This is a genomic window from Methyloversatilis sp. (genome assembly GCF_030698125.1).
In the GTDB taxonomy this organism is placed as follows: domain Bacteria; phylum Pseudomonadota; class Gammaproteobacteria; order Burkholderiales; family Rhodocyclaceae; genus Methyloversatilis.
This window is the reverse complement of record NZ_JAUYNV010000005.1, coordinates 56,951-113,337: the sequence shown is the minus strand read 5'-3', so window position 1 is coordinate 113,337 and position 56,387 is coordinate 56,951. Positions and strand designations below refer to the sequence as shown.

At 65.3% G+C, this 56,387-nt stretch carries 54 protein-coding genes (1 of these 54 cut by a window edge); 20 read left to right on the top strand and 34 right to left on the bottom strand.

Annotation, left to right across the window (positions count from 1 at the left end; translation table 11 throughout):
- Positions 1-345 precede the first annotated feature (345 nt).
- Positions 346-744, top strand: a complete 399-nt coding sequence (locus tag Q8Q80_RS02330) for a hypothetical protein (RefSeq protein ID WP_305631383.1) — start codon at positions 346-348, stop codon at positions 742-744.
- Positions 745-757: 13 nt separating this feature from the next.
- Here the strand turns inward: Q8Q80_RS02330 and cueR are convergent, their stop codons facing one another.
- Both cueR and Q8Q80_RS02320 read right to left on the bottom strand, forming a co-directional pair.
- Positions 758-1,237 (bottom strand): Cu(I)-responsive transcriptional regulator, encoded by a 480-nt coding sequence (gene cueR, locus Q8Q80_RS02325; RefSeq protein WP_371132672.1) that lies wholly within the window; start codon positions 1,235-1,237, stop codon positions 758-760.
- Positions 1,234-3,687 (bottom strand): heavy metal translocating P-type ATPase, encoded by a 2,454-nt coding sequence (locus Q8Q80_RS02320; RefSeq protein WP_305631382.1) that lies wholly within the window; start codon positions 3,685-3,687, stop codon positions 1,234-1,236. The genes cueR and Q8Q80_RS02320 overlap by 4 nt, the downstream gene beginning before the upstream one ends.
- A gap of 170 nt (positions 3,688-3,857) precedes the next feature.
- Here Q8Q80_RS02320 and Q8Q80_RS02315 point away from each other — a divergent pair, with 170 nt between their 5' ends.
- Entirely contained in the window at positions 3,858-4,118 is a 261-nt protein-coding gene (locus Q8Q80_RS02315; RefSeq protein ID WP_305631381.1) for a heavy-metal-associated domain-containing protein, read from the top strand.
- A gap of 384 nt (positions 4,119-4,502) precedes the next feature.
- On the opposite strand, the gene Q8Q80_RS02310 is transcribed toward Q8Q80_RS02315, so the two are convergent.
- From Q8Q80_RS02310 to Q8Q80_RS02285, 6 genes are all read right to left on the bottom strand, one after another.
- The gene (locus Q8Q80_RS02310; protein ID WP_305631380.1) at positions 4,503-4,799 is read right to left on the bottom strand and encodes a hypothetical protein; all 297 of its coding nucleotides are present in this window, start codon (positions 4,797-4,799) and stop codon (positions 4,503-4,505) included.
- A 242-nt stretch (positions 4,800-5,041) separates the two neighbouring features.
- The gene (locus Q8Q80_RS02305) at positions 5,042-5,479 is read right to left on the bottom strand and encodes a DUF2846 domain-containing protein (RefSeq protein ID WP_305631379.1); all 438 of its coding nucleotides are present in this window, start codon (positions 5,477-5,479) and stop codon (positions 5,042-5,044) included.
- 199 nt (positions 5,480-5,678) lie between these two features.
- Positions 5,679-7,166, bottom strand: a complete 1,488-nt coding sequence (gene rmuC / locus Q8Q80_RS02300) for a DNA recombination protein RmuC (protein WP_305631378.1) — start codon at positions 7,164-7,166, stop codon at positions 5,679-5,681.
- Positions 7,167-7,242: 76 nt separating this feature from the next.
- Positions 7,243-7,695, bottom strand: a complete 453-nt coding sequence (locus Q8Q80_RS02295; RefSeq protein WP_305631377.1) for a copper chaperone PCu(A)C — start codon at positions 7,693-7,695, stop codon at positions 7,243-7,245.
- A 74-nt stretch (positions 7,696-7,769) separates the two neighbouring features.
- Complete coding sequence (gene greB, locus Q8Q80_RS02290; RefSeq protein WP_305631376.1) at positions 7,770-8,315, bottom strand: transcription elongation factor GreB; 546 nt, start codon at positions 8,313-8,315, stop codon at positions 7,770-7,772.
- Positions 8,316-8,365: 50 nt separating this feature from the next.
- The gene (locus Q8Q80_RS02285; RefSeq protein WP_069037890.1) at positions 8,366-8,611 is read right to left on the bottom strand and encodes a hypothetical protein; all 246 of its coding nucleotides are present in this window, start codon (positions 8,609-8,611) and stop codon (positions 8,366-8,368) included.
- A 240-nt stretch (positions 8,612-8,851) separates the two neighbouring features.
- Here Q8Q80_RS02285 and Q8Q80_RS02280 point away from each other — a divergent pair, with 240 nt between their 5' ends.
- The gene (locus tag Q8Q80_RS02280) at positions 8,852-9,049 is read left to right on the top strand and encodes a DUF465 domain-containing protein (protein WP_305631375.1); all 198 of its coding nucleotides are present in this window, start codon (positions 8,852-8,854) and stop codon (positions 9,047-9,049) included.
- Between the two features lie 15 nt (positions 9,050-9,064).
- On the opposite strand, the gene Q8Q80_RS02275 is transcribed toward Q8Q80_RS02280, so the two are convergent.
- Entirely contained in the window at positions 9,065-9,916 is an 852-nt protein-coding gene (locus Q8Q80_RS02275) for an endonuclease/exonuclease/phosphatase family protein (protein WP_305631374.1), read from the bottom strand.
- Between the two features lie 107 nt (positions 9,917-10,023).
- Between Q8Q80_RS02275 and Q8Q80_RS02270 the strand changes: the two genes are divergently transcribed.
- Both Q8Q80_RS02270 and Q8Q80_RS02265 read left to right on the top strand, forming a co-directional pair.
- A complete protein-coding gene (locus Q8Q80_RS02270; protein ID WP_305631373.1) occupies positions 10,024-11,151 on the top strand; it encodes a sorbosone dehydrogenase family protein in 1,128 nt (375 codons plus the stop codon).
- Positions 11,152-11,223: 72 nt separating this feature from the next.
- Positions 11,224-12,306 carry a 3-deoxy-7-phosphoheptulonate synthase gene (locus tag Q8Q80_RS02265; RefSeq protein ID WP_305631372.1) on the top strand — a complete coding sequence of 361 codons (1,083 nt, stop codon included), beginning with the start codon at positions 11,224-11,226 and terminating at the stop codon, positions 12,304-12,306.
- An 84-nt stretch (positions 12,307-12,390) separates the two neighbouring features.
- On the opposite strand, the gene Q8Q80_RS02260 is transcribed toward Q8Q80_RS02265, so the two are convergent.
- From Q8Q80_RS02260 to acnB, 3 genes are all read right to left on the bottom strand, one after another.
- Positions 12,391-13,878: an FMN-binding glutamate synthase family protein gene (locus tag Q8Q80_RS02260; protein WP_305631371.1), complete on the bottom strand. Its 1,488-nt coding sequence runs from the start codon at positions 13,876-13,878 to the stop codon at positions 12,391-12,393.
- 26 nt (positions 13,879-13,904) lie between these two features.
- Positions 13,905-14,705, bottom strand: a complete 801-nt coding sequence (locus Q8Q80_RS02255) for a response regulator (RefSeq protein ID WP_305631370.1) — start codon at positions 14,703-14,705, stop codon at positions 13,905-13,907.
- 181 nt (positions 14,706-14,886) lie between these two features.
- Positions 14,887-17,472 (bottom strand): bifunctional aconitate hydratase 2/2-methylisocitrate dehydratase, encoded by a 2,586-nt coding sequence (acnB, locus tag Q8Q80_RS02250; protein ID WP_305631369.1) that lies wholly within the window; start codon positions 17,470-17,472, stop codon positions 14,887-14,889.
- Positions 17,473-17,774: 302 nt separating this feature from the next.
- Between acnB and murB the strand changes: the two genes are divergently transcribed.
- Positions 17,775-18,800 carry a UDP-N-acetylmuramate dehydrogenase gene (gene murB / locus Q8Q80_RS02245; RefSeq protein WP_305631368.1) on the top strand — a complete coding sequence of 342 codons (1,026 nt, stop codon included), beginning with the start codon at positions 17,775-17,777 and terminating at the stop codon, positions 18,798-18,800.
- A gap of 289 nt (positions 18,801-19,089) precedes the next feature.
- On the opposite strand, the gene Q8Q80_RS02240 is transcribed toward murB, so the two are convergent.
- The 6 genes from Q8Q80_RS02240 to Q8Q80_RS02215 are packed head-to-tail and all read right to left on the bottom strand — an operon-like array spanning position 19,090 to position 24,813.
- The gene (locus Q8Q80_RS02240; protein WP_305631367.1) at positions 19,090-19,758 is read right to left on the bottom strand and encodes a tRNA (guanosine(46)-N(7))-methyltransferase TrmB; all 669 of its coding nucleotides are present in this window, start codon (positions 19,756-19,758) and stop codon (positions 19,090-19,092) included.
- 28 nt (positions 19,759-19,786) lie between these two features.
- Complete coding sequence (locus Q8Q80_RS02235) at positions 19,787-20,431, bottom strand: hypothetical protein (RefSeq protein ID WP_305631366.1); 645 nt, start codon at positions 20,429-20,431, stop codon at positions 19,787-19,789.
- 2 nt (positions 20,432-20,433) lie between these two features.
- Positions 20,434-21,519, bottom strand: a complete 1,086-nt coding sequence (locus Q8Q80_RS02230) for a glycosyltransferase (protein ID WP_305631365.1) — start codon at positions 21,517-21,519, stop codon at positions 20,434-20,436.
- A complete protein-coding gene (locus tag Q8Q80_RS02225) occupies positions 21,516-22,550 on the bottom strand; it encodes a glycosyltransferase family 9 protein (RefSeq protein ID WP_305631364.1) in 1,035 nt (344 codons plus the stop codon). The genes Q8Q80_RS02230 and Q8Q80_RS02225 overlap by 4 nt, the downstream gene beginning before the upstream one ends.
- On the bottom strand, positions 22,547-23,767 hold the full coding sequence (locus tag Q8Q80_RS02220; RefSeq protein WP_305631363.1) for an O-antigen ligase: 1,221 nt from the start codon (positions 23,765-23,767) through the stop codon (positions 22,547-22,549). The genes Q8Q80_RS02225 and Q8Q80_RS02220 overlap by 4 nt, the downstream gene beginning before the upstream one ends.
- Positions 23,764-24,813 (bottom strand): hypothetical protein, encoded by a 1,050-nt coding sequence (locus Q8Q80_RS02215; protein ID WP_305631362.1) that lies wholly within the window; start codon positions 24,811-24,813, stop codon positions 23,764-23,766. The genes Q8Q80_RS02220 and Q8Q80_RS02215 overlap by 4 nt, the downstream gene beginning before the upstream one ends.
- Before the next feature lie 172 nt (positions 24,814-24,985).
- Here Q8Q80_RS02215 and Q8Q80_RS02210 point away from each other — a divergent pair, with 172 nt between their 5' ends.
- Positions 24,986-25,582: a hypothetical protein gene (locus Q8Q80_RS02210; RefSeq protein ID WP_305631361.1), complete on the top strand. Its 597-nt coding sequence runs from the start codon at positions 24,986-24,988 to the stop codon at positions 25,580-25,582.
- 30 nt (positions 25,583-25,612) lie between these two features.
- Here the strand turns inward: Q8Q80_RS02210 and Q8Q80_RS02205 are convergent, their stop codons facing one another.
- The 4 genes from Q8Q80_RS02205 to Q8Q80_RS02190 all read right to left on the bottom strand — a co-directional run bounded on the left by Q8Q80_RS02205 (position 25,613) and on the right by Q8Q80_RS02190 (position 31,795).
- Positions 25,613-26,725, bottom strand: a complete 1,113-nt coding sequence (locus Q8Q80_RS02205; RefSeq protein WP_305631360.1) for an AI-2E family transporter — start codon at positions 26,723-26,725, stop codon at positions 25,613-25,615.
- Positions 26,726-26,874: 149 nt separating this feature from the next.
- Complete coding sequence (locus Q8Q80_RS02200) at positions 26,875-27,441, bottom strand: chlorite dismutase family protein (RefSeq protein WP_305631359.1); 567 nt, start codon at positions 27,439-27,441, stop codon at positions 26,875-26,877.
- 6 nt (positions 27,442-27,447) lie between these two features.
- The gene (locus tag Q8Q80_RS02195) at positions 27,448-28,362 is read right to left on the bottom strand and encodes a response regulator (RefSeq protein ID WP_371132669.1); all 915 of its coding nucleotides are present in this window, start codon (positions 28,360-28,362) and stop codon (positions 27,448-27,450) included.
- Positions 28,346-31,795, bottom strand: coding sequence for an ATP-binding protein (locus tag Q8Q80_RS02190; protein WP_305631358.1), 3,450 nt, complete (start codon positions 31,793-31,795; stop codon positions 28,346-28,348). The genes Q8Q80_RS02195 and Q8Q80_RS02190 overlap by 17 nt, the downstream gene beginning before the upstream one ends.
- 366 nt (positions 31,796-32,161) lie before the next feature.
- Between Q8Q80_RS02190 and urtA (Q8Q80_RS02185) the strand changes: the two genes are divergently transcribed.
- The 8 genes from urtA (Q8Q80_RS02185) (at position 32,162) to Q8Q80_RS02150 (ending at position 40,255) form a co-directional block, all read left to right on the top strand.
- Complete coding sequence (gene urtA / locus Q8Q80_RS02185; protein WP_257097729.1) at positions 32,162-33,436, top strand: urea ABC transporter substrate-binding protein; 1,275 nt, start codon at positions 32,162-32,164, stop codon at positions 33,434-33,436.
- 121 nt (positions 33,437-33,557) lie between these two features.
- Positions 33,558-34,472, top strand: coding sequence for an urea ABC transporter permease subunit UrtB (gene urtB / locus Q8Q80_RS02180; protein WP_257081414.1), 915 nt, complete (start codon positions 33,558-33,560; stop codon positions 34,470-34,472).
- 49 nt (positions 34,473-34,521) lie between these two features.
- Positions 34,522-35,739 (top strand): urea ABC transporter permease subunit UrtC, encoded by a 1,218-nt coding sequence (urtC, locus tag Q8Q80_RS02175; RefSeq protein WP_305631357.1) that lies wholly within the window; start codon positions 34,522-34,524, stop codon positions 35,737-35,739.
- A 17-nt stretch (positions 35,740-35,756) separates the two neighbouring features.
- Entirely contained in the window at positions 35,757-36,500 is a 744-nt protein-coding gene (urtD, locus tag Q8Q80_RS02170) for an urea ABC transporter ATP-binding protein UrtD (RefSeq protein ID WP_305631356.1), read from the top strand.
- A gap of 222 nt (positions 36,501-36,722) precedes the next feature.
- A complete protein-coding gene (urtE, locus tag Q8Q80_RS02165; RefSeq protein ID WP_069037909.1) occupies positions 36,723-37,412 on the top strand; it encodes an urea ABC transporter ATP-binding subunit UrtE in 690 nt (229 codons plus the stop codon).
- 38 nt (positions 37,413-37,450) lie between these two features.
- Positions 37,451-38,680 carry a formamidase gene (gene fmdA, locus Q8Q80_RS02160; protein WP_305631355.1) on the top strand — a complete coding sequence of 410 codons (1,230 nt, stop codon included), beginning with the start codon at positions 37,451-37,453 and terminating at the stop codon, positions 38,678-38,680.
- Positions 38,681-38,690: 10 nt separating this feature from the next.
- The gene (locus Q8Q80_RS02155; protein ID WP_069037911.1) at positions 38,691-39,020 is read left to right on the top strand and encodes a zinc ribbon domain-containing protein; all 330 of its coding nucleotides are present in this window, start codon (positions 38,691-38,693) and stop codon (positions 39,018-39,020) included.
- Positions 39,021-39,088: 68 nt separating this feature from the next.
- A complete protein-coding gene (locus Q8Q80_RS02150; protein ID WP_305631354.1) occupies positions 39,089-40,255 on the top strand; it encodes a hypothetical protein in 1,167 nt (388 codons plus the stop codon).
- 76 nt (positions 40,256-40,331) lie between these two features.
- Here Q8Q80_RS02150 and Q8Q80_RS02145 read toward each other — a convergent pair whose 3' ends face one another.
- The 7 genes from Q8Q80_RS02145 to urtA (Q8Q80_RS02115) all read right to left on the bottom strand — a co-directional run bounded on the left by Q8Q80_RS02145 (position 40,332) and on the right by urtA (Q8Q80_RS02115) (position 46,850).
- Positions 40,332-41,126: an urease accessory protein UreD gene (locus Q8Q80_RS02145; protein ID WP_305631353.1), complete on the bottom strand. Its 795-nt coding sequence runs from the start codon at positions 41,124-41,126 to the stop codon at positions 40,332-40,334.
- Positions 41,119-41,760, bottom strand: a complete 642-nt coding sequence (gene ureG / locus Q8Q80_RS02140) for an urease accessory protein UreG (protein ID WP_305613522.1) — start codon at positions 41,758-41,760, stop codon at positions 41,119-41,121. Before ureG ends, Q8Q80_RS02145 begins: the two co-directional genes overlap by 8 nt.
- A 6-nt stretch (positions 41,761-41,766) precedes the next feature.
- A complete protein-coding gene (gene ureC, locus Q8Q80_RS02135) occupies positions 41,767-43,479 on the bottom strand; it encodes an urease subunit alpha (protein ID WP_305631352.1) in 1,713 nt (570 codons plus the stop codon).
- 33 nt (positions 43,480-43,512) lie between these two features.
- Positions 43,513-44,223 carry an urease subunit beta gene (locus Q8Q80_RS02130; protein ID WP_305631351.1) on the bottom strand — a complete coding sequence of 237 codons (711 nt, stop codon included), beginning with the start codon at positions 44,221-44,223 and terminating at the stop codon, positions 43,513-43,515.
- Positions 44,224-44,282: 59 nt separating this feature from the next.
- Entirely contained in the window at positions 44,283-44,993 is a 711-nt protein-coding gene (locus tag Q8Q80_RS02125; RefSeq protein WP_305631350.1) for an urease accessory protein UreF, read from the bottom strand.
- Complete coding sequence (ureE, locus tag Q8Q80_RS02120) at positions 44,983-45,510, bottom strand: urease accessory protein UreE (protein WP_305631349.1); 528 nt, start codon at positions 45,508-45,510, stop codon at positions 44,983-44,985. Before ureE ends, Q8Q80_RS02125 begins: the two co-directional genes overlap by 11 nt.
- Positions 45,511-45,671: 161 nt before the next feature.
- Positions 45,672-46,850 (bottom strand): urea ABC transporter substrate-binding protein, encoded by a 1,179-nt coding sequence (gene urtA / locus Q8Q80_RS02115; protein ID WP_257097708.1) that lies wholly within the window; start codon positions 46,848-46,850, stop codon positions 45,672-45,674.
- A gap of 30 nt (positions 46,851-46,880) precedes the next feature.
- On the opposite strand from urtA (Q8Q80_RS02115), the gene Q8Q80_RS02110 reads away from it, so the two are divergent.
- A complete protein-coding gene (locus Q8Q80_RS02110) occupies positions 46,881-47,096 on the top strand; it encodes a hypothetical protein (protein WP_305631348.1) in 216 nt (71 codons plus the stop codon).
- A 99-nt stretch (positions 47,097-47,195) separates the two neighbouring features.
- On the opposite strand, the gene Q8Q80_RS02105 is transcribed toward Q8Q80_RS02110, so the two are convergent.
- The 5 genes from Q8Q80_RS02105 to Q8Q80_RS02085 form a co-directional block, all read right to left on the bottom strand.
- Entirely contained in the window at positions 47,196-47,489 is a 294-nt protein-coding gene (locus Q8Q80_RS02105) for a hypothetical protein (protein ID WP_305631347.1), read from the bottom strand.
- Between the two features lie 4 nt (positions 47,490-47,493).
- Positions 47,494-48,174 carry a tetratricopeptide repeat protein gene (locus tag Q8Q80_RS02100; protein WP_305631346.1) on the bottom strand — a complete coding sequence of 227 codons (681 nt, stop codon included), beginning with the start codon at positions 48,172-48,174 and terminating at the stop codon, positions 47,494-47,496.
- A gap of 10 nt (positions 48,175-48,184) precedes the next feature.
- Positions 48,185-49,129, bottom strand: coding sequence for a hypothetical protein (locus tag Q8Q80_RS02095; protein WP_305631345.1), 945 nt, complete (start codon positions 49,127-49,129; stop codon positions 48,185-48,187).
- 75 nt (positions 49,130-49,204) lie between these two features.
- Positions 49,205-51,601 carry a N,N-dimethylformamidase beta subunit family domain-containing protein gene (locus tag Q8Q80_RS02090; RefSeq protein ID WP_305631344.1) on the bottom strand — a complete coding sequence of 799 codons (2,397 nt, stop codon included), beginning with the start codon at positions 51,599-51,601 and terminating at the stop codon, positions 49,205-49,207.
- Positions 51,602-51,735: 134 nt separating this feature from the next.
- Positions 51,736-52,176 (bottom strand): N,N-dimethylformamidase, small subunit, encoded by a 441-nt coding sequence (locus tag Q8Q80_RS02085; protein WP_305631343.1) that lies wholly within the window; start codon positions 52,174-52,176, stop codon positions 51,736-51,738.
- Positions 52,177-52,445: 269 nt separating this feature from the next.
- Between Q8Q80_RS02085 and Q8Q80_RS02080 the strand changes: the two genes are divergently transcribed.
- The 4 genes from Q8Q80_RS02080 to Q8Q80_RS02065 form a co-directional block, all read left to right on the top strand.
- On the top strand, positions 52,446-53,618 hold the full coding sequence (locus Q8Q80_RS02080; RefSeq protein WP_305631342.1) for a transporter substrate-binding domain-containing protein: 1,173 nt from the start codon (positions 52,446-52,448) through the stop codon (positions 53,616-53,618).
- Positions 53,611-54,246 carry an ANTAR domain-containing response regulator gene (locus Q8Q80_RS02075; protein ID WP_305631341.1) on the top strand — a complete coding sequence of 212 codons (636 nt, stop codon included), beginning with the start codon at positions 53,611-53,613 and terminating at the stop codon, positions 54,244-54,246. Before Q8Q80_RS02080 ends, Q8Q80_RS02075 begins: the two co-directional genes overlap by 8 nt.
- 256 nt (positions 54,247-54,502) lie before the next feature.
- Positions 54,503-55,636 carry a hypothetical protein gene (locus tag Q8Q80_RS02070; protein ID WP_305631340.1) on the top strand — a complete coding sequence of 378 codons (1,134 nt, stop codon included), beginning with the start codon at positions 54,503-54,505 and terminating at the stop codon, positions 55,634-55,636.
- A 90-nt stretch (positions 55,637-55,726) separates the two neighbouring features.
- Positions 55,727-56,387, top strand: the 5' portion of a protein-coding gene (locus Q8Q80_RS02065; RefSeq protein WP_305631339.1) for a UDP-2,3-diacylglucosamine diphosphatase. It continues 170 nt past the right edge of the window; the window shows 661 of its 831 coding nt (coding positions 1-661); the start codon lies at positions 55,727-55,729; its stop codon lies off the right edge, out of view.

Here is a 56,387-nt window from a genome sequence, read left to right as displayed (position 1 = left end):
CCCACCCTCTACACGCCCCCTTCATCTTTCTGACGAAACGCCCGAGAGGCCGCTGATCCAATTGCTGCTGCGCTGGGAACCACAGACTTGCAACCACTCATGAATTCAGTTAACGCCGTGACGACATGCACTCCGTATCAGGAGATGCCGCGGGGAACACCCCGTTTATCCTGACGTGATTAGGGATTTCCCTACCCGCATTGCAGCAGGAACGAGTATTCGGGTGACACGTGCAGTGATCAGTCCATTCCTGGAGGCGACCCCATCGCCGGACCGCAATGCTTTCCAGCAGGAGGTCGCGGAAGCGAAGCGCGAGGTCGCCGTGGCGGTCGGAGAAAGACTCTTGTGAGCGAGAAGGCCCGTGGCGTTACGGCGACGGAGCGGCTGCTCGCGAAGTTCTGCGAGCAGTCGTTCCTGAAGCTCTGGAGCTATCCGAACCGGCACAAGGATGGCGGGCACGAGCTGTGCGACCTGCTCGCAGTGTTCGGCGACACCGTGTTCATCTTTTTCGACCGCGAAAACACGCTGCCCGATATCCCCGACAAGGACCCGCCGGTCCTGTGGAACCGCTGGAAGCGCAACGTCATCGATCGCCAGGTCAAGACCGCTCATGGGGCGGAGCGCTACATCCGGCGCGGCAGGCCGATTTTTCTTGATGCGAAGCGCGGGAAGCGCTTCCCTATCCCTTCGACAAGGACATGGAGCGCTGACCCTGTCCGCCCTGGGGCGTGCCGCCGGCAGTGATCACCCGTCCCTGTCAGCCAAGCCGGCGACGCGTCCGGCCAGGCTGCAGTCCGGCCGTCCTGCCGCGCGAAGGATGTTCCGCATCCGCCGGTGCGGCTCCTTCGTGGGCGAGCGTGTCGATGATGGGGCAGTCGGGACGGTCGTCACCGTGACAGCAGTGAACGAGATGCTCCAGCGTGGCCTTCATCGCGTGCAGTTCCTTCAATTTTTCTTCGAGTTCCGCGATATGCGCCTGCGCCAGCGCGCGCACCGTCCGGCTCGGCCGCTTGCGGTCCTGCCACAGGCCGAGCAACGCACGAATCTGTTCGATGGAAAAGCCCAGGTCGCGCGACTGACGGATGAAGCGTAGCGTGCTGACTTCCCTGACGGTGTACTGCCGGTAGCCGGACGCCGTGCGCGCCGCCTTCGGGAAAAGTCCGACGCTCTCGTAGTGGCGGATCATCTTCGTCGACACCCCGGAGGCCTTAGCGGCTTCACCGATGTTCATGCTCATCGCTGCTCTCCCATGACGGCCCCGCTCCGGACCTGCCGGTTTGCAGACTTCACCGCGCGTCCGTCGGCAACACCCTGCCACCGGCGCAGCGTCAAGGCGTTCAGCACCACGCTGACGCTGCTGAAGGCCATCGCGGCACCGGCAATGATCGGGTTCAGCAGACCGAGCGCCGCCAGCGGGATGCCCAGCACGTTATAGCCGAAGGCCCAGAAAAGGCCCTGCTTGATTTTGGAGTACGTGCGGCGGGACACGTCAAGCGAGTCGGCCACCAGGCGCGGATCGCCGCGCATCAGCGTGATGCCGGCGGTCTCGGTGGCCACGTCGGAGCCGCCCGCCATTGCATAGGACACCGAAGCGGCGGCCAGCGCAGGCCCATCGTTCAGGCCGTCGCCGACGAAGGCGACCACCTCGCCGGCGTCACGCAGTTCCTTGACGATGGCCGCCTTGTCACCGGGCAGCACCTCGGCACGCACCTCGGTGATGCCCAGTTCCTTTGCGACCGCCTCGGCGGCACCACGATTGTCACCGGTCAGCATCACCGTCCGGATGCCGAGTTGATGCAGCCGCGACACGGCCTCAGCCGCGGCGGGTTTGACCGTGTCGCCGAACGCCAGCAGTCCCAGCAGACGCCGCTGGTCCATATCGGTCCGGACCAGCCATGACACGGTCCTGCCCTGCCGCTCCAGCCGTTGCGCTTCAGCGTGCAAACCGCCTTCGACGAGACCCAGTTCGCGCAGCAGGCGCGTGCTGCCCAGGGCCAGCGTCTGACCACGCACGACAGCCTGCACGCCACGCCCCGGCAGGGCCTGCGCATCGTGTGCCTCGGGCACCGGCAGACGTTCGTGCCGCACCTGGTCCATCACGGCCACGGCCAATGGATGGCTGCTCGACTTCTGAAGCGCCCCGGCCAGGCGCAGCACCTCGTTCCGCGTGGCACCTTCCGCTGCCACCACGGCCGCGAGCGAAGGCTTGCCTTCCGTGAGCGTGCCGGTCTTGTCAAACGCGACCACGGTGACCGCGTGCGCGACCTCCAGCGCTTCGGCGTCCTTGATGAGGATGCCGTGGCGCGCCGCGACACCCGTGCCGGCCATGATGGCCGTCGGCGTGGCCAGCCCGAGCGCACAGGGGCAGGCGATGACCAGCACGGCCACGGCGTTGATGAGCGCCCGTTCCCAGTCACCCGAGAAGCCGAACCATCCCAGGAAGGTGGCCAGCGCGATGACCAGCACCACCGGCACGAACACCGCGCTCACGCGGTCCACGATGCGCTGGATGGGCGCCTTCGCGACCTGCGCCGACTCGACCATGCGGATGATGCGGGCCAGTGTCGTCTCTGCGCCGATGGCCGTCGTGCGCACCGTCAGCGCACCTTCGGCATTGATGGCGCCACCCGTCACCTGGTCGCCGACGCCCTTGGCCACCGGCAGGCTTTCGCCCGTGATGAGCGATTCGTCAACGTGGCTGCGGCCCTCGACGATATCGCCGTCGACGGCGATGCGGTCGCCGGGGCGCACGATGACGAAGTCGCCCACCAACACCTGATCCACCGGAACGTCCGCCTCGACGTCATCTCGACGCACTCGGGCGGTGGTCGGGCGCAGCGCATTCAGTGCCCGGATGGCGTCGGCCGTCTGCCGCTTCGCACGTTGCTCGAGCCACTTGCCGAGCAGCACCAGGGTAATGACCGCAGCGGAGGCCTCGAAGTAGAGATGCGGCATGCCATGGTCGGCATGCTTGAACAGAAGGTAGACCGACAGCCCGTAGGCGGCCGAGGTGCCCAGGGCCACCAGCAGGTCCATGTTGCCGGTCCTGGCGAGAACCGCATTCCAGCCGGCACGGTAGAAGCGCCAGCCGAGCCAGAACTGCACCGGAGTCGCCAGGGCGAGTTGCGTCCAGCCGTCCGGCATCCAGCCGATGCCGAAAAGCTGCAGCAGCATCGGCATGACCAGGGGCAGCGTCAGTGCGCCGCCCACGGCAACGGGCCACCAGGCCGGAAGACGAGGCGCCGGCTGCGGCCTCGCATCCTGAAGCTCCTTCGCGGCGTAGCCGGCCTTCTCGATGGCTGCCTTGAGCGCTGAGACCGGCACTGTCGACAGCGCCTGGATGCTCGCCTTCTCGGTCGCAAGATTGACCGTGGCCCCGGAAACGCCGGGCACCTTGAGCAGCGCCTTCTCGACGCGCGCCACGCACGAGGCGCAGGTCATGCCTTCGACCCGCAGCGTGGTGTCGGTCGTCGCGACGTCGTAGCCCGCCTTGCGCACGGCGGCGGCCAGCGTGGCTGCAGTCACTGCGGGCTCGGCATTGACCGTAACCCGTTCGGTCGCCAGGTTGACACTGGCTTGCCTGACTCCGGGTACCGACTGGAGTGACTTCTCGACGCGCATGGCACACGAGGCACAGGTCATGCCTGTGACCTGCAGCGTGATACCGGACAGTGCGATGGTGTTCATGGATGCCTCGGAGCGTTGTTCGAAGTTGCACATCGTCAAGGTTCCGACGATGGCAATGTCAACACCGGCGATTGCGCCTGGAGGCATCGTGGATTTCTGCAAGGATCGCTTGACCTTGCAACAGTGGGAGGGTGGACAGTCGACTCACCAACAACCCGATGGAGTAGAAAATGATTGCTTTCGAAGTCAAGGACATGACCTGCGGTCACTGCGTCAGCACCATCACGAAGGCGCTGAGGGCCACTGACAAAGACGCCGGGATCCGGATCGACCTGGCCACGAAGCGCGTGCACGTGGAGCCTGTGTCGGCGGACGCGGAGGAAATTGCGGAAGCCATCGCGGATGCTGGCTACACCCCCGTGCCGGTTGGGACGGAGCACAGCGAAGTTGCCGTGCCGGAGCGCGGATCCTGTTGTGGACACTGCCAGTGATGGCGTTCTGAGCAGCCCTTCGATCCGCTTCGATGGCTGGCCGCTCGGGTATCTTCAGCCCGCGTCCGAGCGGTTTCCTGTCGACGCTGCCCGGCGCGCCACGAAACGTGCCGCTGTTCGACCCCCGCCCCATCGTCGCAACGCTGGAGCGGCTGATCGACTTCGACCATCTGCACGCGCACGGGCCGAGGCGGATCGTCTGCACGCTCGAGGCCTTGCGGGACGTGGCGACATGCTCTCCGCCATCGACGCTGGCGCGCGTAAGCCTGTTGTGGCAAGAAGGCGTCCCGCGTCGATGGTTCGCTGATGTTCATCGGGCGAATAGACGGCGACGGGCCGCCCAACCGCCGGTGGCGGCGGGCGGCCCGCGTGGACCCTCAACCGTCAGTTGCGGGGCTCGGGGGTGGTCTGACCTTCCGGGCGGCGTTCGCGTTCGTCCGCACGCTCGGACGCCTTCTGCTTGGTGTCCCGGTCGCGTATCACATCGTTGGCATGCTCGCTCGGGTATTCCCCTGATTGACGAGCCTGATCCTGTTCCGGCTGGTACTTCTTCTGACTTTCGGATTGCTGCGCCGCCGGCATCACCTCCTTCTGGTGCTTGCCCGGATACGACGGCTGAGCGCTGACCGACACGGAAAATGCGGCTATCGCAAGTGCAACGGCTGTTCGGGCTAAAGTCATTGTGGACCTCCATATGGGTGGCAGGCATCAAATGGATGCCCATGACTGCAGCCTAGTTCTTGCGGAGAAGTTCGATGTAGTCGGGCTCCCACAGCCTGTAGGACCCGCGACGGAGAACGCCCGGGCTGATCCGCCAGGGTGCCCGCATCGGCAATTCCGGCGCGCGTCAAGGCAAATCCTGTCCATGCCGTCCGGGCACGATGCTGTAAGACCGCAGCGACGTTCCGCGCCGCGCGCCCCCCTCAGCGTGAGACAGCGAGCTTCGTGGTGCGCACCGCACGCGCGCCGTCGTCCGGATGCACCTTGCGCAGCCGGGTGTGCACCTGCAGGTAACCCAGCCACAGGTCCTGCCGCACGTACACGATCTGGCCCGGCTTGGCATCGAACTCGAGCTTCGACGTGAATTGAAGCTGCGAGCCCAATGTGTGCCGGCCAGGTTCGATTTCCTTGAACAGATGGGTTTGCGACACGGTCGAGCCGATCGGCTCACCATCGAGCAGCACGGCGATCGGCAGCGCAGGAGCGCTGTAGCCGGTACGGAACACATAGACGCCCGCCTTGCCCGGGCTGATTTCGGCCACGCCGGGCGGCGTGCCGGCGTCGGTTCGATGCTGCGGGACGGCAGCGCAACCGGCGAGCACAGCGGTCGCGGCGATGACGGCAAACGTCCGGTATTTCATCGGGGATCTCCTGATCTGTCGCGCATGGCGAACGCGTCGAAGGGGCGTCCTGCGGCCTGCCCGCCATGCGGCAGACCTCGGCCGTGCCGGTCTGCAGACGCTGTCCGCACAAACCACTGACGGCATGCCGCTGCTGCTTTGGCCGCGAATGGCGACTCAGGTTTCGCGCGTGCCCAGATAACTGATGCGCCCGCGCGCGTCAGCCCGGATGTTCGGGATCCGGCGGCGGCCCTTCGAGGGCCGCCTCGTCGGGCAACAGGCCGGCGCGCAGTTGCCTGGCCGGCTTGACGCCCAGCCGGCGCAGGTTCTCGACCTGTCGCACCAGATTGCCGCGACCCGACGACAGTTTGCCGTGTGCGTCCTGATAGGCCTTCTGCGTCTGATCGATGCGCTTGCCGATCTCTTCGAGGTCTTCGACGAAGCCGACGAACTTGTCGTACAACCGTGCCCCCTGTTCGGCAATCAGCTGGGCGTTGCGGCCCTGGCTTTCCTGTCGCCAGACGTTGGCCACCATGCGCAATACCGCCAGCAGCGTGCTCGGACTGACCAGCAGCACGTTGCGCGAGAAGGCGTCCTCGAACAGTGTGTTGTCGCTGGTGGCAGCCAGCATGAACGCCGGTTCGACCGGCACGAACATCAGCACGAAATCGGGCGCTTTCAGTCCGTCGAGCATCGGATAGTTCTTGTCCGACAGCCCCTTGATGTGGGCGCGGATCGACTGCACGTGCTCACGCTGCGCCAAGGCGCGCGCGGCGTCGTTGTCGGCGCTGCAGTAGCGCTCGTAGCCGAGCAGCGACATCTTGGCGTCGATGATCATGTGACGGCCTTCGGGCAGCTGGACGACCACGTCCGGCCGGCGCCGGTTGCCGTCGTCGGCGGCATAGCTCTCCTCGGCGACGTATTCGTGCCCGCGCCGCAGACCGGACGATTCAAGCACTTTTTCCAGCACCATTTCGCCCCAGATGCCCTGCGACTTGTTGCTGCCCTTGAGCGCCTGGGTGAGATTGACCGCGTCTTCGCTGATCCGGGTGTTGAGCAGCGCGAGCCGCTCGATCTCGTTCTTCAGCGTCAGCCGCTCCTTCGATTCCCGGTCGTAGGTCTGCGCCACCTGGTCCTGGAAGGCCTTGATCTTCTCGTTCAGCGGATTGAGCAACAGACCGAGGTTGTCATGGTTCTGCTGCGTGAAGCGCTGGCTCTTCTCTTCCAGGATGCGGTTCGCCACCTCCTGGAACTGCAGCCCCATCTGTTCGCGCGCCGCGTCGAGCAGCGCGAGCTTTTCGGTCGTCTGACTGCGTTCGGCGTCGAGCTGGATGCGCAATCCGGCCACGGCCTCGGCCAGCGCCTGACGTTGCGCCGCGCCTTCGGCCAGCGCCTGTTCGAGCGCAGGAATACGCTGTGCCTGCGTTTCAGCACGCACGCGCGCCGCTTTCTCCTGCTGCAGCTGAAGGTCGAGCGTGGCCCGGACGGCGCCGCTCACCTTCAATTCGGCGCGCAGGCGATCGATGTCGAGCGATGCGGCGCGCAGCCGTTCCTGCGCCGTCAGCAGCTGCGCCACGCGCTCGGCCTGCGCGCGTTCGATCTCCAGCGCCGTGCGGCTGCGCAGCCAGATGGCGCTCAGCGCTCCGCCCAGCAGCGCAGCCCCCAGAAGGGCGATCAGGATGGCGGAGTCGGTCAGGCTGACGGGCATGCGATGCGGGATGCGGTTCGGAAAGCCCGACTATAGCCGGCCCTGCTCGCCCGCCGCACGATCTGCAGCGCCTCGCTCAGTGCTTGTGATCCATCGCACCGCTGGCACCGAGCGCGCGCGCGGTTGCCTTGATGACGATGGTTTCACGCTTCTTGCCCGCACCTTCGATGACCAGCGTCACCGGTACGTCCTGCCCTTCGGTGATCGGTGCCTTCAAGTCCATCAGCATGACGTGATAGCCACCCGGCTTGAGCTCCACCGCCTTGCCGGCCGGCAGGTCGATACCCGGGATGGCGCGCATGCGCATGATGTCCTTGTCCATCGTCATTTCGTGGATTTCGGTCACGCCGGCCACCGGTGAACTGGCTTCGACCAGTCGGGCAGCTTTTGGCGCGGTGATCTGCATGAAGGCGCCGGTGGCCTTCTGCTGCGGCACGGTGGCGCGGACCCAGGCGTCCTTGACGGTGAGTTGGGCCATGGCCGGTGCGGTGATCAAGGCAAGCAGTGCAGCAGTCATCAAGCGACGCATGGTGGTTTCCTGTGTTTGAAAAAAGGGGGGGGTCGGTTGTGCAGTGATCGGTGCGGCAACGTTCGTGGAGGCGCTTAGCGGTAGGAAATCGCGGTGACTTCGATCTCGCGCAACCCGGCCGGGCTCTGCACGCGGACCGTGTCACCTTCACGCGCCTTCAGCAAGGCGCGGGCCAGCGGCGATATCCACGAAATGCGTCCTTCCGACGCATTGGCTTCGTCGACACCGACGATCTGCACCGTCTGTTCGCTGCCATCTTCGTCCTCGTAGCGCACGGTGGCGCCGAAGAACACCTGGTCGGCATTCTGCTGGTCCTGCGGATCGACAACGGTGGCGGATTCGAGGCGCTTGATCAGGAAACGGATGCGGCGATCGATCTCGCGCAAGCGCTTCTTGCCATAGATATAGTCGCCATTTTCCGAGCGGTCGCCATTCGAGGCGGCCCAGGCGACTGTTTCCACGATGCGCGGGCGCTCGTCGCGCACCAGCTGGTCAAGCTCGGCCCGCAGTCGGCCGTAGCCGGCGAGCGTCATGTAGTTCTTGCTGCCGGGCGGCAGCGCAGTGACGACTTCGGGGTCTTCTTCCTCGGTGTCGGTTTCCTTCGTGAAGGCCTTGTTCATCCGGATGTCAGTGATTGCGTGCTCGTTGGACGAGCACGCATCTTACCGAATCAGTGATAGATCGCCGGTTGGGTCAGCAATGCCTCCCACGGCACCATGAAAGCGTCGAACGCTTCCGCGCCGACTTCATGATCGACCTCGTGGTCGACCAGCGCCTTCAGTTCCTCGCGGAAGCGCTTCGCTGCATCGTCACGGATCAGCGCGCCGCGCCCGACCCGCTTGTCGATGACTTCAACGGCTTCCAGCCCCGCATATTCGACCACGTAAACCAGCGGATTGTTGAACATGATGTGCATGATGTATCTCCTTGGCTTGTGCGGCTCACCAGCTTGCAGCCTGACGGTTGTCCGGCTGTTCGATACGGCACTGCAAGACACCTGTATTGCAGGTGGGGCAATCCTGCCGTCTTTCAAGTGATTTAACGGCCGCCTGGCCCGGCGCTGAAGGGAGCTTGCACCGGTTGCAACACACTCCTAACATCCACCATCCCTTAACGGCGCAGGCCGCGCGCCGGTTGTCACGATTCGGTCCCGCACATGGAAGATGACGAACTGCGCGCATCGCTAGAGCTGCTGCGCATCGAGCACCGCGACCTCGATCAGGCGATCGCCGATCTTCACGCCGCGCCGGCCGGCGACGAGTTGCTGCTGCGCCGCCTGAAGAAACGCAAACTCATGTTGCGCGACCGCATCGACCAGATCGAGCGGATGCTGGAACCGGACGATCTGGCCTGAGCGCGGCTCAGCGAATCAGTCGGCGAGGGTGATCCAGACCGGCTGGTGGTCCGATGCCGCGGTGGATTGATCGACCTCGACCGCTTGCACCCGCGACAGCAGCGGCGCGGTGGCCAACGCAAAATCACAGCAGAAGCGACGCCCGGGCCAGTCACAGCCATGCAGCCCGACCGTGTCGGCATGCGCCACCGCGCCGTGACAGTGCGCCCACAAGTCGTGCCAGCGCGCCTGGAGCGACGCACCTGGCGCAACCAGACGCACGAATTCCTCGCTGCCCGGCTCGCAGTTGAAGTCGCCGCACAGCAGCGCGGCGGCCGGCCGCAGCACGGCAGCGAACGCACCGCCCGACGCCTTCGCAGCCGGCGGCGCGACCGCGTGGGCCTGCGCCTCTGCATTGAGCGCGCGCAACGCCTCGATCTGCGCCATGCGCTGCACGCGCGAGTAGTACTCGAGGTGGGTGTTGAGCACCCGCAAACCGCCGGCCAGGCCGTCCAGCACGACTTCGACGCAGGCGCGCTGCATGCTCGGGGCGGTGCTGTCCGCCGGCCAGGGCAGCAGATGCCGCCAGGCAGCAAGCACCGGCAGCCGACTGAGCGTGAGGTTGCCGAACTGCCGGCGCGTGCCATCCCGGCGCAGGCTGTCGGCACCGGGTGCGAAGATCGGCGCATGATCTGGAAACAGCGTGGCGAACTGCGCGACTTGGTCTTCACCCTGAAGACCGGGCAGATCGTCGTAGCCGCGCGCGACTTCCTGCAGGCAGATCACGTCGGCGTCGCCGAAATCGTTCAACGCGCGCGCGATGCGACCCGCGCTGACGTGACCGTCGCAACCGCGCGCCCACTGGATGTTCCAGCTCACCAGCTTCATTGCGTGCCTTCCGGCTTCCGTGTCCGGAAGCATCATTGTGAGGAACGCCGGACGACCGCATCGGTCGATCCGGAACAACCATGCCGATTGTGCTCCAGGAGAACCCGATGATACGAACCCTGCTGACCGCCTGCGCCCTTGCGTTGAGTCCGGTCGCCGCCCACGCGCAGCAAGTTCCGCAGCATCTCAGCGTGCCACCCGGCTTCGGCATCGAGCTGTGGGCCAAGGTGGACAACCCGCGTGCAATGACGCTGGGCGAGGCGGGCCGGCTTTATGTCGGGTCGCGCAAGGGTCACGTCAGCGCAATAACTTACGACAGTACGACAATGGCAGCCGGCACTGCAGTCAAGGTGGCCAGCGGCCTGAACATGCCGGTCGGCGTGGCCTGGCGCAAGGGCGACCTGTACGTGTCCGCCGTCGACCGCATCGTCAAACTGCCAGGCATCGACAAACGGCTCGACGCGCCGCCGGCACCGGTACTGGTGAGCGACCGCTTTCCGTCGGACAAGGCGCATGGCTGGAAATTCATCGCCTTCGGGCCGGACGACAAGCTGTATGTACCAGTCGGCGCGCCCTGCAACATCTGCGATCGCGACAAGGACGGCTACGCGAACATCATGCGCATGAATCCGGATGGCAGCGCGCTCGAAGTGTTCGCACGTGGCGTGCGCAACACCGTCGGCTTCGACTGGCACCCGAAAAGCGGCGAACTGTGGTTCACCGACAACGGCCGCGACTGGATGGGTGACGACACGCCGCCGTGCGAACTGAACCGCGTCGCGAAGGCGGGCCAGCATTTCGGCTATCCGTACTGCCACGGCGGCAGCGTTGCCGATCCGGAGTTCGGACAGGGGAAATCCTGCGCCGACTACACGGCGCCCGCGCTGAACCTGGGTGCCCACGTGGCACCGCTCGGCATGCGTTTCTACGGCGGCCAGCAGTTTCCGGACGAGTACCGGAGCGCGCTGTTCATCGCCGAACACGGCTCGTGGAACCGCAGCAAGCCGGATGGCTACCGGGTGATGCTGGCGCGCCTCGATGGCAACAAGGTGGTGAGCTACACACCCTTCATCGAAGGTTTCCTCGGCCGCAACGATGCCGTGTTCGGCCGCCCGGCCGATGTGCTGGAGCTGCCCGACGGCAGCCTGCTGGTGTCCGACGACCATGCGAACGCGATCTACCGCGTACGCTGGAACGGCACCCGCACCGCGGCCGGCGACGCTGCACTGCACTGATGGCGCGACATGGCTGATTGACTTGATGCCCGCGCGGGCGTTCACTGTCCGGTGCCACCGAGGAGAACGGACATGGACAGCGACAGCTCACTGGAAGACGGGCGCATCGAAAGTTTCGGCGTGATGGCGGCACCGGTCGATATCAAGAACGACCTGCCGCTGAGCGCCGCGGCTGCGCACAGTGTCAATGACGGACGCGCCGCCGTGCGCGGCGTGCTCGAACGCGACGATCCGCGGCTGCTGGTGGTGGTCGGTCCGTGTTCGATGCACGATCCGGTCGCCTGCATGGAGTACGCGCGGCGGCTGCATGTCCTGGCTGCGGAACTGGCCGGCAGCCTGCTGCTGGTGATGCGCGTCTATTTCGAAAAGCCGCGCACCACGACCGGCTGGAAGGGCTATATCAACGACCCCTTCATGGACGACAGCTTCCACATCGAGGAGGGCATGCGCCGGGCACGCCGCTTCCTGCTCGATGTCGCCGAACTGGGCCTTCCGGCCGCTACCGAAGCGCTCGATCCGATTTCGCCGCAGTACCTGGGCGATCTGGTGTCGTGGACGGCGATCGGGGCGCGCACCTCCGAATCGCAGACACACCGCGAAATGGCCAGCGGCCTGTCCACACCGGTCGGCTTCAAGAACGCAACCGACGGCGATGTGGATGCGGCGATCAACGCCATCATTTCGGCGTCGCGGCCGCACAGCTTCCTCGGCATCAGCCGATATGGCCGCTCCAGCATCATCCGCACACGCGGCAATCCGCACGGTCACCTGGTGCTGCGCGGTGGCGCCGGGCGGCCGAATTACGACTCGGTCAGCGTCAAGCTGGCCGAACAGTCGCTGATCCGGGCGGAGCTGCCGCCCAACATCGTCGTCGATTGTTCGCACGCGAACTCGTTCAAGAAGCCCGAAATGCAACCGCTCGTGCTGGCCGACGTGGCCGCACAGATCCGCGATGGCAATCGCTCCATTGTCGGCGTCATGATCGAAAGCCATCTCGAAGCCGGCAACCAGCCGATTCCGGCCGATCTTTCGCGACTGCGCTACGGCTGCTCGGTCACCGACGCCTGCGTGGACTGGGCGACCACCGAACGGATGCTGCGCGAGCTGGCGGCGACGACGGCCGACGCGCTGCAGCGACGCCGGATCACCGCCTGACCGGACCCGTTCGGCGTGTTGCCACGGATGCAGCCGATAATCCGCGGCAGCGCCCTGCGGCGGGCCGATGCGCCTGCCGCGCGCTCAGGCGGTACGCGCCACCGGATAGGGATACAGCATGTTCAGCGCCGTGCTCTGTCCGTTCGGCTGCACGATGCGCGTGTGCTCGCGACGGAATTCCCGCGCATGGCGCAGCCCGCACGAGTGGGCAATCATGTCGATCTCCTGATTCATGTTGAGGCAGTAGTTGGCCACCCGGGCCGCCTTGTCCGCGACGTCGAGCCCGCGGTGCAGCTTGGGGTTGTGCGTCGTGATGCCGGTCGGGCAACTGTTCGAATGGCAGCGCAGGGCCTGGATGCAACCAAGCGAAAACATGAAGCCGCGCGCCGTATTGACGAAATCCGCCCCGGCCGACAGCGCCCACGCGGCGCGTGCCGACGTGACCAGTTTGCCGGCGGCAATCACCTTCACCCGCTCGCGCAGACCTGCTTCGATCAGTGAATCGACCGCACGCGGCAGTGCCTCGTCGATCGACAGCGCGACGTGATCGGCGAGCGCCTGCGGCGCCGCCCCCGAACCGCCCTCGCCGCCATCGATCGCGATGAAATCCGGCGCGGCAGCGATGCCGCGGCGCAGGATGGCTTCGCACAGATCGTTCATGAAGTGCCAGCCGCCGAGCGCAGTCTTGATGCCGACCGGCTTGCCGGTGACATCGCGGATCAGCGCGATGCGGTCGAGCAGCTGTTCGACGTTCGACACTTCCGGATGACGGTTCGGGCTGATCGAATCGACGCCCTTTGGAATGCCGCGGATGCGCGCGATCTCTTCGGTCACCTTGGCCGCCGGCAATACGCCGCCCTTGCCCGGTTTCGCACCCTGCGACAGCTTGATCTCGAACGCACGCACCGATTCGATCGCCGCCAGCTCGCGCAGCCGCGCCTCGGACAGCAGGCCCTGCGAATCGCGCACGCCGTACTTGGCGGTGCCGATCTGCAGGATGACGTCGCAGTTGCCCTCCAGGTGATACGGCGACAGCCCGCCTTCGCCGGTACTCATCCAGCATCCTGCATGCGCGGCGCCGCGCGACAGCGCCTGCACGGCAGGTGCCGAAATCGCACCGAAACTCATGCCGCTGACGTTCACGATGGAGCGCGCGGTGAAGGGCTTGTCGCAGAAACCGTTGCCCAGGATCAGCGGCGGCGTGGTTTCGCGATCCTCGTCGAGTACCGGAAATGGCGCGTTGACGAAGATCAGCGCGCCGGGCTCGTGCAGCGAATAGGTCGAACCGAAGCCGATGATGCCGCCTTCGTTCTTCGCCAGCCGGTACACCCAGCCGCGGGTGGAGCGATTGAACGGCATCTCTTCCCGGTCGCCGAGAAAGAAGTATTGCCGGAAGTATTCGCCCAGTTGTTCGAAGAAGTAGCGCAGGTGCCCCACAACCGGGTAGTTGCGCAGGATGGTGTGCTGGGTCTGCGTGCTGTCCTGGATGTAGCGATAGAGCAGCAACAGCAGCAGCCCGACGACCAGCGCAACACCCAGGCTGACCTGGAACACCGACATCAAGATTTCCATCGCATTCTCCGGTAAGACGGACACCGTCAGGCTGGCTGCAACAGCGCGCGCCGCAGCAGCGCGCGAATCGACGACGCTTCGAAAGGCTTGTCGCAGATGCCCGACACGCCTGCCTGCTCGACGGCAGCGAGCCGGCTCACGTCCGATTCGCTGGTCACCATCAGGATGGGCACGGACGCCTGCCAGCTTTGCTGTCGCACGTATTCGACCAGCGCGCGACCGTCCATTTCCGGCATGTTGTAGTCGGTGACGATCAGGTCGAACATCGTCTGGTCGAGATGGGCGACCGCCTCGAGCCCGTTCTCGGCCTCGACGAAGTCGCGCAGGCCGATGTTCTCGAGCACCCGGCGCATGAAGCGACGCGCGTTCCCGCTGTCGTCGACCAGCAGCACGCGCAGCGACTCGAAATCGATGTCGGCATCGTCCGTTTCGCCCTCGGCCAGGAAATCGACCGTCGCTTCGAGTACGCGCCGCAACTGGGCGCCCGAGAACGGCTTGGGCAGGATGCCGCAGACACCGGACTGACGCACCGGATCGAGCGCCTGCGGCCGTGTTTCGCTCGACACGAGCACGAATGCGACGTGTTGCAGCGCCTCGGTCGCGCGCATCGTCTGTACCAGGTCGGTGCCGTCACCATCGGGCAGGTAGAGCGCGCTGATCACCACATCCGGCAGTTTCTGCTGCATGGCAACGAGCGCCGACTGCAGCCCGTCGGCTTCGCGGATCTGCGCGATGCCCAGCGCGCGGGCACCTTCACGGATGATTTTCATCTGCGTCGGCGATGGCTCGACCAGCAGTACATCGAGTTGCAGGATATCGGGAGACATGGCGGGCCCGGCCGAAGCCGTAACGAATGCGATCTCCCATTAGCGGCTCCGTCGCAGCGCAACATGAGCGGCACGCCGACTGGGTATGCGCTGCTTCGTGTCTGCACACACGCATGCAGCATGAAAAAGGCCCGCCGGATGTCCGGCGGGCCTTCGGTCAGTCACTGCGCCGGGCGCGGGATCAGGCTGTGACTTCCTTTGCGGTTTCCGCGTATTCCTCGATCTGGTCGAAGTTCATGTAGCGGTACACCTTGTCGCCGTCCTTGTTGATGGCACCCATGTCGGCGTGATACTCGGCCACGGTCGGAATGCGCCCCAGCTTGGAGCAGATCGCGGCCAGTTCGGCGGAACCCAGATACACATTGGTGTTCTTGCCCAGACGGTTCGGGAAGTTGCGGGTCGAGGTCGACATGACGGTCGCGCCTTCGCGCACCTGTGCCTGATTGCCCATGCACAGCGAGCAGCCCGGCATTTCGGTGCGCGCACCGGCAGCGCCGAATACGCCGTAATGCCCTTCCTTGGTCAGTTCGGCGGCGTCCATCTTGGTCGGCGGCGCGATCCACAGCTTGACCGGAATGTCGCGCTTGCCTTCGAGCAGCTTGGATGCCGCACGGAAGTGGCCGATATTGGTCATGCACGAGCCGATGAACACTTCGTCGATGGCCTGGCCCTGCACTTCGGACAGGAACTTCGCGTCGTCCGGGTCGTTCGGGCAGCACACGATGGGTTCCTTGATGTCGGCCAGATCAATCTCGATCACCGCGGCGTACTCGGCGTCGGCGTCGCTTTCCAGCAGCTTCGGATCGGCCAGCCAGGCTTCCATCGCCTTGATGCGGCGGGCCAGCGTGCGCGCGTCCTGATAGCCGTTGGCGATCATGTTCTTCATCAGCACGATGTTCGAATTCATGTATTCGATCATCGGCTCCTTGTTCAGCTTGACCGCGCAGCCGGCAGCCGAACGTTCGGCGGAGGCGTCCGACAGTTCGAACGCCTGTTCTACCTTCAGGTCGGGCAGGCCTTCGATTTCCAGGATGCGGCCGGAGAAGATGTTCTTCTTGCCCTTCTTCTCGACCGTCAGCAGGCCGGCCTTGATGGCGTACAGCGGAATCGCATGCACCAGATCACGCAACGTGATGCCGGGCTGCATCGTGCCCTTGAAGCGCACCAGTACCGATTCCGGCATGTCCAGCGGCATCACGCCGGTGGCGGCGGCGAAGGCGACCAGGCCGGAACCGGCCGGGAAGCTGATGCCGATCGGGAAGCGGGTGTGCGAGTCGCCGCCGGTGCCGACGGTATCCGGCAGCAGCAGGCGGTTCAGCCACGAGTGGATGACGCCGTCACCCGGGCGCAGCGCAACACCGCCGCGCGTGCTGATGAAGGCCGGCAATTCACGGTGCATCTTCACGTCGACCGGCTTCGGATAGGCGGCGGTGTGGCAGAAGGACTGCATCACCAGATCGGCCGAGAAGCCGAGGCAGGCCAGATCCTTCAGTTCGTCGCGCGTCATCGGGCCGGTGGTGTCCTGGCTGCCGACCGTCGTCATCTTCGGTTCGCAATAAGTGCCGGGACGCATGCCTTTACCTTCGGGCAGGCCACAGGCGCGGCCGACCATCTTCTGCGCCAGCGAGTAGCCCTTGCCGGTATCGGCCGGCACCTGCGGCAGGCGGAACAGTGTCGACGGTGCCAGGCCCAGCGCCTCGCGCGCCTTGGCCGTCAGGCCACGTCCGACGATCAACGGAATGCGGCCGCCGGCGCGCACTTCATCGAACAGCACGTCGGACTTGACGGTGAATTCGGCGATCACCTTGCCGTCCTTCAGCGCCTTGCCTTCGTACGGACGCAGTTCGATCACGTCGCCCATGTCCATCTGGCTCACATCGAGTTCGATCGGCAGCGCGCCGGCATCTTCCATCGTGTTGTAGAAGATCGGAGCGATCTTGCTGCCCAGGCAGACGCCGCCGAAACGCTTGTTCGGCACGAAGGGAATGTCTTCGCCGGTGAACCACAGCACCGAGTTGGTGGCCGACTTGCGGCTCGAGCCCGTGCCCACCACGTCGCCCACATAGGCCACGACGTTGCCGCGGGCGCGCAGCGATTCGATGAACTTGACCGGGCCGCGCTTGCCGTCTTCTTCCGGCGTGATGCCGGGGCGGGTGTTCTTCAGCATCGCCAGCGCATGCAGCGGAATGTCCGGGCGGCTCCAGGCGTCCGGTGCCGGCGACAGGTCGTCGGTATTGGTTTCACCGGTCACCTTCAGGATGGTCAGCGTGATCGACTTGGGCACTTCGGGACGGCTGGTGAACCATTCGGCATCGGCCCAGCTCTTCATCACGGCGATCGCATTGGCGTTGCCGGCGTCGGCCTTGTCCTTCACGTCGTGGAACTGGTCGAACATCAGCAGCGTCTTCTTCAGGCCTTCGGCGGCCACGGCGCCCACTTCGGCGTCGTCCAGCAATTCGATCATCGGGCTGATGTTGTAGCCGCCGAGCATCGTGCCCAGCAGTTCGGTCGCCTTGGCACGCGAAATGAGCGCGCACTTTTCGGTGCCGTGCGCCACGGCGGCCAGATAGCTCGCCTTCACCTTGGCGGCGTCGTCCACGCCGGCCGGCACGCGGTGGGTGATCAGTTCGACCAGCGTGGCTTCCTCGCCTGCGGGCGGCGCCTTCAGCAGTTCGATCAGTTCGGCAGTCTGCTTCGCAGTCAGCGGCAGCGGCGGGATGCCGAGCGCGGCGCGTTCAGCAACATGGGCACGATAAGCTTCAAGCACGGTGGTTCCTCCGGTGGACGGGTATTTCGCATCATAGAACGACACACCGGCTCGATGGTGCATCGCACGAAGACACGGACAGAAAATCCGCGGCCTGTACCGATGCGAACCGGCTGCCACACAGCGATACCCGTGCGCTGCCGCCATTCGCAAACCCGCATGGCGCACTGCAATAGCGGCGCGCAGCCGGGTGGTTCAAGTCTTATATATGATATCTTTTATTCGATTCATCGCCAAGACCGTCCGGCGGGCTTGGCTACGGGCTTGGCTATACTCGCGCTGCCCTTTTTGCCCGGCGCACCATGATCCAGCCCCTCCAGACCGACGCCGACCTGCGTAATCTCAATACCCTGCACCTGCCGGCGCGCGCTGCGCGACTGCAGCCGGTGGATGACGCTGCCGACCTGCCGGCGCTGACCGAAGCGGCCCAAGACACCGGCGGCCCGGTGCTGGTGCTCGGCGGAGGCAGCAACATCGTGTTCGGACGGGATGTCGACGGCACGGTGCTGCACATGCGCACGCGCGGCATCGACGTCCTGGCGCGCACCGGCTCCGATGTGCTGGTTTCGGTCGCCGCGGGCGAAAACTGGCATGACTGGGTCGCCTGCGCGCTGGCGCACGGCTGGCACGGACTGGAAAACCTCGCGCTGATACCGGGCACCGTCGGTGCCGCACCCGTCCAGAACATCGGCGCCTACGGCGTAGAACTGATCGATCGCCTCGACCACGTCGACGCCTGGGACATGACCGACCGCCGTTGGCTGCGCCTGAGTGCCGCCGAATGCCGGGCCAGCTATCGCGACAGCGTGTTCAAGCACGAGCTGGCGCAGCGCGCCATCATCACCCGCGTGGCCTTCAGCCTGACGACCGAAGCGCGTGTGCGCTGCGACTACGCCGACCTGAAACGCGAACTGGCCGCGCGCGGCGTCACGCAGGTGACACCGCAGCACGTGTTCGACGCGGTGTGCGCCGTGCGCCGCGCCAAGCTGCCCGACCCCGCCGTGCTTGGCAACGCCGGCAGCTTCTTCCGCAACCCCGTGCTGCCCGCTGCCGACGCGGCCCGCCTGCTCGCCGCCCACCCGGATGCAGCGCACTACGCCGCAGCGCGCGGCGCCATGAAATTCGCCGCTGCCTGGCTGATCGATCAGTGCGGCTGGAAAGGCATGCGCCGCGGCGATGCCGGCGTACATGACAGGCAGGCACTGGTGCTGGTTAACCATGGAGAAGCCTCCGCCACCGATCTGCTCGGCCTTGCCACCGACATCCAGGCCAGCGTACGCGCGCGCTTTGGCGTGACGCTCGAACCCGAGCCACTGATCCTGCGCTGAGCGCGCAGTCGGGTGGACTGCCAGTTGCCTGTTGGGCATCGCTACGCTCACCCCAACCTACGGGTCGGGCGCGGGTGCGGTGATGAGGAGATGTCGATGGGGCGCTACTGCGACGCAGGTTGGGGCGGGTGCGGTGTGGTGTGTTGGGCATCGCTGCGCTCACCCCAACCTACCCCACAAACCCGGACGACCCGTAGGTTGGGGTGAGCGCAGCGATGCCCAACAGATCACCGTCGCGTCATTGTGGCCCGGGCTACCCGTCCGGCCGCATCACACGTCCGCCGCCCACTCATGAAGCGGCGCCCGCATTCAGCACGCAGCGGTACAGCGTATGTCCGCTCGCCAGGTATTTGCGCTCGAACGGCGTCTCCGGCGCGTCGGTCGTGAAGTTTTCGACCCCCGCTTCGAGGCCTGCGATCAGCCGCGCGGCCAGCGCGAACTCTTCGACGTAGATGCGCCAGTTGCTGCGGCACTCGATGATGCCGCCCAACTCCAGCACAACCGGAAAAACCGGATGCGCCGGCCAGCGTCGCGCCAGCTGGCCGATCTTGGGCCACGGGTTCGGATAGAGCATGTACTGACGCGCCGGACGACAGGCGTGGCGCTGCAGCAGCAGCCAGATGTCGGTCATGTCGGCACGCAGAAGCAAAGCGTTGCCGGGCAGCGCGGGGGCGCGCGACAAGCGGTCGGACGACTGGTCAACGCCGAGCACGAAGTGGTCGGCAAAACGCTCCGCCAGGTGCCGTGTGCTTTCGCCGACCCCGCAGCCACTGTCGACGATCAGCGCACGGGCTGGATCGCAGGTGCGCGTAAAACTGGCGAACGCCGCAGCACTGAAGGCGGCCACCGGCTTGCGGAATTCACCGCGCGCGCGGCGCGCGATCAGCGCTGCAAGATGATCGTGCGGGCCGGTCTGGACACTGTCGGGAAGGCGCGACCTGCCGGTGCAAGGCGCCATGGGAGAACCATCCACTCCGTGGCCTCGACTAGGACAGGTAGCGCCGCTCGAACTGGCTGATCCAGACCGACCAGCCGAGGATCATCGGATGGATCATTTCCATGCCTTCCTCGAACGCCGTGGCGTACAGCTTGACCATCGGTCCGAGCTCGATGCCGTAATCGACCGACAGCGTCGCCGGCAGGCGGTCGAGCACCTTGCCGGCGACGACCAGCAGGGTCCCCGCCAGCAGCCATGCGCCCGAGCGGGAACGCCAGCCACCGCGCAAGAACAGGAAGCGCGCGATGATGAAACCGGCGTACAGCAACAGCCCGACCAGCACGAGGGCGATGGCGCCGCAGATCAGCTTGTCCTCGATCGGCCGCGCGGCGTCGCGATAGAAACTGTTCTTCAGAAAGCTATCGCCGGTGAAGGCCTTGTGCCAGTCCGCCTCGCGCGCAGCGAACGCGAGGCACAGCAGCGCGAAGGCCCAGGCACGCGGACCGAGCGGGCGGATGCGGAAGATCACGATCAGCGCGGTGACAATCCACGCAGGTTCGGACAGGCGCTCGAACGGCCCTGCCTCCGAAAACACCCAGACGAAGGATTCCTCGCTCAGCAACAGCGGGAACAGCGCCAGCAGCGCGGTGAACAGCGCAATGGCGACAACGATGCGACGATCAGCGGGAACCATGTTCATTCCTGTTCAAGCAGGCGACGATAGATTGCAAGATTGCCGTCCACCATCGCGTCGACCGAAAAGTCGGCCAGTATGCGCGCCCGGCCGGCTGCGCCGAGGCGGTGGCGCAGCGGTGCGTCGTCCAGCAGGCGACGCAGTGCAGCAGTGAGCGCGGCGACATCGCCCGGTTCGATCAGCAGGCCGCTGACACCGTCGGCCACTGCTTCGGGCAGACCGCCGGCACGGCAGGTCACGATGGGCACCGCCGCAGCCGAAGCCTGCAGCAGCGATACGCCCAGCCCCTCCATGTCGGCCGGGTGGGCGAGGATGTCCAGCCCCCCGAGCCAGCGCGGCAGATCGCTGCGGAAGCCGGCGAAGCGGATGACACCGTCCAGCCCGCGCGCCTGTACCTCGGTTTCGAGCGCTTCGCGCAGCGGTCCCTGGCCAAAAAAAAGCACCCGCACATCCGGACAGGCCGCACGCAGCGCATCGACCGCATCGATCACGTAGCGATGGCCCTTGCGCGCGATGAGCTGCGCCACGACGCCGATCACACGCGCGTCGGCCGGCAGATCGAACTCGCGCCGGAAGGCGGCCGCGTCGACCGGTGCGAGATACGGCGTCGCGTCGACCGCGCTGCGCACGCAGCTGACCCGGTCGGCCGCCAGCCCTTCCGACAGCAGCACCTGGCGGATCCCTTCGGAAATCGTGATGACGTGGTCGAACAACCGGTACTTCAGCGCAACCAGCCAGCGCGCTTCCGGGTTGTCCACGCGACGCGACAGCACGCAGCGCGTGCCGGTGAGCCGCGCGGCGACGCCACCCCACAGGTCGGCACCGCGCCGACTGTGCAGATGCACGATGTCCGGCTGCGCCTTGCGGATCAGTGCGGCCAGTCGAAACGCCATGGCGGCGTCGGCATCGCCGCCCATCTTCATCTCGACCACCTGCGCATGACCGGCACACGCGCCGGCGATGCCTGCACCGGGCGAGCAGGCGAGGACGTTGGTCACGCCACGGCGCGCCAGGCCCTCGACGATGTAGGCCACCTGACGGGCGCCGCCGTAATAATGCTTGCCGGCTTCGACGTGAAGCACCTTCATGCCGACCGCACCTTGACGACCTCCTCCATCACGCGCGCCGGCGTGATGTCGCGCAGGCAGGTCCAGGCGCCACCGCAGGTCGGCCGGCGCCGGCACGGCGAACAGTGCATGCCGAGCCAGATGACGCGGGCGTTGACACGTCCGGTCTTCGTGTACGGGCAGGTGGACCCGAAAATGGCGACGGTCGGCACCGAAAACGCGATGCCCATGTGCGTGAGGCCGGTATCGACGCCGACCAGCAGACCGGCGCTGCGCACCAGTGCCGCCGCTTCCGGCAGTTTCGTCCGCCCGACCAGATTGATCAGGCCGGGCGCACCGGCTGCGATGCTGGCCGCCGCCTGCGCGTCGCCCGGGCCACCGAGCAGCACCGGCGTCAAACCGGTCCGCGCCGCCAGTTGCGGCGCCAGCGCCTGCCAGGCGTCTTCGAACCAGTGCTTCTGCGGCCGCGTCGTGAAGGCGGCGAATACGGCGTAACGACCGGGCGCCAGGCCGCATCCGGCCAGCAGCGCCTGCGCGTGCGCGTCGGCCTCGGGTGCCACATGCAGCGCCGGCATGAAATCGCCGGTGTCGAGTTCGAGCTGTTCGGCCAGGTGCAGGTATTCGGACGAAATGCGGGCGACGTCGCCGCCGCGCGGCACCACGCGGGTCATCAGCCACTGGCTGCCTTCGCGCGACCCCAGCCCGATACGGGTCGGCGCGCCCGAAAGCCAGGCGAGCACGCCACTTTTGAGCAGGCCCTGCAGATCGAGCACGGTATCGAAATGGTGGCTGCGCAGTTCCGCACGCAAGGTGCGCACGCGGCGCCACAACTCGATGCGCCTACCGCTGCGCCACAGCTGCGCCCACTCGGCCTTCGGCCACAGGATGCGCGCATCAATGGCCGGGTCGTGCGCGATCAGCGCATCGATGCCCGGCTCGACCAGCCAGGCGACGAAAGCATCGGGATGGGTGCGCTTGATCGCAGCCGCCAGCGGTGACGCGAACACCACGTCACCGATGGCCGAAGTACGCACGATGAGAATGCGCTTCAAGCCGGGCGCTCCTTCACGCCACACCACAGGGCAGCGAGGAACAGCACATACATCATGCTGAGGTTGGAACGCATCAGATACGACTCGAACACGCAGATTGGAATGAACAGCACCGGCAGCGCCTTGCGGATGCGTTGCCGGCCGTCCTCCGGCCCGCGTCGCACGAGCGGGAACAGCAGTACGGCCAGTACCAGCACGCCGGCCGGAATGCCGGCGTTGGTCAGCGCATACAGATACTGGTTGTGCGGGTTGTACATCGGCTCCCACTGCGGCGTATGGATCGCATTCACCTTCGTGTATTCGATCAGATAGTCGCCGATGCCCACACCCAGCCAGGGCGATTCGGAAAACATCCGCCATGCGTTGCTGGCATAGACGATGCGCAGGCCGATCGACGTATTGGGCCGGTCCTGGTAGTTGACCAGTTCGTCGATGCCGACATCCACCCGCTCGCGGAAGTAGTCGCTGCCGGCGTAGCCACCCGCCACAATGCCGAGCGACAGCACGCCGGCCAGCACTGCCGCGAGCAGCGGGCGGCGCGCGAAGCGCTGGAACACCAGCAGCGCCAGCAAAACCAGAAAGCCAAGCAGGCCGGCGCGACCACCGGCGATCAGCAGATTGAGCGTGGTGGTCAGCAGCAGGATGGCGTACAGCACCCGCACGCCGGCGGTGCGTGCCTCGAACAACAGTCGATGCCCCGCCAGATAGCCGGCCAGCGCCAGCGCCGGCGTGTACATCATGCGGTCGACGAACGGCGCCGTGTCGTCGGCCCCCTTCTCCACCCGGATGCCGTCCGGCAGATCCGGCCACACGTGCAGTTGCGCCCAGTTGTAGAAGGCCAGCGCTTCGCAGCAGGCGATAGCCAGCAGGAAGGCGCTGACGTAGCGGCCGAAATGCTCGCGCCGCGCGACGCTGAAATACAGCGCAAACAGCAGGAAGAAACCCTGTCGGCCGGTCATGCGCCGGCCCCAGTCGAGGTCTTCGGTCCACAGCAGCGAGACCGCGAACACCGCGTAATAGGCGGCGAACAGCCACACCAGCGGCTCGGCCGCCAGTGCGCGCAACTTTTCCGCGTAGCGTCCTTCGACCAGCCAGAAGACGAGTATGAGCGCGCTCAGCCAGTAGGCCGGCGCCACGGTCAGTGGAATCGAGAAGAACACGCCGGCCAGCAGCCAGGAATTGATGAACGGAATCCGTTCGCGCAACGTGGTGATCATGCGAAGCTCACTCCGCACTGTTCGAAGGCGTGCTTCATGTCGGTCTTTTCCTGCTCACTCTTGAACAGCGCGTCAGCCCAGCCGAAGGCGACCACCTGCACCGCCGGCGGATAGATCTGGCGCGCGAACAGCAGCGCGCTCGAGCGCACGCCCACCACGGCGTCGTAGCGGGTTCGCGCCATATGCATTTCCAGTGCGCAATCGGGCTCGATCAGTTGGTAGTCGGGGTGACGCAGTTCGTGGCCGGGGTCTTTCGGGTGCGCCTTGTAATCGATCTGCGCAATGCCCTGCCCGGTCAGCCAGCCGCGGATGCGTTGGGTCAGCGGTGCCAGCGCGGACGCCTGCAGCAGACCGGCACCGACCAGCGGCTGGCCGATCACCAGTGCGCGGCGCGGCACGTCCGCATCATCGGCGACCGCCTGAGCGCGGCCGACCAGCGGCGGCAGCACGCGCACCTTGTCGGCCGGATAGGCGTGCGGCAGACCGGGCAGCACGTAGATGCGGTCGCAGAAGTCCGCGTCCGAACCGATGCGGTCGCCTTCGAAACAGCGGTAGCGCAGTTCGGGCGCAGTCAGGCGACGCAGCAGGCGGACACGCTGCATCAGCCGCTTCGGCAGCGACAGCGGGTAGCGGCGGATGCTGATCAGCCCGTCGGGCAGTATCCGCGCATGCATCGTGCGCGCGCCGGCGCGGCGCGGCAGCGCATGCAGGAAGTAATTGATCGCTTCGGTGTCGAACACCGCGCTGTGCAGCAGCAAGGTGTCGCATCGCCCGACCAGCCCGGCCACCAGATCGATGTTCGCACGCAGTCGGCGGTGTCGCCCGAACCAGCCGGGCAGCGGCTCCCAGCGCGGCCATGGCATGTAGCTGCACGCATCCCATTCCGAGGCGGCGACCACCGGCTTCAGGCCCGGCTTGTACCAGACCAGCACCTGACGCGCGCCGGGCTCGATATCGCCCGCGATGCGCTGCGCCGCGAGGTACTGCAGGGGAGAGGCGACGAAATAGACGGCAACCGTGATGGCGTCCGTTCGGGAATCTGACATGCCGACGTGGGGCGATATTGCGGAAAGTCGCGATGCTACCCCGAAGGCGCCCGGCGCGGTGCCGACGCGCGCGGGCGCGATTGACGGCATCATTGTCGACGCACCGCCCTGCGGGTGCGGCCCGAGCGAATGACCGGGCGCACGAATTCACCCACCAGCGAGCCCCGAACCGATGAAGCGATTTCTCCCCCTGGCCGCACTGCTGCTCGGTGCGTCCTGCCTGACCGGATGTGTCACCCCGCGCCCGCCGATGAGCGAGGCCGAACTCGAACAGGTGCTGACGCGCGATTATCCGGGCCGCACCGCGCAGGACGTAATGGCCGCCGCCACCCGGCTGTGGCGACTGGCCGACGGCGACGACTTCCGGATCAAGCCGGGTGACGGCAGTCTGGTCGCAGAACGCGACTGGGTGTTCTATTCGCAGATGGTGCGCATCGTCGGCGACGACAGCTGGACGCTGACGGTCAGCGAAACCGGTGGCGGCACGAAAGCGCGGCTTTCGCTGCTCACCTACAAGCGCAGCACGACGGTGTCGTCCTTCGGCATGACGCCGACCACCCAGACCACGCCGCGCATCGGCGGTCCGGTCAAGGGCACCGCACTCTACGACCTGTTCTGGGCGCGCATGGACCACCTGCTCGGTGTGCGACCGGACTGGATGACCTGCGCCGAGGCCGAAGCACGGGTCAGTTCCGGCGCCACCTGGGGCAACAAGGATGCGTTGTGCGCCGGCTACAGTTTCACCGACGCAGCGCCCGGAGCCCCCTGATACAGGGTCCGCACGACCTCCGGCGGCCGGTCACGACCGGTCGAGGAAGGTGCCGATCGGCTCCCAGTGTTCGACGTGCGAACACACGACCTTGATGAGGATGAGCATCGGCACGGCGATCAGCATGCCGGCGATGCCCCACAGCCAGCCCCAGAACAGGAAGCTGATGAACACGGCCACTGGATTGAGCGACAGCATGCGCCCGGCGAACATCGGCTGGATGAACTGGCCTTCGATGACGGTGATGACGAGGAAGCTGGCCGGAATCACCCACGCTTCGGCCACGCTGTCGAAGTTGATCAGCGCGGCGAGCGACAGCGCGAGCAGGCACAGCGTCGGCCCGAGATAGGGAATGAAATTGAGCAGGCCGGCCATGACACCCCACAGCGCCGGGTTGGGCATGTCGAGCAGATACATGGCGGCGGCGGTCGCCACGCCCAGACCGGCGTTGATGGTGCTGAGGGTCAGGAAGTAGCGGCCGATGTCCTGCTGTATCTGGCGCGCCACGCCGATGGCGCGGATCTTGTCGCGCAGGGTCGGCATCAGCCGCACCACCTTGCGCAGGAAGCCGTCGCCCGAGGCCAGCAGGAAATACAGCAGCACCACGGTCGAGGCGGCGCCGATCAGGAAGTACTGCGTACCGGTAAACAGCACCGAGCCCAGGCCCGGTTCCTTCAGCACCACCGACCTTACCCCGGGATTGTTGTTGCTGGTCGTCATCGCCTCGAGGCGCTCGGTGGCTTCGCGCACCTCTTCCACCGGGCGCTGCAGTTTGAGCAGCTTGACCTCGACCTCGCGCAGCGCGCGCGGCGAGCGTTCCAGCCAGTCGAGCGCCGGATTGGTCAGAAAGTACAGCCCCGCCCCCACGCCGCCGACCATCATCACGACCACCACGCCGGCGGCAATCGATTCATGGATGCGCCACTTCTTCAGCAGGGTGACCAGCGGCGCCAGCAGCAGGGCGAACAGCACCGCCAGCACGATGGGCATCAGCAGGGCACGGGCGAAGTACACCGCACCCAGTGCGGCCAGCCAGAACAGTCCGATGAGCGCCCGCGAGCCATTGCGCAGACGCGGCACTGCGGCGACGGCCTGCACGATCCCGGGCAGCGATTCCGGTTCGGAGCGTGCGGGTGGAAGCACGTTGTCTGCCCCCGTGGAGGCGGATTCGATGCCGGAAGGGGCAGCTTCCGCGGTGGGCGGAGCGCCGGGTGGCACAGATAGGGTATTCATCGACGGATACTACCCGAGCCACCTTCGAACACCCGGGTCCCACTCGCCCTGCAGGGTCGTCAGTGCGGATCGAACGCCAGCGTCACTTCGACTTCGCGCTCAACGTAGGCCCACTCGGGCGAGGCGCGCAGGGCGGCGGTGAGTTCGTCGAACACGGCCGCATCCCCGGGTGCGAATTCGAACCAGGTCAGGAAGTCGAACGGTTCGGTCTCCGACAGGTCGCGGCAGTGGTGCAGCTTGCGCGCCACTGCCGGCAGCGCGCGCATGCCAAGCGCCACGTGGTGCGACTGCTCTTCCAGGATGTCGCGCCGTTCGTCCTGCGTCAGCGCCCACCAGGCGGCCGACTTGCGGATCGGAATCAGCACGGCGCTGCGCGCCCCGGGGCGGGCCAGCGGCGGCTGCAGCGCAAGCAGCTGCTGCTTCTCCGGCCGGGTGACGTAACGTTCATTGCTGGCGATGCCGCGCAGCAGCCATGTTCCGGCGCCTTCCGCCGCCCCGGCGACGACGTCGAGCCGCGGCGCCATCGCCAGGCCTGCGCCGATGACGGCGCGCACACCGGTGATGTGCCACGGTCCGGCATCGCCGGCTGCAAAGGTGTACAGACGCGGGGTTGCCGTCCCGGCCATGACCGTTCAGTCGCTTTCGGCCCGCATCGCGAGCGCCGCTGCGGCGGCACGCGTTTCGACCCCGAGCTTTTCGTACACGTGCTCGAGGTGCTTGTTCACGGTGCGCGGGCTCATGCCGAGAATGTCACCGATATCGCGGTTGGTCTTGCCCTTGGCCAGCCAGGACAGCACTTCGGCCTCACGGGGCGTCAGCTGGGCGCCGGCGATGCGGGTGCTCGACTCACCGCGCCGGCGCACATCGAGCAGCAGCATGTGCTCGCCCAGCCCGACCGCGCCCAGGCTGCGTGCGTAGAGGGAATTTTCGCCGCTTTCGCCGATCAGCTTTGCGTCGGTGCCCGGCTCGTCCGCCATGCGCGCAAGCTGGGCCAGCGACTCGCCAGGCGGGGTATCGGACGCGTCGATGCCGAACTGCGCCAGGCTGTCCGCGGCCCGCGGCGAGCGCCAGGCGATGCGGCCGAGCGCGTCGATCACCAGCACGCCCAGCCCGGCCACGTCCACCGCCTGGCGCGCGATGCGCACCGCACGTGCATTGCGCACGTGGGCCGACAGCCGTGCCAGCACTTCCTCTACGCGCAGCGGCTTGACCACGTAGTCGGTGCCGCCGGCCGTGAAGCCTTCGACCACTTCCGCGGTACCCGACAGGCCGGTCATGAAGATGACCGGCACATGCGACAGCCCGGGCTCTTCCCGGATCAGGCGGCAGGTTTCGAAACCGGACAGGCCGGGCATGACCGCATCCAGAAGGATGGCGTCGGGCACGACCAGTTCGAGCCGGGCCAGCGCCGACTCGCCGTCGTTGGCGATCAGCACGAGGTAGCCGGCCTGGGACAGCGCCTCGCACAGGAAGCCGAGCGAATCAGGCGCGTCGTCCACCACCAGCACGACCGGCTGATGGAACGGGGAATCATTGGACATGGGCATCACGTTGCAGCAATTCGGTGAAACGGATCAGGTCAAAACCATCGATGAGCTTGCGCAGCCTGCCGCAGTCCTTGCGCGCCTCATCCGACCGTTCCGCGATGGCATCGAGCAGGGTCGCGATACCGTTCACGTGGCCGAGACGGGACAGCCTGAGCAGCGCCGAGCGTTCCTCTTCATCCAGCGCCCGCAAGGGTACATCGCTCGCGTCGTTGCGGGATGCAACATTCGACGGTTCAGCGACATCGACATGCCAGGTCAGATCGAGCGCGTCGCGCAATTGTTCCAGCAGCTCCGATTCCATGACCGGCTTGGGCACGAAACCGACGCAACCCGCGTTGCGCAACAGCTCGCTGCGGTTGTCGAACACATTGGCCGACACCATGATGACCGGGATCGGCGCCCCGGCCGAGTGCTGCAGGTGGCGCGCGGTTTCCCAGCCATCCATGCCGTCCATGTTGATGTCGAGCAACACCACGTCGGGGCGCTGCAGCGCGACCCGTTCGAGCCCTTCGCGTCCACTCGCCGCCTCATCGATGCCGAAACCGAGCGGCATCAGCATGGCGGCCAGCATGTGGCGCTGCGTGGCGTCATCGTCAATCAGCAGCACGCGCCGGCGCTCTCCGTCGTAACCGATGACCTGGCGCGTCGGTCTGACCATGGTCGGCACCGACAGGTATTCGGGCAGGTAGAGCCGCAGACGGAAGGTGCTGCCTCGACCGGGTTCGCTGTCCAGCGTCAGCTCGCCGCCCATCAGCGAGGTGAGCATGCGGCTGATGGTCAGGCCGAGGCCGGCCCCGGGTTCGGCCAGGCCACGGCCCGAACTGCTGCGTTCAAATGGCACGAAGATGCGTGCATGGTCTTCCGGCGCGATGCCCGGCCCGGTGTCGGCCACTTCGAAGCGCGCCACTTCCATGCGGTAGTCGATACGCAGCACCACTTCGCCGCGCGACGTGAATTTCACCGCATTGGCCAGCAGGTTGATCAGCACCTGGCGCAGCCGCTTCACGTCTACCCGCACGTAGTCGGGCATGCGGCCGGTGGTTTCGATACGAAAGCGCAGGCCTTTGCGCACCGCCTGCGGCTCGAACATCTTGGCCAGGTCATCGAGCAGTTCGCGCATCGGCATCGGTGACGGATCGAGCCGCAGCTTGCCGGCCTCGATGCGCGCCAGATCAAGCAGGCCGTCGATCAGCCCAAGCAGGTGTTCGCCGCTGCGCAGGATGGTGCCGAGCGCGCGCCGCTGGGTGTCGACCTGGGTCAGCGCGCCTGACGCTGGCGCGCCTTTGGCGGCGCCAGCCTGCGCCAGCGAGCCCTGCCCCAGCTCGCGCAGCAGGATCTGCGCGTAGCCGAGAATGCTGTTCAGCGGCGTGCGCAGTTCGTGGCTGATGCCGGTCACGTAGCGCGTCTTTGCAAGGTTGGCCGATTCGGCGGAATCCTTCGCCTTCTGCAGTGCGAGATCCGTCTTGCGGTGGGCCTCCACCTCGCGCATCAGCAACTGGTTCTGACGGTTCGACTCGTCCTGCGCCAGACGCCTGCTTTCCGAGCCGAGCACGATCCACCAGGCGCACACCGCGCACAGCAGCACCAGCAGTGTGAAGGTCTTGAGCAAGCTCAGCAGCAGGGTTTCACGCGTCGCCGCATACAGATCGGCGACCACCGCTTCCTGGTAGTACACGACGCCGAAGATGACCGCCAGCAGCGAAGTCAGCGACAGGAACACGACCAGGAAGTGGCCGACCCGGAAATTGATCCGACGCGCCAGGCGCATCGGCAGGATGGCGTTGAGCACGGCATGCAGTTGGGCCGCTGCGCTCGCATCGGTCTTGCAGCGGTCGTGGCAGCGCGATTCAAGCGTGCAGCACAGCGAGCAGATCGGTTGCCCATAGGCCGGACAGTAGGCCATGTCTTCCGATTCGAAGCTGTTCTCGCAGACGTGGCAGGTGACGGTCTGGCCCGGTCGCCACTGCATCGTGCTGCGCCGCGCGATGTAGTAGCGGCCCTGCGTGCCCCAGGCAATAAGCGGCGCGATGACGAAGGCGGTGGCAAGCGAAATGACCGGCGAAAATGCCTGCGCCACATCACCCATCCAGCCGGTGTAGGCCAGTACGGACACGACGGTGGCAATCGCCATCGACCCCAACCCGACCGGATTGATTTCGTACAGGTGGGCGCGCTTGAATTCGATGTGCGACGGCGACAGGCCGAGCGGCTTGTTCACCACCAGGTCGGCCACCAGTGCGCCGACCCATGCAATGGCGAGGTTGGCGTACAGGCCGAGCACGTGTTCCAGCGCCTCGAACACGCCGAGCAGCATCAGCAGCAGCGCGATCACCACATTGAACACCAGCCACACGACACGGCCCGGGTGGCTGTGCGTCAGCCGGGCGAAGAAATTCGACCAGGCGAGCGAACCGGCGTAGGCGTTGGTCACATTGATCTTGAGCTGCGACACGATGACGAAGACGACGGTTACCGCCAGCACGACGGCGGGTGAATCGAACACATAGCCGTAGCCGGCCAGATACATCTGCGTCGGCTCGAGCGCGCGGTCGACCGGCACCATCGCCTGCAGCGCGAGAAAGGCGAGAAAGGCGCCACCGAGCATCTTGACCATGCCGGGCACGATCCAGCCCGGGCCGGCGATCAGCACGGCGGCCCACCAGCGGTAGCGGTTCTCCCGGTTCTTCTCCGGCAGGAAGCGCAGGTAATCGACCTGTTCGCCGATCTGCACCACGAGCGAAATGGCCACGGTGGAGGCGGCACCGAACATCAGCCAGTCGAAGTCGCTGGTGCCCGACGAACGGCCACTCATGCTGGTGAAGTCGCTGAACATTTCCGGCGCCTGCAGCCAGACCGCGATGTAGGGCAACACCAGCAGCACGATCCAGACCGGCTGCGTCCATAGCTGGATGCGGCTGATCAAGGTGACGCCGTGGATCACCAGCGGAATCACCACCACCGCACACAGCAGATAGGCCCACGCGAGCGGCATGCCGAAATACAGTTCGAATGCCAGCGCCATGATGGCCGCTTCAATGGCGAAAAAGATGAAGGTGAAGCTGGCATAGACCAGCGAGGTGATGGTCGAGCCCAGATAGCCGAAGCCGGCGCCGCGCGTCAGCAGATCCATGTCGACGCCGTACTTGGCGGCGCAGTAGCTGATGGGCAGACCGGTCAGGAAGGTGATCAGGCCGACGAACAGGATGGCCCACAACGCGTTGGTGAAGCCGTAGTTCAGGGCGATCGCGCCGCCGATGGCTTCCAGCGCGAGAAAGGACACGGCACCGAAGGCGGTGTTGGCGACCCGCCATTCCGACCACTTCCGGAAGCTGCGCGGCGTGTAGCGCAGCGCGTAGTCCTCGAGCGTTTCGGTCGCGACCCAGGTGTTGTAGTCGCGACGGATCTTGAAAATCTGCTGGGTGGCTTCTGACATCGGATCGGGCGGCTGGAGGTCTGCCCGACTCATGCAAGAAACGCTCCGGGCAAGGTGCGTGAGCACCCGCCCGGAGAACAAGGTACAGCTTCCCTCCACGCCGCCGAAAGCGCACCAGAAAAGTGCATGAGCCACTTGGTGGTGCAGTGCGTCAGCGCAGGACTTCACCTTAGCACCGAACGCTGCGCATCCCGAGTGTTGCGCTGCGTACTCACATACGTCGATTGACGTATTCCGGCTACGCCCCCCCGGCAACTACTTTTCGGACCGCAGCGACCGGTTGCGGTGCACCGCACAAAAGTGAATCAACGGCCAATACCGGATCGCCTGAAGCTCCCCAACCCGTCCCCGCTCAGGAGAACAGATATGGCTGACAAGAAAGACCCGATCCAGACGCCGCTTACCGACGAACAGCGCCGCAAGGTGCTGATGGGCATGGCCGCGATGCCTGCGATGATGATGCCCGGCATGGCGCTGGCCCAGGCTGCGCAGTTCCCGACGGCGAAGGTGAACACCACCAAGCTCGCGGTGACGGATACCGAGGTCGTCGTGGGGCAGCTGCATTCGGCGACCGGCACCATGGCCATTTCCGAAACCGGCTCGATCCAGGCCGAACAGCTGGCGATCGACCAGATCAATGCGATGGGCGGCGTGCTCGGCCGCAAGATCCGCGTGATCAAGGAAGACGGCGCATCCGACTGGCCGACCTTTGCCGAAAAGTCGAAGAAGCTGCTGGTGCAGGACAAGGTCGCATGCGTGTTCGGCTGCTGGACATCGGCTTCGCGCAAGGCAGTGCTGCCGATCTTCGAAAAAGAAAACGGCATGCTGTACTACCCGACGTTCTACGAAGGACTGGAACAGTCGAAGAACGTGATCTACACCGGCCAGGAAGCCACGCAGCAGATCCTGTACGGCCTGGACTGGGCAGCCAAGGAGAAGAAGGCCAAAACCTTCTTCCTGGTCGGCTCCGACTACATCTGGCCGCGCACCTCGATGAAGATCGCGCGCAAGCACATCGAATCCGTTGCCAAGCTCGGCAAGGTCGCCGGCGAGGAGTACTACCCGCTCGGCCACACCAATTTCAACTCGCTGATCAACAAGATCAAGCTGGCCAAGCCGGACTGCATCTTCGCAGCCGTGGTCGGCGGCTCGAACGTCGCCTTCTACAAGCAGCTGAAGGCGGCCGGCATCACCGCGGACAAGCAGTTCCTGCTGACCATTTCGGTGACCGAAGACGAAGTGCTGGGCATCGGCGGTGAAAACATCGCCGGCTTCTACTCGTCGATGAAGTACTTCCAGTCACTCGACAACGCCAACAACAAGGCTTTCGTCGAGGCATTCAAGAAGGCCTACGGTCCGAAGTCGGTCATAGGCGACGTGACGCAGGCCGGCTATCTCGGCCCGTGGATCTGGAAGGCGACGGTCGAGAAGGCCGGCAGCTTCGATGTCGACAAGATCGCCGCCGCCTCCGGTGGCATCGAGTTGAAGACCGCGCCCGAAGGCTACGTCAAGGTGCATGAAAACCATCACCTGTGGAGCAAGGCGCGCATCGGCCAGGCGCAACTCGACGGCCAGTTCAAGGTGGTCGCCGAGTCGCCCGAACTGATCGAACCGAACCCGTTCCCCAAGGGTTACCAGTAAGCCGGACGGTCCGGGGTCCGTGCGTCTCCTCGCACGGGCTCCGGCCCCGCCCAGGACGTATCCACAAGCGTTCATCGGCCCACGACCTTCATTTGTGAATACCCCCTAGCCGGAGATCACCATGTCACTGACCGACATCATGAACATCACCCTGATGCAGGGTTTCGCAGGCCTCAGCCTGTTTTCGGTGCTGCTGCTGATGGGCCTCGGGCTGGCCATCATCTTCGGCCAGATGGGCGTGATCAACATGGCGCATGGCGAGTTCATGACCATCGGCGCCTACACGATCTACATGTTCTCGTCGCTGACCGAAACCTTCCTGCCCGGTTTCGCGTCGATGTACTTCCCGTTTGCCATCGTGGCGGCGTTCTGCATCGCCTTCGTCTTCGGCTGGTTCATCGAGTGGGCGCTGATACGACACCTGTACAAGCGCCCGCTCGACACGCTGCTCGCCACCTGGGGCCTGTCGCTGGCCATGCAGCAGACCTTCCGTTCGACCTTCGGCGCACGTGAAGTGAGCCCGACGCTGCCCGACTGGCTGCTCGGCTCGTGGGCACCGGCAGAAGGCCTCGACATCCCGATCAATGGTCTGTTCGTGCTTGCGCTGACCGCACTGGTCACCGGCGGCGTGCTGCTCGCCCTGTACCGCTCGCGCTGGGGTTTGCGTGTGCGCGCCACGGTGGCCAATCGCCCGATGGCCAACGCCACCGGCATCAACACCAGCCGCACCGACCGTCTGACCTTCGCCATCGGGTGCGGCATTGCCGGCGTCGCCGGTGCGGCCTTCACGACGATCGGCTCGACCGGCCCGACCAGCGGCTCGCTGTACATCGTCGATGCCTTCCTGGTGGTGACCTTCGGCGGCGCAGGCAGCCTGCTCGGCACCGTGGCTTCGGCTTTCGGCATCGCCCAGACGCAATCGATCGCCGAGTTCTTCATGACCGGTTCGATGGCCAAGGTGCTCACGCTGATGATGATCGTGACCATCCTGATGCTGCGTCCGCAAGGCCTCTTTGCTTCGAAGATCCGCCGCTGAGTCCGGCTGCGCTCCGACCCCCGAATACCCACGATCCAAGGAGAACCCAATGGACTCAATCAAGAGCTGGCTAGCACGTAGCGGAATGGGAAGCGTGCTGATACTCGCGCTGATCATCGTCGTCGTGTTCCCGCTGACGATGGACCTGTTCCGCCTGAACCTGGTCGGCAAATACCTCACCTACGCCTTCGTCGCCGTCGGCCTGGTCATGCTGTGGGGCTACGGCGGCGTGCTCAGCCTCGGCCAGGGCGTGTTCTTCGGCCTCGGCGGCTACATGATGGCGATGTTCATGAAGCTGGAGGCGTCCGACCCGGAAACCACCAAGATCCAGAGCACGCCGGGCATTCCGGACTTCATGGACTGGAACCAGATCACCGAGCTGCCGCTGTGGTGGGAGCCGTTCCGCCACCTGCCGCTGGCGCTGCTGGCTGTCCTGCTGGTGCCCACGCTGCTCGCTTTCATCATCAGCTTCGCAATGTTCCGGCGCCGGGTCGGCGGCGTGTATTTCGCCATCATCACGCAGGCGGTCTGCCTGATCCTGACCGTGCTCATCGTCGGTCAGCAGGGCTACACCGGCGGCGTCAACGGCATCACCGACCTGAAGACCATCCTCGGCTGGGACACGCGTACCGACGAAGCCAAGTACGTCCTGTACTTCCTCAATGCCGGACTGCTGATCGCCTCCATCCTGCTGTGCCGCTGGATCCAGCTGAGCAAGCTCGGCACGCTGCTGCTGGCGATGCGCGACAAGGAAGACCGCGTGCGCTTCTCCGGCTATGACGTGTCGATGTTCAAGGTGTTCGCCTTCTGCCTCGCCGCGATGCTGTCGGCGATCGGCGGCGCGATGTTCGTGCTGCAGGTCGGCTTCATGTCGCCGTCGCTGGTCGGCATCGTGCCGTCGATCGAAATGGTCATCTTCGCCGCGGTCGGCGGACGCATGTCGCTGGTCGGTGCGGTGTATGGCGCGCTGCTGGTCAATTTCGGCAAGACCTACTTTTCCGAAAGCTTCCCCGACCTGTGGCTGTTCCTGATGGCTGCGCTGTTCATCGGCGTCGTGCTGGCCTTCCCGAACGGACTGGCCGGCCTGTACGAAAGCCACGTCAAGCCGCGCCTGGGCAAACGCAAGGACAAGCCCGCTGCCGGCACCGACAGCACACCGTCGTCCGACGTTCCGCCCGCCACCCCGCTGCACAGCGGCGCACCGCACGGCGGCAAGCCGCTGGCCCGCACCGCACTGCCTGACGGCGTGCAGGGCACATCCGCCTGATCCGAACGGAGACCGACATGAGCAATACCGACTTCGTACTTGCGGTGGAAGACCTCACCGTGTCCTTCGATGGTTTCAAGGCCATCGACGCGCTGACCCTGTACGTCGATCGCGGCGAGCTGCGCGTGATCATCGGCCCGAACGGTGCCGGCAAGACCACGCTGCTCGACCTGATCTGCGGCAAGACGCGCGCCAGTGGCGGCAGCATCAAGTTCAAGAACCACGAAATGACCAAGATGGCCGAGCACAAGATCGTGCGCTCCGGCATCGGCCGCAAGTTCCAGACGCCGTCGATCTACGAAAACCTCTCCGTCTTCAAGAACCTCGAGGTGTCCTTCCCGCGCGGTCGCAGCGTGTTCGGCGCACTGGGCTTCCGGTGCACCGAAGAGGTCAAGGCACGCGTGCAGTCGGTGGCCGACGAAATCAGCCTGGGCGACTCGCTCGACGTCGAAGCGGGCCTGCTCAGCCATGGCCAGAAGCAGTGGCTGGAGATCGGCATGTTGCTGATGCAGGAACCCGAACTGCTGATGCTCGACGAGCCGATCGCCGGCATGAGCGTGCGCGAGCGCGAACTGACTGGCGAGCTGCTGCAGCGCATCTGCAAGGGACGCTCGGTGATCGTGATCGAGCACGACATGGATTTCGTCAAGCGCATCGCCCACAAGGTCACCGTCATGCACCAGGGAAAGATCCTCGCCGAAGGATCGATGGACAAGGTGCAGAACGATCCCAAGGTCATCGACGTTTATCTGGGCCACTGAAATGTATGCACAGAGCGGCCCTCACCCGGCGCTGGCGCGCTGCCCTCACCCGGCGCGTTCGCGCCACCCTCTCCCGCTGATGCGGGAGAGGGTAAGGGCGCCTGCTTGCCGCCTCCGCGCGCCGATGCGGGCGCGGACTGCCCTGCTCCCTCTCCCGCATCAGCGGGAGAGGGCCGGGGTGAGGGCCGCTGCATCAAACCTTCCCAAGCAAAGGACTCCGTCATGCTGAACGTCAAAGACCTCCACGTCGCCTATGGTCAGAGCGAGGCCCTGCACGGCATTTCGTTCGAAGCGAACAGGAACGAAACGATTGCCATCATGGGCCGCAACGGCATGGGCAAGACCACGCTGTTCAAATCGCTGATCGGCATCCTGCCGATCAAGAGCGGCCACATCGAAGTCGCCGGCAAGGAAGTATCGAAGGACGAAAGCTACAAGCGCGTCGCCAAGGGCATCGCCTACGTGCCGCAGGGCCGCATGATTTTCCCGACGCTGACGGTCGAGGAGAACATCCACACCGGCCTGGAAAACGCCAAGGTCAAGAAGGTGCCGGAAGAGATCTACGCCCTGTTCCCGGTGCTGTGGGAAATGCGCAGCCGCAAGGGCGGCAACCTGTCCGGCGGCCAGCAGCAACAGCTGGCCATCGCGCGCGCACTGGTCACCGACCCCAAGGTGCTGCTGCTCGACGAACCGACCGAAGGCATCCAGCCGTCGATCATCAAGGACATCGCGAAGGCGCTGAACGAAATCCGCAAGCTGCGCGAAATCACCATCGTCGTGTCCGAGCAGGTCCTCAGTTTCGCAATGGACGTGGCCGACCGCCTGTTCGTCATCGAAGGCGGACGCCTTGTCCATGAAAGCACGCGCGCCGACACGGATACCGCGCGCATCAAGCAGTTCCTGTCCGTCTGAGTGCCCACCATCCGCCCACACATCCAAAGGAGATCAACATGGCCGAGACCCTGATCAAGGTTGACCTGAAGCAGTCGCCGTACGAGAACGACATGGTGCACAACCGCTGGCACCCGGACATCCCCATCGTCTGCTGGGTCAAGCCGGGTGACGATTTCAAGATCGAAACCTACGACTGGACCGGCGGCTTCATCCAGAACAACGACAGCGCAGACGACGTGCGCGACATCGACCTGACGACGGTGCACTTCCTGTCCGGGCCGATCGGTGTCGAAGGCTGCGAGCCGGGCGACCTGCTGGTGGTCGACATCCTGGACATCGGTGCCAAGGAAGACAGCCTGTGGGGCTTCAACGGCTTCTTCTCGAAGAAGAACGGCGGCGGCTTCCTGACCGAACACTTCCCGGAAGCCCAGAAGTCGATCTGGGACATCAAGGGCATGTTCACCGAATCGCGCCATGTGCCGGGCGTGAAGTACGCCGGCCTGATCCACCCGGGCCTGATCGGCTGCCTGCCGGACCCGAAGCTGCTGGCCGACTGGAACGAGCGCGAAATCGACTTCATCAACACCGAGCCGGACCGTGTGCCGCCGCTGGGCTGCCCGCCGTGCGCACCGACCGCGCACATGGGCCGCCTGAAGGGCGAGGCGCGCGACAAGGCGGCTGCCGAAGCCGCCCGCACCGTGCCGCCGCGCGAGCACGGCGGCAACTGCGACATCAAGGATCTGTCGCGCGGCTCGCGCATCTACTTCCCGGTCTATGTGAAGGGTGGCGGCCTGTCGATGGGCGACCTGCACTTCTCGCAGGGCGACGGTGAAATCACCTTCTGCGGCGCCATTGAAATGGCCGGCTGGCTGCATCTGCGGGTGAGCATCATCAAGGACGGCATGAAGAAGTACGCCATCAAGAACCCGATCTTCAAGCCCAGCCCGATCACGCCGAAGTACGACGACTACCTCATCTTCGAAGGCATTTCGGTCGACGAACAGGGCAAGCAGCACTACCTCGACGTGCATGTCGCCTATCGCCAGGCCTGCCTGAATGCCATCGAATACCTGAAGAAGTTCGGCTACTCGGGCGCCCAGGCGTACTCGATCCTGGGTACGGCACCGGTGCAGGGCCACATCAGCGGCGTGGTCGACATTCCGAATGCCTGCGCCACGCTGTGGCTGCCGACGGACATTTTCGACTTCGACATCATGCCGAACGAAGCCGGCCCGGTGAAATTCATCGACGGCAGCATCCAGATGCCGCTGTCGCCGGATCTCTGAGGCCGCCGCCATGCCGACCTACGACTATCAGTGCGAGGCGCATGGCGGATTTTCCGCCCTGCGCAGCATCGCCCAGCGCGACGCCGCCTGCCTGTGCCCGGAGTGCGGTTCGCCCGCGCAGCGGGTGCTGGTGACGGCACCGTCCTTCGCCGACATGCCGCACGAGACGCGCTTCGCGCATGCCACCAACGAACGCAGCCGCCATGAGCCGGTGCTTGCCAGCCGCAAGCACGGTCCCGGGTGTTCGTGCTGCAGCAGCAAACCCAGCCGAACGACCGCGGTAGGCAAGGACGGTTCGAAGGCATTCCCCACCAAACGTCCCTGGATGATCAGTCACTGATTGCCGGGTTTTCGTAACCAGCCCCCTCCACCTTCAACCTGCACTTCAACAACCGGGAGTCCTGCACCATGAAAAGCACCCTCAAAACCCGTCTGCGGAGCGTGTCGTCCCTTCCGCGCCTCGGCGCGCTCGCTGTCGCCCTGGCGACTGCCGGCACCGCAAATGCCGGCGTCACCGTATCCGGCCCCGGCGAGAGCTATCTCACACTCGGTCTGTGGATGCGTACGTCCTTCACCAGCGCGGATGACGGTGCGCCGAACGGCTCGTCGCGCTCGAAGGATTTTGCGGTCGATTCCATCCGTATCATCACCAGCGGCAAGATCACCAAGCAGATCGGCGGCATGGTGAATTTCGAGCGCCAGTCGGATGAATCGATGCGCCTGCTCGACGTGGTCGCCCAGTTCGAACTGATGGACGGCCTCAACCTGTGGTTCGGCCGCATGTTGCCGCCGACCGACCGCGCCAACCTCGCCGGCCCCTACTTCGCCAACGTGTGGGAATACCCGATGGTGTCGCAGTACCCGAACGCCTTCACCGGTCGTGACGACGGCGCGCTGCTGTGGGGCAATGTGCTCGGCGGCAAGCTGCTGTACGCAGTCGGCGCCTACCAGGGCAAGAACCGCGGCGCCGGCCTGTCGAACGACTCCGACAAGCTGCTGTACGCCGGTCGTCTGGCCTACAGCTTCTGGGATCCGGAACTGGGCTACTACGGTACCAACAGCTACTTCGGCGGCAAGGAAGTCCTGACCATCGGCGCGGCTGTCCAGACGCAGAAGAACGGTGTCGGCATCGCCGGCGCCTCGGGTGACTACACGGCGTGGAACATCGATGCGCTGATGGAAACCAAGCTGTCGAATGGCGGCGTACTGACGCTGGAAGGCGCCTACTACGACTACGACACCGATGGCGTGGCTGACACCGGCGGGGCCGTTGCAGCCGCCTGCGGTCTGGTCAACGTCAACAACTGCGGTGGCGCAACCGAAGGGGAAGCCTACCTGCTGACAGCGGCCTACCTGATTCCGGGCAAGTTCGGCATCGGCCAGTTCCAGCCGTACGCGCGCTATCAGGAATTCGATCCGCAGGTGGGTTCCAAGTCTGACCAGTGGGACTTCGGTGTCACTTACGTGATGGCCGGCCACAACGCGCGCATCACCGCGGTGTATTCCGACATGGATCCGGGCGGTGCAGCCAAGTCGATCGACAAGTTCATCGTCGGCGTTCAGCTGATGTATTGATCCATTCACGACCCGGCCGCATAGCGGACCGGGTCTGAATGGCTCAAGGGGCACGCTCGGGCGTGCCCCTTTTCGTTCACCGATGCAATGCCCCGAGCGCGACGACGCGCGCTGCGGCCATCGCCTTGCCGACCACGATTGCGTCGGTACCGAGCGCACGGAACACCCACCCGGCCTCGCCCGGCAGCGCCGAGGCCCCGGCGTACAACCCTTCGCCGGAGATCGCGCGCAGCGCCTCCGGCAAGCCGGCGCATGCGGTCTGCGTCAGTATCCAGAGGCTGGCCTGCACGCTGAAGTCGCCCGACACGCCGGGCTGCGCACCGAGCCAGTCAGCGCCGCGGATGCGCATCCGTTCGCGGGCCAGCAGGCGAGCGTCGCGGCCGGTGATGTCGATCGCCGAATCCATCAGCGCGAACGGCGCACCGCAGGCCGTCGGGTCGTGCGCGAGAAAGGTTTCCGACACCAGTACGAGGGCGCCCTCACCCAGCGTGACCGAGATGCGGGCGTGCAGGTGACTGCCCGGAAAGAGGATCTGCGGCGCCGGCAGGTATTCAAGCTGCGCACCGTCACCGGCGTCGATGTCGACGGTCTGCGTCGCGCAGCCGCCGCGCATGGTGTGCACGATGGTCGATGCAGGCGTCGCCACGTGGGCACGTGCCTCCGGCGCCACGGCAATGCGCCCGGTCACCGTATCGTGTTCGAACAAGCCGCCCGACACCGACTGCAGGAACACCGTGCAGCGACCGCGATCGAGCGGATCCGTGTACAGCGCGCGGCCGACATGCACCGGGTAACGAACATACTGCCGGGCGACGAAGCTGCGACCTTCCGCCGAACCGAAATCCAGCTCGAAGCTGTGCCGTTCAGTCAAACAGAACCCCGCGCACAATGGCGTCGACCACGGCATCGACGCCTTCGCCACTGGCGCAGTTGGTAAGCAGGGTCGGCTTGCCGGCCCGCACCTCTTCGGCTTCGCGCGTCATGCGCGCCAGATCCACGCGCACGAATGGCGCCAGGTCGGTCTTGTTGATGACCAGCAGGTCGCACTGCAGCACGCCCAGGCCACGCTTGCGCGGAATGTCGTCGCCGCCGGCCACGTCGATGACGAACAGCCAGTAATCGACCAGATCAAGCGAAAACGACGACGCGAGGTTGTCGCCGCCGCTTTCCACCAGGATCAGTTCCAGGCCCGGCCAGGTCCGGTCAAGTTCATCGGCCGCGGCAAGGTTGAGCGTCGGGTCTTCGCGGATCGCGGTGTGCGGGCAGGCGCCGGTTTCGACCGCCAGCACGCGTTCCGGCGCGATGATGCCGCTGCGCCGGATGCGTTCGGCGTCTTCCGCGGTGACCAGATCGTTGGTGATGACGGCGATGTCGGTGCCGCGCGCGATGAAGCGTGGAATGAGCTGCTCGAGCAGCGCCGTCTTGCCCGATCCGACCGGGCCACCGACACCGACACGCGCCGCACCGCGCGGCCGGGCGTACTGCAGGGGCATGACCGATGACATACGGGGCTACCTCATCATGTAAAGGCGGTTCAGCGGCACATGCGTGGCCGGCGCGCAGCCGATCACGTGGTTGTCCACGCTGACCTCGAAGGTTTGCGGATTGACCGTGATGTTCGGCAAGGTGCCGTTGCGCACCATGTCGGCCTTGGTCAGCGTGCGCGTGCCGTGCACCGGCAGCAGCGTCTTGCGCAGATCGAGCCGGCCTTCCAGGTCGCGCCCAAGCGAAGCGGCGCAGACGAAATTGGCCGACAGCGCCTGCGGTGCGCGGCCGAAGGCGCCCCACTGCGGGCGCATGATGAGCGGCTCGCAGGTCATCAGCGACGCAGCCGAATCGCCCATCGCGCCATAGGCGATGAAGCCGCCCTTGACGACGATTTCCGGCTTGATGCCGAAGAACGCCGGACGCCACAGCACGATGTCGGCCAGCTTGCCCGGTTCCAGCGAACCGACGTGCTGGTCGACGCCGAAGGAGCGCGCGGCATTGATCGTGTATTTCGCGATGTAGCGCAGGATGCGTTCGTTGTCGGCGCTGCGCGTGCGTTCCTCGGGCAGGCGGCCGAACTGGTCCTTCATCTTGCTGGCCAGCTGCCAGGTGCGGCAGATGACTTCATTGATGCGACCCATGCCCTGGCTGTCCGAACCCAGCATCGAGATCGCGCCCATGTCGTGCAGCACGTCTTCGGCGGCGATCGTCTGCGCGCGGATGCGGCTTTCGGCGAACGCCACGTCCTCCGGCACCGCCGGGTTCAGGTGATGGCACACCATGATCATGTCGAGGTGTTCGTCGAAAGTATTGACGGTGTAAGGGTTGGTCGGATTGGTCGATGACGGCAGGCAGTTGGCCTGGCCGACGACGCTGATCACGTCCGGCGCATGACCGCCGCCGGCCCCCTCGGTGTGATACATGTGGATGGTGCGGCCTTTGGTCGCCGCCAGCGTGTCTTCGAGAAAACCGGATTCGTTCAGCGTGTCCGTGTGCAGCTGCACCTGGAAATCCATGTCATCGGCGACCGACAGGCAGGTGTCGATGGTGGCCGGCGTGGCGCCCCAGTCCTCGTGGATCTTCAGGCCGATGCAGCCGGCCTGCATCTGTTCGACCAGCGATTCGGGACGCGACGAATTGCCGCGGCCGAGAAAGCCGAAATTCATCGGCCACTGCTCCGACGCCTGCAGCATGCGCGCGACGTTCCACGCGCCGCCGCAGTCGATGCCGACCGTGATCGGGCCGAGCGAACCGCCGAACATCGTCGTGATGCCGGACGCCAGCGCGTGTTCGACCAGCTGCGCCGAGTCGAAATGCACATGCACGTCGAGCCCGCCCGCCGTGGCGATCAGTCCTTCGCCATCGCGTACCGTCGTCGCGTTGCCGACCAGCAGCTGCGGATGCACGCCGTCCATCACATGCGGGTTGCCCGCCTTGCCGATGGCGACGATGCGCCCGTCCTTGATGCCGATGTCGCCCTTCACGATGCCGACCACCGCGTCGATCACCACGACATTGCTGATGAGCATGTCCAGTGCGCCCTGCGCGGACGTCAGCCCGCCCATCATGCCCAGTCCGTCGCGCAGCGTCTTGCCGCCGCCGTGCAGGCATTCGTCGCCCGGTACCGCGAAGTCGTGTTCGATTTCGGCCAGCAGCGAGGTATCGCCGAGACGCACCATGTCGCCCCGGGTCGGTCCGTACATCGCCGCATAGTCGCGACGGGTCAGCCATGCCATGTCAATCCTCCCGGCAATTCCTGTTCATGTCGGTCACGCACCCCTGAAGCCCGCCTGACGCGCGCGCACCAGCGCATCGGCCAGCCCGGCTTCGGTGTTGCTCGCGCCTTCGGTCAGCCGGTTCAGGCCGAACACCTCGCCCGTGCCACCGAAGGCCACCAGCGTGACTTCCTTCGATTCGCCCGGCTCGAAGCGCACGGCGGTGCCGGCGGCGATATCCAGATGCATGCCCCAGGCCAGCGCACGGTCGAAGTCGAGCGCGCGATTCACCTCGAAGAAGTGGAAGTGACTGCCGATCTGTATCGGGCGATCTCCGGTATTGAGCGCCTTCAGCGTCGTGCTGCGGCGCCCCGCGTTCACTTCGATGCTGCCTTCGGCCGGAATGATTTCGCCCGGTATGCGGGCACGGCTGCCGCCGGGCGACATCTGCGCGCCGGGGCCGGGCCGGATCGGGTCATGCACGGTCACCAGCTTGGTGCCGTCGGGAAAGCTGGCTTCGATCTGGATCATCGGCATCAGCGCCGCGACGCCCGGCAGCACGTCGTCGGAATTCAGGATCTGCGAGCCGAACGCGATCATGTCCGCCACGGTGCGGCCATCGCGCGCACCTTCGAGAATTTCGTCGACGATGAAAGCGATCGCCTCCGGGCAATTGAGCTTGAGCCCACGCGCGCGCCGGCGTCGCGACAGCTCCGCCGCGTTGAAGATGGTCAGGCGTTCCAGTTCGGTCGGGGTCAGCAGCATGTCGTGCTCCTTCGAAGTTCATTCATCCGGTCGGTCCCTGTGTATGGCGCCGTCACGGTTCAATTGGCAAACAGACGCGCGCTGCGCGCTTCGTGGCGCATGGCGGCGATATCGAGCGCGGGCGTGCCGCTGCTCATGTCCTCGCGTGCCGGCGGTGGCTGCGACAGCACGCCGGCGATGACCGGCCGCATGCGGGTCAGCAGTCGCTGGCCATCAACGTGCCCGATCATTCCCATGCGCAGCGCCGCACCGATGATCGACGTGCACAGACCGCCCACCGCCATCGCATCGCAACTGCCCGTCGGCAAGCGGTACGCCGCCCACAGAGCGCCCTGCACCACCGGCAGGTGACCCGGCGCGTGTGCACCGCGTACGGTGTCCAGATAGCGTTGCGCGCACGCGACGCCCAGCTCGGCGTGCATGCGAAGCTGCGTGAAGCCCAGTCGGCGACTGGCTTCGCGCCAGGCGCGCGTGAGCGACATCGCCTCGCACAGCCGATCGAGATCGGCCAGGGCCTCCATCAGCGCCGGGCTGTCGCCGTAGTCCGTGCAGGCCTGATGCGCCAGATGCATCAGCGGCCGGTCCACACCGGCCCAGCGATGCGTCACCTGCGCCTGCAGCAGCCCGAACAGCTGTTCGACATCGCTGACCTGCCTGTCCAGGCGCAGCGATTCCAGCCCCCACGAAAAGGAGGTGGCACCGCCGGGGAAGAAGCTGTCGGAAAACTGCAGCATCGCCAGCTGCTGGTCGATGCCTGATTCAATGTGCATGCGGCACCGGGATGTAACGCACGGTGCTGTGGGCCGCAGGCGGCGCGGATTCGGATCCGGCGCCCGGCCCGGCCTCGTCCGGAACCTTCACGCGACCTCGCTGGATCAGGTGGGCAAGGCGCTGCAGATAGGTGTCGCGCGGGCCGTCCAGTGCAATGCACAGCCGTTCGCCGTCGAACTTCACCTTCCAGTGCATGTTGCCCGCGAAATAGCCCAGTTCGAGTGCGTCTGCCGTGCTGGCCGCCTGCAGCACAAGCCATTGCGGTTCGTCGAGCAGCACGACCACGGCGCGCTCGTCGTCTAGCCACAGCACGGAGCCGTTCTGCAGCGTGGCGTCGCGGTCCAGCATCAGCGCCACCGTGCTGCCGCGGTCGGTCCGCAGCTGCTGCCGGCGGCGCGCCATGTCGCTGCGCGTCAGGCGCACCGTTTCGAGGCCGCCGCGATGTTCGATGTCATGCAGCCTGTCGGCCAGCGCGGTGTCGGCGGCGCAGCCCAGAATGGTGGTCACACGAAGCATGGACGGGTCCGGTTGAAAAACGGGTTGAACAATGCAGTTCGATACATGCCGGTGCCGAAGGCACATGACGTGCCTTCGGCATGTGCCCGGAGCGGAGCTTGCCAACAACCCGCCGCCGGACGGCCGCACACCGTCCGACGGCGGGCGCAGCAACTACCCGCTCAGATAGTCGGGAAAGGGTTGGGCTCGATCAGCGGTGATTCGTAAATCATGTTGACCTGGCCATCGGCGCCGAACGCACCGATGCGCGCCTGTTTCCACAGGTGATGGTTGCTGCCGTGGAATCTCACCAGGCCTTCCGGTCCGGTGAATTCGAGATTGGCCGACGCGGCGATCACCTTGTCCACATCGAAGCTCTTCGCCTTCTCGACCGCCATCTTCCACAGATAGACCGCGGTGTAGGCGCACGCCAGCGTGTCGCCGGTGACGCGCTTCTGGCCATACTTCGCCTTGAACGCAGCGACGAATTTCTTGTTCGCCGGGTTGTCGAGGCTCTGCAGGTAGCTCATGCAGGTCAGCACGTCCTGCACGTTCTCGTTGCCGATGCCCGACACCTCTTCTTCCGATACGGCGAACGCCATCACCGTCGTCTTCTTCATGTTGACGCCGGCCGCCTTCAGCTGCTTGTAGAACGCCACGTTCGATCCGCCGACGATGGTGCTCAGGATGATGTCGGGCTTGACCGCCTTGATCTTGTTGATGGTCGAGCCGAAGGAGGTACTGCCCAGCGGCATGTATTCCTCGCCGAGCACCGATCCGCCGCCCTTGACGATGGTCGGGCGCGCAATCTTGTTGGTGACGCGCGGCCAGATGTAGTCGGAACCGATCAGGTAGAAGGTCTTGCCGCGGTTCTCGAGCAGCCAGTTGCAGCCCTGCACGCACTGCTGGGTCGCTTCGTGCGCGGTGTAGAGAATGTTCGGCGACTGTTCCTGTCCTTCGTAGTAGGTCGGGTAATACAGCAGTCCCTTGGCCTGTTCGAATACCGGCAGCACCGCCTTGCGCGACGCCGACGTGTAGCAGCCGAACACCGCGGCCACCTTGTCCTGCCCGAGCAGCTTGCGGGCCTTTTCGGCGAAGGTCGGCCAGTCGCTCGCGCCATCCTCCACCACCGGCACGATCTTCTTGCCGAGCACGCCGCCGGCGGCATTGATTTCGTCGATGGCGAGCTTTTCCGCGTCGACCACAGAAGCTTCGGCCAGTGCGATGGTGCCGGTCAGCGAATGCAGGATGCCGACCTTCACCACATCCTGCTGCGCAAACGCACCACGCATCATCGTCGGGCCCGCCACGGAAGCCAGGGCGAGTGCTTTGACCAGATCACGACGCAGATTACTTTTCATGTTTCCCTCGAAAGAATGGATGGTTAAGGTTTGGATGACTCAAGACAGCACAGCGCAGACGACAACATTTGTTGCGACGCAGCATCGCCGATTGCGAAAAAAGAACGAAAAAAAGGCCTGGCGGATCCGGGGATCCGCACAGGCCTTTTTGCCTTTCCTTGCACCGGCAATGCTGGCGATGCGAAGAGTTACATTGATACTAGTGAGCCGATTGCAGCGAGTCAAGCACTGATTTCAATAAATTGACGGCGCCGAATTCGCATCACTTTTGCTGCAACGCATCACCCGCGCAGGAGTGGTCCGCCGGGTCCCGACTCCCCCCGGCTCAGCGCTGCGGGCATGCCTTCAGCGGCGCATCCGGTACATGAAGATGCAGCGCCCCTGCTGCCCGGCCTCGAAGCCGGCGACCGGATGAAGCCGGTGCCTGGCCACCATGAAATCGACGACGGTGCGGGCCGCGGCCGGCGACAACGTCGGCTTCCACAGCCAGATGTCATCCCGGCTGTCGACACCGCAGACCGAGAACAGCGCCTGTTCGGCGTCGTCCGCCATGCCGATCGCCCATTCCTCCGTCTTCGCGCCGAATTCCTTGATGTAGCTGAGGCACTCGAACTTGATCTGCTGCACGCTGAAGGTCATCGCCTCACCCCGGAACCGGCACCAGTCGCGCAGGCGATGACACCGCGGCCGTGCGTGTGCGCCATTGGTCGAACTGCGCCGCCCCCCGGTGCTTCTCTTCCACCGACATCTGACCGACGATGCCTTCGAGCGCATTCAGCGCCGTGCCGACGCCATGCTGCGCGGCCAGCGAAAGCCAGGCGAAGGCCTGTGCGCGGTCCTTTTCCACACCGAGTCCGTTTGCGTACATGAAACCCAGTCGCGCCTGCGACGGGTAGTGACCCTGTTCGGCCGCGCGCCGATACCAGTGTGCGGCGGCCGCTTCATCGTGCGGTACGCGGTCACCCTTGAAGTGGAGCGTGGCGAGATTGCTCTGCGCCATCGCGTCGCCGGCCTGTGCGGCACGGGTCAGCCAGTGCAGCCCGGCAACCGGATCGGCTGCGGTGCCCTGCCCCATGACGAGCATGGCGCCGACATTGGTCTGTGCCGGAACGTGATCCTGCTCGGCCGCGCGCAGATACCACGCGAAAGCCGCTTCGAGATCGGCCGGCACCCCTTCGCCATTGGCATGCAGCGAACCGATCCAGGCCTGGGCCTCCGGATCTCCCGCCCGGGCCAGCACCGAAAAGCGTGCGTGGGCATCGGCAAGCTGGCCTTCGCGATAGGCCGCGACGGCTGCATCGACGGGTCGTGACGACGTATTCATGGCATGTCCTTCATGGGTGCGTTGCAAGGTCGAAGGTGTCGAGGCGATGGGTCATTTCGTGCGCCAGCCAGGACGCGACGGCAGCGTCGGCCCGGGTCGGCGCATCAGGCCTTGCCTCCGACAGGCGTTCGCCGATCAGCGCCCGCCAGTCGCTCGCGGGCAGTGTGTCGTCACCCAGCACGGTAATGCGGCACAGCGTGCGCGTCAGCGCCACCGGTTGCAGCACGACGGCACACACGGCGTGCTGCAGCGCCAGCAGTACAAGATTCGGAAACAACCAGAGCGCCCTGGCCGGCAGGCCGGCCAGGGTGGTATCAGCCATCAGTACCGAGGCACCGAAGGCACGCGGCAGTTGTTCCGCGGCGAGCAGGCGCTGAGCCACAAGCTTCCAGTTGCCGCCGACCTCCTGCCAGTGACTGCCCTGCAGCGGCATGTCCTGCCGCGAAAGCGCCGGAACCGCGGCCTGCAGCGATCTGGCCGTGTCGGTGATCGCCGCACCGTGCGGATCGAGATTGACGCACAGCAGCGGCCCGATGCGGCCGACGCGGACCGGCAGCAGGCGCTCCGGTCGCAGACCGAGATACTGGTGCATTTCAGGCGTCGCATCGCCCGGTTCCGACGCCGTGATGACCGGCCGGTCGCGGCTGTGTCCGCACGAAGTGAACGAGCATGGCGTCTTCGTGCCCTGCTGGCATTGCACCGGCACCACACGGCAACCGCCGTGCTGCGCCTTGTTGAATCGCCCTGCGAGGACATCGCCCGCCATCCTCTGGATGTGGATGGCGTGATCGCCCGCAGTGAACGGCAACAGGTCACCGACGCCCGCCAGTTCATGCATTGTTCCGACGCACACCCAGTCGCGCGTCCAGATCGTCTCGTCTTCGCGCCGGGCCATGCGCAGAGACCGGAACGCCGAGTCATCGAGACCGGTGGGTCGGATCATTTCATCGAGCATGCAGCCTCCGTGATCGACATGGGTCGGATACCGCCTCACCATCCGCCGACGATGCGGCGGACGGGCAGACGGGTTTCAGGTGGATGACGCCAGTGCCGGCGACTCGTAATCCGCGCGACCGCGGTGCTTGAATGCTTCCTTCGGCGCTGCCGGCAGCGGGCCGTCCTGCATGAAGCGGTCGAGCACGTTCCTGGTCAGGCGCGAAATGTTGTTGTCGCAGTTGTTCCACGGCAGCGAACCGCAGTAGGCGATCGAGCTGAACGCGAAGCAGCCGCCGCCGTTCGGCGTCTCGTGGAAGGTCACGTCGGCACGCACCCGCGGATGCACGGTGCCGTCCAGACCTTGCTGGTTGAAGCCGAAATCCTCCATCACCAGCAGGTAGGCCTCGGTATGACGGCCGGCCGACGTGGCGACGGTGAGGATGTGCGGCGGCGAACCCAGCATGGTGTCGACGATGTCCAGTTCCAGACCGGCCGCGCCACCGCCGACCAGACCGAAGTTGCCCAGGTTCTCTTCGTAGGTGATGCCGTCGAACGCCCAGCTCACGCGCGGATCCAGACTTTCCGGCGTCCGCGTGAAGTAGGACGAAATGTCGAAACCTTCGGACGACATGCCGGTCCCGGCCACCGAATGGAGATAGCGGCCGCGATAACGCCACATCCCGCCAAGCTCACCGGTGCCCTGGTGGTAGTACTCCCCCGGATCGGCGCGCCAGGTGCGGATGCCGGATTCGCAGCGGCGCATTTCGGTCACCACGCCGCGGCCCAGACCGTCGTAGGCCGGGTGGAACGAATGCACCCAGTACCAGGCGTCGGCGCCCATGTACATCAGGCGACCGCCGCGCTGCGTGTAATTGTGCAGGGCGTCGAGCTGGGTACCCGAGTTGTGCTCCGGGTGCGAGCCGGTGATGATGACGTTGTAGTTCTCCAGTCGTGCCAGACCGTCGTAGGTCGCGTCCTCGTCGGTGAACACGTCGTACTCATAGCCCATCTGTTCCAGCCAGCAGATCAGGTGCAGGTCGGCCGGGTACTGCCACGGCGCCTGGGCCAGAAAGTGATCGTACTTTGGACGGATGCTCAGGATGGGGCGCAGCCGTGACGACAGGCAGATGCCGCTGCCGTCGGTGTGGGTGTCGTAGATCGAACCGCCGTACTCGCGGTGCTCGGCGAGGAACATGTTCTGCTGCTGCATGATGGGTACGCGATAGATGAACAGTTCCGCGCCACCGGCGTTGCACGCCACGTGTTCGTTCGCGTAGGCCATGTAGCTGATCGTGGGCACCATGACCGCGATCTTCGACTGTTCCTGGCCGATCTTCGGCACGATCCAGAACGGGATGTAGTCCTCGTCGCCCTCGGGCGTGGTCAGCTTGGCGGCGTAGAAGCGGCTCTTGATGCCGGTCGGCACCGTCCACTCGAAACTCACCTCCCAGCGTGCGTTGTCGAGATCGTCGTCGTGGAAGTGGATGGCCCCGTATTCCTTCGGCGACACCTTCCAGTCGAAGGTCTGGCCGGCCCAGTTGTAGCCGGTCAGCGCGCGCGTCGGGCAATTCACGAGCGTGGCGTTGAAGCGGTACGGGCCGGCGTCCTTCGCCATCAGTGTGTCGATGCCATCGGAAAAATCCCAGGCGGCCACGATGGCTTCAGACAGCGCGCCGGTCGGACCGGCGTTGCGGCGTTCGGTCAGGCCCGGCTGCGCGCCGCCCTTCATCATTTCGATCTCGAAGCGCGACAGGGCGCGGTTGCACAGACGCGGGCTGTCGATCTTGCCGTTGTAGTGACCGCCGACGATGACGCCCTGAGGCAGTGACGGCAGCCCCAGCGGGCCCGGTTCGACATGATCGACGTAGCCGGCGATCACCAGCGGCTGGTCGGTGTGTTCCACCTTGCCCTTGAAGGTCGCCTTGACCGGCGGAATCTCCGGGTCCAGCGCATAGACCACCTGCGGCTCGTGATGCAGCACCACTTCGCCGGTCAGCGCGTCGAAACTGGCGGCGATGAAGTGCCAGGCGTGGTCGCGCAGCGGCGCACCGTTCGAGTACGTTTCGCCATTGATGCGCAGTTCGACGCAGCCGTCGGTGTTGATGAACAGTCCGTAGCCCTTGCCGCCGGACCACTTGGTCACCAGCCCCTGTGCACCGTGCTTCCAGTAGCGCTTGTCGGTCTTGGGCGTGGTCGGCCAGATCCAGCACTGCAGCGTGAAACTGTCCGGCTTGAGTTGCGGTGCGTCAGGCACGAAGCCGTACGAACCGCCGTAGACGACCTGCTTGATGCCGTCATACACGCCTTCGCAGTCCGCCTCCACCGCCTTCTCGATGAAACCTGGACCGCGCGGGTTGGTATCGCCGTTGATCATCTGCACGACGGACGCCCGGTACTTCGCGGGACCATCGCAATTGACGTAGAACCTGATCGTGTCGCCCGGATGGACGCCGAACTTGTCGGCGTATCCGGTCAGTCGCATTGCACACATGGTGTTCGTCTCTCCTGGTCGAGCGCCGCCCTCCGGGGGTCCGGATGCGTTGCTTGAAATTTGCGGGAAGTGCGTGCCCGGGCGTCAGTGCCGGGGCCGCTGGCTGAATGGCTGTCGACGCGACCGACGCGGTATCAGGTGACCGGCCAGTTGTCGTCGCGGCGCTTGTAGCCTTCGTGGTAATGCTCCGGGAATCCGTCGGATTCGGGCATTTCATCGAGGCGCATCAGGAAGATGGCGTGCTGGATGTCCTGCTCGCTGGTGTAGACATCGTCAGTCGCAAATACCGGCGGCACACCACGGATACCGGACAAGCGCCCGATGCGCCATTCGGCATCGAGGCGGGTACAGATCACGACCAGTTTGCCTTTCGTCGAGGTACCCCGCATGCGCAGCAGCACGCGCTTGAGCAGCGGGTCTTCATGCACGCCACCGCTGATGACGGTGGTGTCGCCCGGCGTGGCGCACTTGAGCACCGAAAAACCCGCGACGCCGGCCATCGACTGCACGCACTCGAGATGCTCCCGGATCAGGCGATCGCGCTCCGGCGTGCCTTTCTTCGGTATCGAAATCATCGGTCAGACTCCTTCAGAACACGGAAATTGGATGGAAAGCCGATCATCAATCCCTCGACGCTGCAGCCAGCCTGTTGCAGCGCGGCAAGACAAAAGACGCAAAAAAAAGGGCCTGCCGAATCCGGAGATTCGAGCAGGCCCTTTTGCCTTGCCTCACATCGGCAGTGCTGGCGATGTGAAGAGATGGCTCAATACTAGTCACGCCCGCTGCACTGCGTCAAGCTCTGTTAGTATCAAATTCGTTTTTCGTTCTCCGCTTTCACTGTCCTGTGTCCAACTCCGATCCGGTCAAGGTCGGCGTCCTGTTTTCGCGCGAGGGTGTGACCTCGCGCATCGAAAATTCGATGCTGCTCGGCACGCTCTTCGCAATACGTGAAATCAACGATGCCGGCGGCCTGAATGGCCGCGAACTCGTGCCGGTCTATTACGACCCGCACTCCAGCCCGCAGATGTTCAAGTCGCTCGCCACGCGTCTGGTGCTTGAAGACAAGGTGAATGTCATCTTCGGCTGCTACATGTCGAGCACGCGCAAGGCGATACTTCCGGTGGTCGAGAAGTGGAACCGCCTGCTGTTCTGCCCGACGATGTACGAAGGTTTCGAGTTTTCGGAAAACGTCATCTACACCGGCGGCGCACCGAACCAGAACAGCGCGCTGCTGGCCGACTACATGGCGAGCCGCTTCGGCGCGCGGGTCTACATGGTGGGCAGCGACTACATCTTTCCGTACGAGTCGAACCGCATCATGAGCGACTTCGTACACCAGCGGCAGGGCGGCGCGAAACTGGGCGAGCGCTACGTCCGGCTGGACGCCCAGGAAAGCGCCTTTGCGCCCATCATCAAGGACATTCAGGCCAAGCAGCCCGATTTCATCTTCTCGACCGTAGTCGGTCGGACTACGCGAATGTTCTATCAGGCCTTTGCCGATGCTGGGCTCGATCCGGCGCGCATGCCGATCGCCAGCCTGTGTACCAGCGAAGAAGAAATTGCCGAAATGGGCAAGCGCATCGCCGAAGGTCACTACACGGCGGGCCCCTATTTCCAGTCGATCGACACCGAACGCAACCACAACTGTGTGGCGCACTTCCGCAAGCTCTTCGGTTCCCAGGTCGAGCCCAACATGAGCTGGGAATCCTCTTACAACCAGGTGCACCTGTTTGCCGGCGCCTTCGCTGCTGCCAACAGCGATGAACGCGATGTGCTGCTGCCGCACCTGCTGGGCATGGAATTCGATGCGCCGCAGGGCCGCATCCGCGTCAATCCGAACAATCACCACACGCGGCTTTTTCCGCGCATCGGCCGCGTCAACGACAGCGGGCAATTCACGATACTTGCGGAAACCCTGTCGGGTGTCGAACCCGATCCCTATCTGGTCAGTCATTCGTTCGACGACTGGAGCAATCGCCTGCGCGTGCCTGCCGACGAGCAGACCCGCCGTGAGTAGCCCGGCCCGCCCCTCCAGCCGCGGTGCGCGGCTCACACCGGAATTCCTCAGGCAGTTGCGCAGCCTGCGCGTCGCCGTGCTGCACCCGAAGGACGAGGACGGCGAAACCCTGACCCAGCAGTTGCAGCGCATCGGCTGCCAGGTGCAGACCTTCTGGCCGCCGGTGCCCGATCTGCCGGACAACGTCGACCTGGTGTTCTGTGCCGTCGACCAGGACGTCATGGGCATGTCGTTCAACTGGGTCCGTCAGGAACAGCCGCCCGCGGTGATTGCCATCATCAGCTACGAAAACCCGACCATCTTCGATGCCATGATCAAGCTGGGTGCGACGGGTGTGCTCACGGCGCCGATCCGCTCGACCGGCATCCTGTCGACGCTGGTGCTGACGGTGGGTCTGAACGAAGCCATGCGCAAGGCCGAGAAGCGCGTGCTCAGGCTTGAGCAGAAGCTGCTGGGCATCAATCAGATCAACGAAGCGAAGTCCATCCTGATGCGCACGCGCAATGTCGGCGACAGCGAGGCCTACCGCATCATCCGCGAGCAGGCGATGAGCCGCCGCGTGCCGACCGAGGAAATCGCACGCGCCATCATCCACGCCAATTCCATCCTGTCGGGACCGGCGGGGTAGCCAGGCGCCAGCGGGCGCATCCCCGGAACCGAAAGGCGTGCGCGAGCACGCCTTTTTCGTTTCCGCTCGCGCGGTAGCGCGGGATATCCCCTGGCGCCAACCGACCTCATTGCACCAATTTGGTGCACAATGCGCCGCGCATGACCCGGCTGCCCCTGTCCGCCCCAGGATGGGGCATGGCCGGTTGCATCAAGCGGACACCCGGCAAAGACCGGGGCCCGTACCGAGCCACTGCACACCAAAGGACACTCACCCCATGACGAAGAGGACTTCCCGCCTGCGATGCGGGCCGCTCGCCTTCACGCTCGCCGCCGGTGTCGCCGCCGCGGGCAATGCCTTCGCCGGCCCGACCTTCACCGGCCCGGGCGACAGTTCGCTGACGCTCGGCGTCTGGTCAAGCGCCGCGTACACGAGCGCCGAACAGGCCGACGGGTCGCACGACAGCGACCTGCGGCTCGATTCCTTCCGCATCATCACGGTCGCGAAGTTCACGAAACAGATCGGACTGATGACCAATTTCGCGCGCCTGTCGGGTGAGTCGATGCGCCTGCTCGATCTGGTCGGCCAGTTCACCCTCACCGACAACATCAACCTGTGGGTCGGCCGCCACGTGGTGCCGGGTGACCGTCAGCAGATGGCGGGGCCCTACTTCGCCAATGTGTGGGAATACCCGATGGTGTCGCGCAACCCCAACGCTTACACCGGCCGCGATGATGGCGCAACGCTCTGGGGCAGCGTGTTCGACCAGCGGTTGCAGTACATGGTCGGCGCGTTCCAGGGGAAAAACCGCGGCGAGGATATGTCGAACGAGTCGCACCAGCTGCTGTACGCGACACGCTTCGCGTGGAGCTTCCGCGACCGGGAATCGGAGTACTTCAACAGCAACCACTACTTCGGTGAAAAGGAAATACTGACCATCGGCGCCGCCTGGCGGACGCAGAAGGACGGTGTCGGCACTGCACTGACCCGCGGCGACTACACCGCCTGGAGCCTCGACGCACTGATGCAGACCCGCCTGTCCACGGGCGCCGTCGTGACGCTCGAAGGCGCCTGGTACGACTACGACACCGACGGCGTCGCCGACCTATCACCGGCCGATCCGGGCTGCAGCCGTGTCACGAACTGCGGTGGCGCCATCCAGGGCGACGCCTGGTTCGTGACGGCCGCCTACATGTTCCCGACGAAGATCGGTATCGGCCGTTTCGAGCCGAATATCCGTTATCAGGAATTCCGGCCCGACACAGGCGCCCGCAACGACCAGTGGGACGTCGGCGTGAATTACATCATTTCGGGTCATAACGCGCGGCTGAGTGCCTTTTACTCAGAGATGGGCAGCGACGGCGCACGCTCGCGCAACCGCTTCATCCTCGGGCTGCAGCTGATGTATTGAACCCGCGTCGACGGCGCGCCGCCTGCCGTGCCGCCAATTCTTCGCGCGCGCGTCACTGCGCTGTCACACGGGCAGGCTTGAATCCGGGCGGTGAATGTTTCCGATCTCCCCGCCGACGAATTCGCGCCCCAGCGCGTACGCGCACTGTTCCTGTCCGACATCCATCTGGGTACGCGCGGCTGTCAGGCCGACGCACTGCTCGACTTCCTGCGCCATTACGAATCCGACTACCTCTATCTGATCGGCGACATCATCGACTTCTGGTCGATGAGCCGCTCGATCCACTGGACGCCGGCACAGAACACCGTGGTGCAGAAAGTGTTGCGGCGTGCGCGCAAGGGCACGCAGGTCGTCTTCGTCCCGGGCAATCACGACGAGGCGTTGCGCGAATATGCCGGCACCGTATTCGGCGACATCGCGGTCCACCTCGATCACATCCACGTCGCCGCGGACGGCAAGCGCTACTGGCTGGTGCATGGCGACGATTTCGACCAGGTGACGCGCCACCACCGCTGGGTCGCGCTGCTCGGCGACGTAGCCTACAACGCGCTGGTACGGATCAATGCATGGATGTCGCGCGTGCGCCGCCGGCTCGGCATCGCCGGCTACTGGTCACTGGCCGGATATGCCAAGCGCAAGGTGAAGAGCGCGGTCAGCTTCATCTACGATTTCGAGGATTCGGTCATGCACGAGGCGCGCAGCCGCGGCGTTGATGGCGTCATCTGCGGCCACATCCATGCGGTCGCCCAGC

Excerpts from the sequence above, each read along its gene's own strand:
- cueR (WP_371132672.1), bottom strand. The coding sequence starts at position 1,237 with ATGAGCATGAACATCGGTGAAGCCGCTAAGGCCTCCGGGGTGTCGACG.
- Q8Q80_RS02320 (WP_305631382.1), bottom strand. The coding sequence starts at position 3,687 with ATGAACACCATCGCACTGTCCGGTATCACGCTGCAGGTCACAGGCATG.
- Q8Q80_RS02315 (WP_305631381.1), top strand. The coding sequence starts at position 3,858 with ATGATTGCTTTCGAAGTCAAGGACATGACCTGCGGTCACTGCGTCAGC.
- Q8Q80_RS02310 (WP_305631380.1), bottom strand. The coding sequence starts at position 4,799 with ATGACTTTAGCCCGAACAGCCGTTGCACTTGCGATAGCCGCATTTTCC.
- Q8Q80_RS02305 (WP_305631379.1), bottom strand. The coding sequence starts at position 5,479 with ATGAAATACCGGACGTTTGCCGTCATCGCCGCGACCGCTGTGCTCGCC.
- rmuC (WP_305631378.1), bottom strand. The coding sequence starts at position 7,166 with ATGCCCGTCAGCCTGACCGACTCCGCCATCCTGATCGCCCTTCTGGGG.
- Q8Q80_RS02295 (WP_305631377.1), bottom strand. The coding sequence starts at position 7,695 with ATGCGTCGCTTGATGACTGCTGCACTGCTTGCCTTGATCACCGCACCG.
- greB (WP_305631376.1), bottom strand. The coding sequence starts at position 8,315 with ATGAACAAGGCCTTCACGAAGGAAACCGACACCGAGGAAGAAGACCCC.
- Q8Q80_RS02285 (WP_069037890.1), bottom strand. The coding sequence starts at position 8,611 with ATGCACATCATGTTCAACAATCCGCTGGTTTACGTGGTCGAATATGCG.
- Q8Q80_RS02280 (WP_305631375.1), top strand. The coding sequence starts at position 8,852 with ATGGAAGATGACGAACTGCGCGCATCGCTAGAGCTGCTGCGCATCGAG.
- Q8Q80_RS02275 (WP_305631374.1), bottom strand. The coding sequence starts at position 9,916 with ATGAAGCTGGTGAGCTGGAACATCCAGTGGGCGCGCGGTTGCGACGGT.
- Q8Q80_RS02270 (WP_305631373.1), top strand. The coding sequence starts at position 10,024 with ATGATACGAACCCTGCTGACCGCCTGCGCCCTTGCGTTGAGTCCGGTC.
- Q8Q80_RS02265 (WP_305631372.1), top strand. The coding sequence starts at position 11,224 with ATGGACAGCGACAGCTCACTGGAAGACGGGCGCATCGAAAGTTTCGGC.
- Q8Q80_RS02260 (WP_305631371.1), bottom strand. The coding sequence starts at position 13,878 with ATGGAAATCTTGATGTCGGTGTTCCAGGTCAGCCTGGGTGTTGCGCTG.
- Q8Q80_RS02255 (WP_305631370.1), bottom strand. The coding sequence starts at position 14,705 with ATGTCTCCCGATATCCTGCAACTCGATGTACTGCTGGTCGAGCCATCG.
- murB (WP_305631368.1), top strand. The coding sequence starts at position 17,775 with ATGATCCAGCCCCTCCAGACCGACGCCGACCTGCGTAATCTCAATACC.
- Q8Q80_RS02240 (WP_305631367.1), bottom strand. The coding sequence starts at position 19,758 with ATGGCGCCTTGCACCGGCAGGTCGCGCCTTCCCGACAGTGTCCAGACC.
- Q8Q80_RS02235 (WP_305631366.1), bottom strand. The coding sequence starts at position 20,431 with ATGGTTCCCGCTGATCGTCGCATCGTTGTCGCCATTGCGCTGTTCACC.
- Q8Q80_RS02230 (WP_305631365.1), bottom strand. The coding sequence starts at position 21,519 with ATGAAGGTGCTTCACGTCGAAGCCGGCAAGCATTATTACGGCGGCGCC.
- Q8Q80_RS02220 (WP_305631363.1), bottom strand. The coding sequence starts at position 23,767 with ATGATCACCACGTTGCGCGAACGGATTCCGTTCATCAATTCCTGGCTG.
- Q8Q80_RS02215 (WP_305631362.1), bottom strand. The coding sequence starts at position 24,813 with ATGTCAGATTCCCGAACGGACGCCATCACGGTTGCCGTCTATTTCGTC.
- Q8Q80_RS02210 (WP_305631361.1), top strand. The coding sequence starts at position 24,986 with ATGAAGCGATTTCTCCCCCTGGCCGCACTGCTGCTCGGTGCGTCCTGC.
- Q8Q80_RS02200 (WP_305631359.1), bottom strand. The coding sequence starts at position 27,441 with ATGGCCGGGACGGCAACCCCGCGTCTGTACACCTTTGCAGCCGGCGAT.
- Q8Q80_RS02195 (WP_371132669.1), bottom strand. The coding sequence starts at position 28,362 with ATGCCCATGTCCAATGATTCCCCGTTCCATCAGCCGGTCGTGCTGGTG.
- Q8Q80_RS02190 (WP_305631358.1), bottom strand. The coding sequence starts at position 31,795 with ATGTCAGAAGCCACCCAGCAGATTTTCAAGATCCGTCGCGACTACAAC.
- urtA (WP_257097729.1), top strand. The coding sequence starts at position 32,162 with ATGGCTGACAAGAAAGACCCGATCCAGACGCCGCTTACCGACGAACAG.
- urtB (WP_257081414.1), top strand. The coding sequence starts at position 33,558 with ATGTCACTGACCGACATCATGAACATCACCCTGATGCAGGGTTTCGCA.
- urtC (WP_305631357.1), top strand. The coding sequence starts at position 34,522 with ATGGACTCAATCAAGAGCTGGCTAGCACGTAGCGGAATGGGAAGCGTG.
- urtD (WP_305631356.1), top strand. The coding sequence starts at position 35,757 with ATGAGCAATACCGACTTCGTACTTGCGGTGGAAGACCTCACCGTGTCC.
- urtE (WP_069037909.1), top strand. The coding sequence starts at position 36,723 with ATGCTGAACGTCAAAGACCTCCACGTCGCCTATGGTCAGAGCGAGGCC.
- fmdA (WP_305631355.1), top strand. The coding sequence starts at position 37,451 with ATGGCCGAGACCCTGATCAAGGTTGACCTGAAGCAGTCGCCGTACGAG.
- Q8Q80_RS02155 (WP_069037911.1), top strand. The coding sequence starts at position 38,691 with ATGCCGACCTACGACTATCAGTGCGAGGCGCATGGCGGATTTTCCGCC.
- Q8Q80_RS02150 (WP_305631354.1), top strand. The coding sequence starts at position 39,089 with ATGAAAAGCACCCTCAAAACCCGTCTGCGGAGCGTGTCGTCCCTTCCG.
- ureG (WP_305613522.1), bottom strand. The coding sequence starts at position 41,760 with ATGTCATCGGTCATGCCCCTGCAGTACGCCCGGCCGCGCGGTGCGGCG.
- ureC (WP_305631352.1), bottom strand. The coding sequence starts at position 43,479 with ATGGCATGGCTGACCCGTCGCGACTATGCGGCGATGTACGGACCGACC.
- Q8Q80_RS02130 (WP_305631351.1), bottom strand. The coding sequence starts at position 44,223 with ATGCTGCTGACCCCGACCGAACTGGAACGCCTGACCATCTTCAACGCG.
- Q8Q80_RS02125 (WP_305631350.1), bottom strand. The coding sequence starts at position 44,993 with ATGCACATTGAATCAGGCATCGACCAGCAGCTGGCGATGCTGCAGTTT.
- ureE (WP_305631349.1), bottom strand. The coding sequence starts at position 45,510 with ATGCTTCGTGTGACCACCATTCTGGGCTGCGCCGCCGACACCGCGCTG.
- urtA (WP_257097708.1), bottom strand. The coding sequence starts at position 46,850 with ATGAAAAGTAATCTGCGTCGTGATCTGGTCAAAGCACTCGCCCTGGCT.
- Q8Q80_RS02105 (WP_305631347.1), bottom strand. The coding sequence starts at position 47,489 with ATGACCTTCAGCGTGCAGCAGATCAAGTTCGAGTGCCTCAGCTACATC.
- Q8Q80_RS02100 (WP_305631346.1), bottom strand. The coding sequence starts at position 48,174 with ATGAATACGTCGTCACGACCCGTCGATGCAGCCGTCGCGGCCTATCGC.
- Q8Q80_RS02095 (WP_305631345.1), bottom strand. The coding sequence starts at position 49,129 with ATGCTCGATGAAATGATCCGACCCACCGGTCTCGATGACTCGGCGTTC.
- Q8Q80_RS02090 (WP_305631344.1), bottom strand. The coding sequence starts at position 51,601 with ATGTGTGCAATGCGACTGACCGGATACGCCGACAAGTTCGGCGTCCAT.
- Q8Q80_RS02085 (WP_305631343.1), bottom strand. The coding sequence starts at position 52,176 with ATGATTTCGATACCGAAGAAAGGCACGCCGGAGCGCGATCGCCTGATC.
- Q8Q80_RS02070 (WP_305631340.1), top strand. The coding sequence starts at position 54,503 with ATGACGAAGAGGACTTCCCGCCTGCGATGCGGGCCGCTCGCCTTCACG.